53 protein-coding genes (1 of these 53 running past the window's edge) are annotated in these 57,329 nt (G+C 66.0%); 23 read left to right on the top strand and 30 right to left on the bottom strand.

The features are described 5' to 3' along the window. Positions 1-364: the 5' end (the start) of an ABC transporter substrate-binding protein gene (locus tag QMA10_RS14975; protein ID WP_290169598.1), read on the bottom strand. The gene continues 1,304 nt to the left of window position 1, outside the view; 364 of the gene's 1,668 nt are visible here — the first part of the coding sequence; it begins with the start codon at positions 362-364; the stop codon falls past the left edge of the window. A 119-nt stretch (positions 365-483) separates the two neighbouring features. On the opposite strand from QMA10_RS14975, the gene QMA10_RS14970 reads away from it, so the two are divergent. From QMA10_RS14970 to QMA10_RS14920, 11 genes are all read left to right on the top strand, one after another. Continuing rightward, complete coding sequence (locus QMA10_RS14970) at positions 484-1,200, top strand: YoaK family protein (protein WP_290169595.1); 717 nt, start codon at positions 484-486, stop codon at positions 1,198-1,200. A gap of 39 nt (positions 1,201-1,239) precedes the next feature. Then, positions 1,240-1,809: a GNAT family N-acetyltransferase gene (locus QMA10_RS14965; protein WP_290169592.1), complete on the top strand. Its 570-nt coding sequence runs from the start codon at positions 1,240-1,242 to the stop codon at positions 1,807-1,809. 211 nt (positions 1,810-2,020) lie between these two features. Beyond that, positions 2,021-3,760 carry an L-lactate permease gene (locus QMA10_RS14960; RefSeq protein WP_290169590.1) on the top strand — a complete coding sequence of 580 codons (1,740 nt, stop codon included), beginning with the start codon at positions 2,021-2,023 and terminating at the stop codon, positions 3,758-3,760. 9 nt (positions 3,761-3,769) lie between these two features. Continuing rightward, the gene (locus QMA10_RS14955; RefSeq protein ID WP_290169587.1) at positions 3,770-4,783 is read left to right on the top strand and encodes an alpha/beta hydrolase; all 1,014 of its coding nucleotides are present in this window, start codon (positions 3,770-3,772) and stop codon (positions 4,781-4,783) included. A 173-nt stretch (positions 4,784-4,956) separates the two neighbouring features. Further along, on the top strand, positions 4,957-6,183 hold the full coding sequence (urtA, locus tag QMA10_RS14950) for an urea ABC transporter substrate-binding protein (protein ID WP_290169582.1): 1,227 nt from the start codon (positions 4,957-4,959) through the stop codon (positions 6,181-6,183). A 49-nt stretch (positions 6,184-6,232) separates the two neighbouring features. Continuing rightward, complete coding sequence (gene urtB / locus QMA10_RS14945; protein ID WP_290169579.1) at positions 6,233-7,117, top strand: urea ABC transporter permease subunit UrtB; 885 nt, start codon at positions 6,233-6,235, stop codon at positions 7,115-7,117. Further along, positions 7,114-8,361, top strand: coding sequence for an urea ABC transporter permease subunit UrtC (urtC, locus tag QMA10_RS14940; RefSeq protein WP_290169578.1), 1,248 nt, complete (start codon positions 7,114-7,116; stop codon positions 8,359-8,361). The genes urtB and urtC overlap by 4 nt, the downstream gene beginning before the upstream one ends. After that, positions 8,358-9,185: an urea ABC transporter ATP-binding protein UrtD gene (gene urtD, locus QMA10_RS14935; protein ID WP_290169576.1), complete on the top strand. Its 828-nt coding sequence runs from the start codon at positions 8,358-8,360 to the stop codon at positions 9,183-9,185. The genes urtC and urtD overlap by 4 nt, the downstream gene beginning before the upstream one ends. Then, the gene (gene urtE, locus QMA10_RS14930) at positions 9,185-9,877 is read left to right on the top strand and encodes an urea ABC transporter ATP-binding subunit UrtE (protein ID WP_290169574.1); all 693 of its coding nucleotides are present in this window, start codon (positions 9,185-9,187) and stop codon (positions 9,875-9,877) included. The genes urtD and urtE overlap by 1 nt, the downstream gene beginning before the upstream one ends. 52 nt (positions 9,878-9,929) lie before the next feature. Continuing rightward, the gene (locus QMA10_RS14925) at positions 9,930-11,387 is read left to right on the top strand and encodes a DUF5129 domain-containing protein (RefSeq protein ID WP_290169572.1); all 1,458 of its coding nucleotides are present in this window, start codon (positions 9,930-9,932) and stop codon (positions 11,385-11,387) included. 196 nt (positions 11,388-11,583) lie between these two features. Beyond that, the gene (locus QMA10_RS14920) at positions 11,584-12,690 is read left to right on the top strand and encodes an alpha/beta hydrolase (RefSeq protein WP_290169570.1); all 1,107 of its coding nucleotides are present in this window, start codon (positions 11,584-11,586) and stop codon (positions 12,688-12,690) included. 48 nt (positions 12,691-12,738) lie between these two features. Here QMA10_RS14920 and QMA10_RS14915 read toward each other — a convergent pair whose 3' ends face one another. The 3 genes from QMA10_RS14915 to QMA10_RS14905 are packed head-to-tail and all read right to left on the bottom strand — an operon-like array spanning position 12,739 to position 15,709. After that, a complete protein-coding gene (locus tag QMA10_RS14915; protein WP_290169568.1) occupies positions 12,739-13,374 on the bottom strand; it encodes a lactate utilization protein C in 636 nt (211 codons plus the stop codon). Further along, entirely contained in the window at positions 13,371-14,912 is a 1,542-nt protein-coding gene (locus tag QMA10_RS14910) for a LutB/LldF family L-lactate oxidation iron-sulfur protein (RefSeq protein ID WP_290169566.1), read from the bottom strand. The genes QMA10_RS14915 and QMA10_RS14910 overlap by 4 nt, the downstream gene beginning before the upstream one ends. Further along, positions 14,909-15,709: a (Fe-S)-binding protein gene (locus tag QMA10_RS14905; protein ID WP_290169565.1), complete on the bottom strand. Its 801-nt coding sequence runs from the start codon at positions 15,707-15,709 to the stop codon at positions 14,909-14,911. Before QMA10_RS14905 ends, QMA10_RS14910 begins: the two co-directional genes overlap by 4 nt. Positions 15,710-15,897: 188 nt before the next feature. Between QMA10_RS14905 and QMA10_RS14900 the strand changes: the two genes are divergently transcribed. Then, entirely contained in the window at positions 15,898-17,628 is a 1,731-nt protein-coding gene (locus QMA10_RS14900; protein ID WP_290169564.1) for an L-lactate permease, read from the top strand. Positions 17,629-17,726: 98 nt separating this feature from the next. On the opposite strand, the gene QMA10_RS14895 is transcribed toward QMA10_RS14900, so the two are convergent. Beyond that, positions 17,727-18,275, bottom strand: coding sequence for a hypothetical protein (locus QMA10_RS14895; RefSeq protein WP_290169563.1), 549 nt, complete (start codon positions 18,273-18,275; stop codon positions 17,727-17,729). 356 nt (positions 18,276-18,631) lie between these two features. On the opposite strand from QMA10_RS14895, the gene QMA10_RS14890 reads away from it, so the two are divergent. Next, positions 18,632-19,375 (top strand): FCD domain-containing protein, encoded by a 744-nt coding sequence (locus tag QMA10_RS14890; RefSeq protein WP_290169561.1) that lies wholly within the window; start codon positions 18,632-18,634, stop codon positions 19,373-19,375. 202 nt (positions 19,376-19,577) lie between these two features. After that, positions 19,578-22,340: an FAD-binding and (Fe-S)-binding domain-containing protein gene (locus QMA10_RS14885; RefSeq protein ID WP_290169605.1), complete on the top strand. Its 2,763-nt coding sequence runs from the start codon at positions 19,578-19,580 to the stop codon at positions 22,338-22,340. 51 nt (positions 22,341-22,391) lie between these two features. On the opposite strand, the gene QMA10_RS14880 is transcribed toward QMA10_RS14885, so the two are convergent. Beyond that, on the bottom strand, positions 22,392-22,727 hold the full coding sequence (locus QMA10_RS14880; protein WP_290169559.1) for a glyoxalase: 336 nt from the start codon (positions 22,725-22,727) through the stop codon (positions 22,392-22,394). 115 nt (positions 22,728-22,842) lie between these two features. Between QMA10_RS14880 and QMA10_RS14875 the strand changes: the two genes are divergently transcribed. Genes QMA10_RS14875 through QMA10_RS14865 form a run of 3 tightly spaced genes read left to right on the top strand, consistent with a single transcriptional unit; the run spans position 22,843 to position 25,343 of the window. Beyond that, positions 22,843-23,730: an aldo/keto reductase gene (locus QMA10_RS14875; protein ID WP_290169557.1), complete on the top strand. Its 888-nt coding sequence runs from the start codon at positions 22,843-22,845 to the stop codon at positions 23,728-23,730. A gap of 52 nt (positions 23,731-23,782) precedes the next feature. Further along, positions 23,783-24,484, top strand: coding sequence for a type 1 glutamine amidotransferase domain-containing protein (locus tag QMA10_RS14870; RefSeq protein ID WP_290169556.1), 702 nt, complete (start codon positions 23,783-23,785; stop codon positions 24,482-24,484). Between the two features lie 4 nt (positions 24,485-24,488). Continuing rightward, on the top strand, positions 24,489-25,343 hold the full coding sequence (locus tag QMA10_RS14865; protein WP_290169554.1) for an SDR family oxidoreductase: 855 nt from the start codon (positions 24,489-24,491) through the stop codon (positions 25,341-25,343). Between the two features lie 37 nt (positions 25,344-25,380). On the opposite strand, the gene QMA10_RS14860 is transcribed toward QMA10_RS14865, so the two are convergent. From QMA10_RS14860 to QMA10_RS14835, 6 genes are all read right to left on the bottom strand, one after another. Continuing rightward, positions 25,381-26,169: a glycerophosphodiester phosphodiesterase family protein gene (locus QMA10_RS14860; RefSeq protein WP_290169553.1), complete on the bottom strand. Its 789-nt coding sequence runs from the start codon at positions 26,167-26,169 to the stop codon at positions 25,381-25,383. Positions 26,170-26,323: 154 nt separating this feature from the next. Then, positions 26,324-26,779: a DUF3817 domain-containing protein gene (locus QMA10_RS14855; RefSeq protein ID WP_290169551.1), complete on the bottom strand. Its 456-nt coding sequence runs from the start codon at positions 26,777-26,779 to the stop codon at positions 26,324-26,326. Positions 26,780-26,951: 172 nt separating this feature from the next. After that, a complete protein-coding gene (locus QMA10_RS14850; protein WP_290169550.1) occupies positions 26,952-28,349 on the bottom strand; it encodes an ABC transporter substrate-binding protein in 1,398 nt (465 codons plus the stop codon). A gap of 46 nt (positions 28,350-28,395) precedes the next feature. Next, entirely contained in the window at positions 28,396-29,319 is a 924-nt protein-coding gene (locus QMA10_RS14845) for a carbohydrate ABC transporter permease (RefSeq protein ID WP_290169548.1), read from the bottom strand. Continuing rightward, entirely contained in the window at positions 29,316-30,272 is a 957-nt protein-coding gene (locus QMA10_RS14840; RefSeq protein ID WP_290169546.1) for a sugar ABC transporter permease, read from the bottom strand. Before QMA10_RS14840 ends, QMA10_RS14845 begins: the two co-directional genes overlap by 4 nt. Positions 30,273-30,504: 232 nt before the next feature. After that, the gene (locus tag QMA10_RS14835; protein WP_290169545.1) at positions 30,505-31,413 is read right to left on the bottom strand and encodes a DUF5996 family protein; all 909 of its coding nucleotides are present in this window, start codon (positions 31,411-31,413) and stop codon (positions 30,505-30,507) included. Between the two features lie 142 nt (positions 31,414-31,555). Here QMA10_RS14835 and QMA10_RS14830 point away from each other — a divergent pair, with 142 nt between their 5' ends. The 3 genes from QMA10_RS14830 to QMA10_RS14820 all read left to right on the top strand — a co-directional run bounded on the left by QMA10_RS14830 (position 31,556) and on the right by QMA10_RS14820 (position 35,047). Continuing rightward, positions 31,556-32,548 (top strand): nucleoside hydrolase, encoded by a 993-nt coding sequence (locus tag QMA10_RS14830; RefSeq protein WP_290169542.1) that lies wholly within the window; start codon positions 31,556-31,558, stop codon positions 32,546-32,548. Positions 32,549-32,718: 170 nt separating this feature from the next. Continuing rightward, the gene (locus QMA10_RS14825) at positions 32,719-34,017 is read left to right on the top strand and encodes a multidrug effflux MFS transporter (protein WP_290169541.1); all 1,299 of its coding nucleotides are present in this window, start codon (positions 32,719-32,721) and stop codon (positions 34,015-34,017) included. 58 nt (positions 34,018-34,075) lie between these two features. Continuing rightward, positions 34,076-35,047: an acetylxylan esterase gene (locus QMA10_RS14820; RefSeq protein ID WP_290169540.1), complete on the top strand. Its 972-nt coding sequence runs from the start codon at positions 34,076-34,078 to the stop codon at positions 35,045-35,047. Between the two features lie 10 nt (positions 35,048-35,057). Here QMA10_RS14820 and QMA10_RS14815 read toward each other — a convergent pair whose 3' ends face one another. The 6 genes from QMA10_RS14815 to xylA form a co-directional block, all read right to left on the bottom strand. After that, positions 35,058-35,552, bottom strand: coding sequence for a hypothetical protein (locus tag QMA10_RS14815; protein ID WP_290169538.1), 495 nt, complete (start codon positions 35,550-35,552; stop codon positions 35,058-35,060). Further along, on the bottom strand, positions 35,552-36,637 hold the full coding sequence (locus QMA10_RS14810) for a serine hydrolase domain-containing protein (RefSeq protein ID WP_290169536.1): 1,086 nt from the start codon (positions 36,635-36,637) through the stop codon (positions 35,552-35,554). The genes QMA10_RS14815 and QMA10_RS14810 overlap by 1 nt, the downstream gene beginning before the upstream one ends. Before the next feature lies 1 nt (position 36,638). Then, positions 36,639-37,169: a helix-turn-helix domain-containing protein gene (locus tag QMA10_RS14805; protein WP_290169534.1), complete on the bottom strand. Its 531-nt coding sequence runs from the start codon at positions 37,167-37,169 to the stop codon at positions 36,639-36,641. Between the two features lie 287 nt (positions 37,170-37,456). Then, positions 37,457-37,861, bottom strand: a complete 405-nt coding sequence (locus tag QMA10_RS14800) for a DUF3021 family protein (RefSeq protein WP_290169532.1) — start codon at positions 37,859-37,861, stop codon at positions 37,457-37,459. A 58-nt stretch (positions 37,862-37,919) separates the two neighbouring features. Next, entirely contained in the window at positions 37,920-39,326 is a 1,407-nt protein-coding gene (locus QMA10_RS14795; RefSeq protein ID WP_290169531.1) for an FGGY family carbohydrate kinase, read from the bottom strand. Between the two features lie 92 nt (positions 39,327-39,418). Next, the gene (gene xylA, locus QMA10_RS14790) at positions 39,419-40,606 is read right to left on the bottom strand and encodes a xylose isomerase (protein ID WP_290169530.1); all 1,188 of its coding nucleotides are present in this window, start codon (positions 40,604-40,606) and stop codon (positions 39,419-39,421) included. Between the two features lie 232 nt (positions 40,607-40,838). Here xylA and QMA10_RS14785 point away from each other — a divergent pair, with 232 nt between their 5' ends. Beyond that, the gene (locus QMA10_RS14785; RefSeq protein ID WP_290169528.1) at positions 40,839-42,035 is read left to right on the top strand and encodes an ROK family transcriptional regulator; all 1,197 of its coding nucleotides are present in this window, start codon (positions 40,839-40,841) and stop codon (positions 42,033-42,035) included. On the opposite strand, the gene QMA10_RS14780 is transcribed toward QMA10_RS14785, so the two are convergent. Continuing rightward, positions 42,036-42,572, bottom strand: coding sequence for a maleylpyruvate isomerase N-terminal domain-containing protein (locus QMA10_RS14780; protein ID WP_290169527.1), 537 nt, complete (start codon positions 42,570-42,572; stop codon positions 42,036-42,038). It lies immediately after the preceding gene. Positions 42,573-42,641: 69 nt separating this feature from the next. Here QMA10_RS14780 and QMA10_RS14775 point away from each other — a divergent pair, with 69 nt between their 5' ends. Continuing rightward, complete coding sequence (locus tag QMA10_RS14775) at positions 42,642-43,574, top strand: AraC family transcriptional regulator (protein WP_290169524.1); 933 nt, start codon at positions 42,642-42,644, stop codon at positions 43,572-43,574. Here QMA10_RS14775 and QMA10_RS14770 read toward each other — a convergent pair. From QMA10_RS14770 to QMA10_RS14725, 10 genes are all read right to left on the bottom strand, one after another. Further along, positions 43,516-44,016: a hypothetical protein gene (locus QMA10_RS14770; protein ID WP_290169522.1), complete on the bottom strand. Its 501-nt coding sequence runs from the start codon at positions 44,014-44,016 to the stop codon at positions 43,516-43,518. The two genes, QMA10_RS14775 and QMA10_RS14770, sit on opposite strands and share 59 nt — an antisense overlap. An 80-nt stretch (positions 44,017-44,096) precedes the next feature. Further along, entirely contained in the window at positions 44,097-45,221 is a 1,125-nt protein-coding gene (locus QMA10_RS14765) for an FAD-binding oxidoreductase (RefSeq protein ID WP_356835253.1), read from the bottom strand. Positions 45,222-45,278: 57 nt separating this feature from the next. Beyond that, on the bottom strand, positions 45,279-46,904 hold the full coding sequence (locus tag QMA10_RS14760) for a GMC family oxidoreductase (protein ID WP_290169520.1): 1,626 nt from the start codon (positions 46,902-46,904) through the stop codon (positions 45,279-45,281). Next, entirely contained in the window at positions 46,901-47,536 is a 636-nt protein-coding gene (locus QMA10_RS14755; protein WP_290169518.1) for a hypothetical protein, read from the bottom strand. The genes QMA10_RS14760 and QMA10_RS14755 overlap by 4 nt, the downstream gene beginning before the upstream one ends. Continuing rightward, positions 47,533-48,570 carry an NAD(P)-dependent alcohol dehydrogenase gene (locus tag QMA10_RS14750; protein ID WP_290169516.1) on the bottom strand — a complete coding sequence of 346 codons (1,038 nt, stop codon included), beginning with the start codon at positions 48,568-48,570 and terminating at the stop codon, positions 47,533-47,535. The genes QMA10_RS14755 and QMA10_RS14750 overlap by 4 nt, the downstream gene beginning before the upstream one ends. Before the next feature lie 93 nt (positions 48,571-48,663). Then, a complete protein-coding gene (locus tag QMA10_RS14745) occupies positions 48,664-49,629 on the bottom strand; it encodes a D-2-hydroxyacid dehydrogenase (RefSeq protein WP_290169515.1) in 966 nt (321 codons plus the stop codon). 136 nt (positions 49,630-49,765) lie between these two features. Further along, positions 49,766-51,916 carry a hypothetical protein gene (locus QMA10_RS14740; protein ID WP_290169513.1) on the bottom strand — a complete coding sequence of 717 codons (2,151 nt, stop codon included), beginning with the start codon at positions 51,914-51,916 and terminating at the stop codon, positions 49,766-49,768. Positions 51,917-52,283: 367 nt separating this feature from the next. Next, the gene (locus tag QMA10_RS14735; RefSeq protein WP_290169511.1) at positions 52,284-53,204 is read right to left on the bottom strand and encodes an SGNH/GDSL hydrolase family protein; all 921 of its coding nucleotides are present in this window, start codon (positions 53,202-53,204) and stop codon (positions 52,284-52,286) included. An 83-nt stretch (positions 53,205-53,287) separates the two neighbouring features. Next, complete coding sequence (locus QMA10_RS14730; RefSeq protein ID WP_290169510.1) at positions 53,288-55,117, bottom strand: zinc ribbon domain-containing protein; 1,830 nt, start codon at positions 55,115-55,117, stop codon at positions 53,288-53,290. 326 nt (positions 55,118-55,443) lie between these two features. Beyond that, complete coding sequence (locus QMA10_RS14725) at positions 55,444-55,671, bottom strand: hypothetical protein (protein ID WP_290169508.1); 228 nt, start codon at positions 55,669-55,671, stop codon at positions 55,444-55,446. A 208-nt stretch (positions 55,672-55,879) separates the two neighbouring features. Between QMA10_RS14725 and QMA10_RS14720 the strand changes: the two genes are divergently transcribed. Beyond that, entirely contained in the window at positions 55,880-56,377 is a 498-nt protein-coding gene (locus QMA10_RS14720; RefSeq protein ID WP_290169506.1) for a hypothetical protein, read from the top strand. Positions 56,378-56,846: 469 nt separating this feature from the next. On the opposite strand, the gene QMA10_RS14715 is transcribed toward QMA10_RS14720, so the two are convergent. Next, on the bottom strand, positions 56,847-57,329 hold a 483-nt coding region (locus QMA10_RS14715; RefSeq protein WP_290169504.1), incomplete at its 5' end, for an excalibur calcium-binding domain-containing protein.

The raw sequence follows: 57,329 nt of genomic DNA, 5'->3' as shown, positions 1-57,329 counted from the left end.
GGCCATCCGCCGAGATCTCAGGAAGTTCGGTTGCCAGCTGGGGTGCCAGTTCGCCTTCCGCGTTGATGTCATAAAGCTTCTGACACATGGTCTGCATGACATAGCGCGTGTAGAGGGAGGATGAAGTGGTGGGATCCAACCGGTCCGGCTCGGCGGAGAGGGCCATCACCAGGTCCCCGCCTTCAATGATTGTTTTTCCGTCCAGCTCCGCGGCAGGAACATCCTGGCGCTCCGGAGCGGGTTCCAGTGCCTGGATCGGTGCGCAGGCGCCCAGCAGCAGAACCGCGGCACCGCCCGCTGCCGCGGCTTTGACTCCGGACCAGCCCCGGCCGGGCAGGCTGCGTGAAGTGCGAAATGATGCCATGGAAGTCCTTGAATCTCGAGGGTCCGGCTTTTGAATACAATCGAAGCTACACCCATAAGTTCGTATACAGTTACCTAATTCACATTTTTTCTTGAACTTTTCCTGAAGGAGATCGCGGCGTGAAGCGTCTTAATGCGGTGCCCACCGAGCGGGTCCATCTGTGGCTCATGCTGTCGCTGACCTTTTCCACCGGAGTGGTGGACGCCGTCGGCTATCTGGGACTGGACCGGGTCTTCACCGGCAACATGACGGGAAATGTTGTCCTGCTGGGCATGGCCTTCGCGGGCGGGGCGGACCTGCCGATCCTGCGGCCGGCGCTGGCGCTGGTCTTCTTCATGCTTGGCGCCGCCCTGGCCGGACGGATGCTGCGCAAGGGTCCGGAAGGGTGGTCCTGGCGCACATCGGTTGCCCTGACCGTTGTCGCCGCCGGCCTCACCGTGCTCGCCGTGTTTGTTGCGCTGGCGGATGTCCGGGGCAACGAAGTGCTGGGCAGCGTCACCACCTCCACCATGGCCGCGGTCATGGGGGTGCAGGCGGCCACTGCCAAGCGGCTGAAGGTCGCCGAGATCACCACCGTGGTGGTGACATCCACCATCACCGGGCTGGCGTCCGATTCCAGGCTCGCCGGCGGGAGCAGCGGGTACTGGCAGCGGCGGGCACTGGCCATTGCCCTGATCCTGCTCGGCGCACTGGCGGGCGCGGCGGCCCTGAAGGTGGATCTGTGGCTGGGACTGGCCGTGTCTGCGGCCATCTCGATTGCCGTGGCGGTGATGGGCTACGTACGCCACCACCGAGAGGGCAGGACCGCTGCCGCTGCCGAGCCTGCAGCACCCTAGGACCGCTGCCCGGACCGGAGCGTGCCTTAGAGTGGGTCCATGCCCGCACAGGATGTAGCCGACTGGACTCCGGTCCACACCCGCCGGCTGATACTCCGCCGCCCCGAAGCCGCTGATGAGCCTGCGGCCCTGGATCTGCACACCGATCCCCGGACCAACGTGCACCATCCTGCCCCGCGCACCGTGACCCGCGCTTCCTCGGCCCGGATCTTCCATGAAATAGGGCTCCACTGGTACCGCCACGGGTTCGGCGTGTGGGCCGTGAGCACGCTGGATGATCCGCAGACGCTGATTGGGTTCACCGGCCTCTCCCACCGGCTGGTCCATGCCCGCCCGGCACTGAACCTCTATTACCGCTACCTTCCTGAAGCCTGGGGCCGCGGCTACGCCACCGAGGGTGCCCGTGAGGCGGTCCGGCGCGCAGAGGAATTTCTTCCCGGCCTGCCGGTGGTTGCCTATACAACGGCGGACAACATCGGTTCGCAGCACACTGCCGTTGCCGCGGGATTGGTCCGGCGCGAAGACCTCGACGTTGACCGCGGCACCTACCGGGACATTTATCTGGCCCGGGGCTGGTATACGGAGCGCCAGCAGGGACCCGTCGGCTAAAAGCCGCAGCAGCACGCCCGGGGAAGACCTGCCGTCAACCCCGCTGCGCGGTAGACGGGAATTTTAGCGGTACCGGGCGCCCCGATTCCGCCGCCGGGCCTAGGCTTGGTGTGGGCTCTCCCGAGTTGTCTGCAGCCCGCGTTTTGGCGGCCTTGCCCGCTTCCCGTGTTTTTCCGTTGACGCCGCCGTCCGGCGTGACCCGGAGGTAATCATGGACAGCTTCACCCCCAGCACCGACGCGGTAGCCAACAGCATTGTCTGGTCAGCACTTCTGGCGCTCGTCCCCCTGCTGCTGTTCTTCTTTCTTCTGGCGGTCGTCAAGACCAAGGCCTACGTTGCCGGGGCCTGGTCCCTGCTGGCGGCCCTGGTCATCGCTGTGCTGGGATTCTCGATGCCCGCGGGCCTGGCGCTGCTCTCGGCCACGCAGGGTGCAGCGTTCGGGTTGTTCCCGGTGGTGTGGATCATCATCATGGCCGTGTGGCTGTATCAGGTCACCGTCCTGAGCGGCCGGTTCGAGGATCTGCGCCGCGTGTTCGACGCCGTGGGCGGCGGTGATCTGCGGGTCCAGGCCATCCTCGTAGCCTTCTGCTTCGGCGGTCTGCTCGAAGCGCTCGCCGGTTTCGGCGCCCCGGTGGCGATCACCGTCACGATGCTCCTGGCACTGGGCATCGCCCCCATCCGTGCTGCGGCCGCGGTCCTGGTTGCCAACACGGCTCCGGTGGCCTTCGGGGCACTGGCCATTCCCATTACGACGGCGGCCAATCTCACCAATTACACGGGTGAAGAGATCGGCGCGGTGGTGGGGCGCCAAACCCCGCTGCTGGCCGTCTTCATCCCGCTGGTGCTGCTGTTTATCCTGGACGGGCGCAAGGGCCTGCGCGACTGCTGGCCGGTTGCCCTGCTCACCGGCGCCGTGTTTTCGGTGATGCAGTTCCTGTGCTCCAACTACTTCTCCTATGAGCTCACCGACATTGTCGCCTCGCTGGTGGCCATGGCTGCCGCCGTCGGCTTCCTGCGCGTCTGGCATCCGCGCAACGGAGAAGAGGCCGACGCGCGGATGAGCAAAGAACTGGCCGCGGCCCGGGCCTCCGGCTGGACTCCGGCGGGCGGCAGCGGGAACGCGGAGATCGGTACGGCCGCAACGGACACGGCGGCGGACCGGCTGACACCCGGCCGGGCGTGGATGGCACTGTTTCCCTATGTGCTGGTGATCGCCGTCTTCGGGATCGTCAACCTGTGGACCTGGGGCATCAACATTCCCGAGGCCCTGGAGAAGACGATCGTCAAGATTCCCTGGCCTGTCCTGCATGAGAAGCTGCTGGACGCCAACGGGCAGCAGCAGTCCTCCACCGTCTACAACTTCGAATGGCTGATCAGCCCGGGCACCCTGCTGCTGATCAGCGGGCTCATTGTGGCCGTGGTCTATTCCCGGTTCAACGACGGCGGGCGGTATCCGCTGGCCATCAGCGAGGCTCTCAGGGAAATCGGCCGCACAGCGCTCCGGATGCGTTCTGCAGCCATGACCATCCTGGCGGTGCTGGCCCTGGCCTATGTCATGAACTTTTCCGGACAGACCGTCGCGATCGGAACCTGGCTGGCGGGAACCGGAGCATTCTTCGCGTTCCTTTCCCCGGTGCTGGGATGGATCGGCACTGCAGTGACCGGTTCGGACACCTCGGCAAACGCCTTGTTCGCCAAGCTGCAGCAGACCGCCGGGATCCAGGCCGGAATTGATCCCCAGCTCCTGGTGGCCGCCAACACCGGCGGCGGCGTGATGGGCAAGCTGATCAGCCCGCAGAACCTGGCGATTGGTGCGGCGGCGGTGAACATGAGCGGACAGGAATCGGTGCTGTTCCGCAAAGTTGTGGGCTGGAGCCTCATCCTGCTGCTGGCTCTGTGCTGCATCGTCTTCCTTCAGTCCACACCGGTGCTCAACTGGATGCTGCCGTAGTATTCCTTCATGCCCAGTCTTGCCCGTCTTACCGGAACCGCCGTGGCTGCGGTCGCCGCTGCCGCCGCCTTTCGCCTCAATCCGTGGCCCTCGGCGCTGCTCATCCGCGCCGTGTTTTACCGCGGCGCCCGGCAGCTCGCCGCCGTCATGCGCGCCCATGTCCCTGAGGGCGGCGTGGTGGAGCACCGGGGCGTGGCCTTTGAGGGCAGCCGCAGCGGCACCCTGGATCTCTTCGTTCCGGAGGGTGCCGCGGAACCGGTGCCGCTGGTGGTCTGGATCCACGGCGGTGCGTGGCTCTCCGGCAGCCGGAACGACGTCGAACCCTACCTGCGCATCCTGGCGGGCGCCGGATTCGCGGCAGCGGGCGTGAGCTACACCCGCTCACCGCGCGCCGTGTACCCGCAGGCCGTGGAAGAAGTGGCAGCAGCACTGGGTTTCCTGCAGAAGCACGCCGCGGACTACGGCGTTGACCCCGGCCGGGTGGTCCTGGCCGGAGACTCCGCCGGCGCCCAGCTGGCGGCCCAGCTGGCGGTGCTCACCACCAACCCGGAATACGCAGAGCGGACCGGCCTGCCCGTTCCGCTGAGCCCCGGGACCCTGCGCGGCATCATCCTGCACTGCGGCATCTACGACGTCGCGGCGCTTTCCTCGCTGCAGGGCATCCTCGGCTGGGGTTTCAAGACCGCCCTGTGGGCCTACTCCGGGAAACAGGACTGGTCCCGGACCGCCGCCGGGCGGGACATCTCAGTGCTCAGGGATGTCACCGAGCTGTTTCCTCCCGCCCTCATTACCGGCGGCAACGGGGACAGCCTGACCGGAACACAATCCGCTCCGCTGGCCGCCCGCCTCGCTCAGCTGCACTCGGATGTCCGGTTCCGTGCCTGGCCCGCAGACCATGAACCGCCCCTGCCGCACGAATACCAATTCCATTTGAACCGGCCGGAGGCGCAGCAGGCGCTAACGGAAACACTCGCCTTTCTCACGGACGTGTGCTCAATGGACACGCCGCTGAAAAGCGCCTGAAACAAAAGAAATATCAGGGAAACGCAAATACCGAAAACCTGAAACACGAGTCACCTAAATTGAGGAAACGGCCCAACGAGAGGCCGCTTCACCGGCTTCGCTGATCATCAGCACGGCCCTCAGAAATAAGGTGCTCAGTGAAAGTACAAAGCATTAAAGGCGCTTTCATTCCCGTGGCAGTCACTGCGCTGGCTGCGGTTTTGACGGGGTGCGGTTCCCAGATTTCAGACCCCGCAGCGGCCGGACAGCCCAGCGGCGGAACGGAATCCTGTGTTGACACGTCCGGGGACAGCATCAAAGTCGGTTTCCTGAATTCCCTCTCCGGCACCATGGCTATTTCCGAAACCACCGTTTTTGACTCCCTCTCCCTGGCCGCGGAAGAAATCAATGCCGACGGCGGCGTACTGGGCAAGCAGTTGGAGGTCATCAGCGAAGACGGCGCCTCCGAACCCACCAAGTTCGCCGAACGCGCCGGCAAACTGATCCAGCAGGACTGCACCGCCGCCGTCTTCGGCGGCTGGACCTCATCCTCCCGCAAGGCCATGCTCCCCGTGTTTGAATCCAACGACGCACTGCTGTTCTACCCGGTGCAGTACGAGGGGCTGGAGTCCTCGGAGAACATTTTCTACACGGGCGCCACTACCAACCAGCAGATCATTCCGGCCCTGGATTACCTCGCGGAGCAGGGCACCAAGACCATTTTCCTGGTGGGCAGCGACTACGTCTTTCCCCGCACCGCCAACAAGATCATCAACGCCTACGCCGAGGCCCACGGGATGGAAATCGTCGGCGAGGAGTACACACCGCTGGGTTCCACGGAATTCTCCACCATTGTGAACAAGGTCCGCGATTCCGGAGCCGACGCCGTCTTCAACACCCTGAACGGCGACTCCAACGTGGCATTTTTCCGCCAGTACACATCGGTGGGCCTGACCCCCGACACCATGCCCGTGGTTTCGGTGTCCATCGCCGAAGAGGAAGTACCGGGCATCGGCCTGGAGAACATCGAAGGCCAGCTCACCGCCTGGGACTACTACCAAACCCTGGACACCCCGGCCAACACCGCATTTGTCAGTGCCTTCAAGGACAAGTACGGCGCGGACCGTGTCACCAGCGATCCGATGGAAGCCGCCTACACCTCCCTCTACCTGTGGAAGGAAATGGTGGAAAAGGCCGGCTCCTTTGACGTGGACAAAGTTCAGGAGGCCGCCGACGGCGTGAGTTTCGAAGCGCCCGAAGGCACCGTCACCGTCAACGGGGACAACAACCACATCACCAAAACCCCGCGGATCGGCAAAATCACCTCCGACGGCCTGATCGAAACCGTCTGGGAAGCACCGGAGGCCGTGGAGCCGGACCCGTACCTGGAGAACTACGACTGGGCATCGGGCCTGTCCTGATTTCCGTCCCCGTCCCCGCCCGTTCTTCCACCTGAAAGGTCCGCTGCGCATGGAACTGCTGATAGGACAAATGTTTGCCGGGCTCAGCCTCGGCTCGGTGCTGCTGCTGGCGGCACTGGGCCTGTCGCTGACCTTCGGCCAGATGGGCGTCATCAACATGGCCCACGGGGAGTTCATCATGGCCGGTGCCTACACCGCGTTTGTGGTGCAGCAGGCTCTGGGCAGCGCAGGGGTTTCCCTCCTGCTGTCCCTGCCGGCGGCTTTCCTCGTGGGCGGAACCATGGGGCTGATTCTGGAAGAACTGCTGCTCAAGCGGATGTACCACCGCCCGCTGGACACCCTCCTCGTGACCTTTGGAGTCTCGCTCATCCTGCAGCAGATGGCCCGGGACATCTTCGGCGCCCCGAGCGTGGACGTCCGGGTTCCCGCCTGGCTGCAGGGCAACGTGGAACTGCTCGGAGCACCCATTCCGCTGACCCGGCTGTTCATCCTCGCCCTGGCGCTCACCTGCCTCGCGGCGCTGGCCCTGCTGCTGAAGGCAACCCCGCTGGGCCGGCGGATCCGCGCCGTCGTCGTGAACCGGGATCTGGCCGAATCCAGCGGCATTTCCTCCCGGCGCACGGACCAGCTGACGTTCTTTGTCGGGTCCGGCCTCGCCGGAATCGCCGGGGTGGCAGTAACCCTGATCGGATCCACCAGCCCGTATCTGGGTCCCAACTACATCGTGGACGCCTTCCTCGTGGTGGTGGCCGGCGGCATCGGGCAGATCAAGGGAGCAGCCATCGCCGCCTTTGCCCTGGGCGTGCTGCAGTCCGTGTTCGAATTCTCCACCACCGCAAGCATCGGCAAAGTGCTGATCCTCGCGGCCATCGTGATCTTCCTGCAGGTACGTCCGCAGGGCATCTTCACCCTCAAGACGAGGAGCCTGGCATGAGCACCGACACCATCCGCAGAACCACCGGCGGTTTCGCCGCCCGCCTCACTTCCGTTCGGCAGTCCCGGACAGGGGTCCTGGCCGGCTTCGCCGCCGCGGCGGTCCTGCTGCTGGTCGCCGCGCCCGCACTGCTTCCGGTCTTCAGCCTGGGGCTGCTCGGCAAGTTCCTCTGCTTCGCCATCGTGGCGGTGGGCATCGGCCTGGCCTGGGGCCGCGGCGGGATGCTGACCCTTGGCCAGGGCGTGTTTTTCGGCCTCGGTGCCTACATCATGGCCATGCACATGAAGCTGGCCGACGCCGCACTGTTCGGCGGGTCGGGCGTTCCGGACTTCATGGCCCTGTACGGCACCGGCACCGTGCCGGGCTGGTGGGAACCGTTCCGCAGCCCCGTGGTGACCGTTCTCGCCGTCGTGCTGGTACCCGGGGTGGTGGCCCTGATCCTGGGCCTGGCGATTTTCAAGCGCCGGGTCAAGGGCGCCTACTTCGCCATCCTCAGCCAGGCGCTGGCCGCCGCATTTGCGGTGCTGCTCATTGGCCAGCAGGCCACTACGGGCGGATCCAACGGGCTGAGCGGTTTCCGCTCCTTCTTCGGCTTTGACCTGGCGGACCCCGCCAACAAGCGGATGCTGTACCTGCTGACCGCTGTTGTGCTGCTGGCTGTGGTGGCGGCGGCGCGGCAGCTGATGCACAGCCGGTTCGGCGAACTGCTGGTGGCCGTGCGCGACCAGGAGGAACGGGTCCGGTTCCTGGGCTACGACCCCGCGACCGTCAAGACCGTGGTCTACGTGCTGGCGGCGGTGATGGCCGGTGTGGCGGGTGCACTGTTTGTCCCGCTCGTGGGCATCATCTCTCCGGCCGATGTGGGAGTCACCCCCTCCATCGCGTTCCTGATCGGGGTCGCCATCGGCGGCCGCTCCACTGTGCTCGGGCCGGTGCTCGGCGCCCTGGGCGTGGCCATTGCGCAGACCTCGCTCGCGTCCTCCTTCCCGTCCTTTTGGGTGTACTTCCAGGGGCTGCTGTTTGTCCTGGTCATCGGGTTCCTGCCCGGGGGCCTGGCCTCACTGCCAGCCGTCCTGGGCCGGCTGCGGCGGAAGAGGAACGACGACGGCGGAGCCGCCCGGGCGTCCGCCCCGGCAACAAGTGCAGCACCCGTCCCGCCCGCCGTGCCGCGGGCACACCCAATCCACGCCGCGGCTTCACCGCTTGCAGCCGTTCCCGCCGCCGCTAAGGAGCACCGCCCGTGAAACACCAGATGATTGCCGCGGAACAGCCCCGTCTGTTGCTGCCCCAAGCGGAACCGCAGGCAGGCGGCCAGCGCTCCGGACGTCCGCAGTACCTGGAGGTCCGCAACCTGAAGGTGGTCTTTGACGGCTTCACTGCCGTTGACGGAGTCAACCTTGACGTGACGCAGGGCGATCTGCGGTTCCTGATCGGCCCCAACGGCGCCGGGAAGACCACCATCATCGACGCGATGACCGGACTCGTTCCGGCCACCGGGTCCGTCAACCACACCGGCACCGAGATTCTCGGCCGCAAGGTTCATCAGATCGCGAAGCTCGGCGTCGGCCGCACCTTTCAGACCGCCAGCGTCTTCGAGAACCTCTCGGTGCTGCAGAACCTGGACATTGCGGCCGGTGCCCGGCGGCGGCCGCTGGAGCTGCTGCGCCGCCGCCGCGGCACGGACCCGGCCGTGGACGAGGCTTTGGAAATCATCGGTTTGGAGCACCTGGCGTCCAAACAGGCGGGGACTCTGGCTCACGGGCAGAAGCAGTGGCTGGAGATCGGCATGCTGCTGGTGCAGAACTCGGAACTGCTGCTGCTGGATGAACCTATCGCCGGCATGAGCCAGGATGAGCGCGCCCAGACCGGAGAGCTGCTGCGCCGGATCGGCGCCAGCCGGATCACGCTCGTGATTGAACACGACATGGATTTTGTCCGGGAGTACGCCACGTCGGTGACGGTCCTGGCGGGCGGCAAGGTCCTCAGCGAGGGAAGTGTGGCACAGGTGCAGGCGGACCCGCGTGTGCAGGAAGTCTATTTGGGCACCACGCCCGCGAAAGGACACTGATGCTGGAAATTAAGGACCTCAAGGCCGGGTACGGGCGCACCGAAGTCCTGCACGGTGTCTCCGTGACGGTGCCGGATGACGCCGTCGCCTCCGTCCTGGGGCACAACGGCGCCGGGAAATCCACGCTGCTGCGCGCCGTCGTCGGCATCATTAAACCCGCCTCGGGATCCATCCGCTTCAACGGCGAGGACATCGCAGGGCTGCGCCCGCATCAGCGGGTGGCACGCGGGCTGGCATACGTTCCCCAGGGGCAGCAGTCCTTCGGTCCGCTGACCACCCTGGAAAACCTGCGGCTGGCGGCGGACGGACGCAAGCGCGGCAAAGCCCTGGTGGACGAGGCACTGGACATGTTTCCGGCGCTGAAACCGCTACTGGCCCGGCGAGCCGGACTGCTCTCCGGCGGACAGCGGCAGCAGCTGGCCATTGCCCGCGCACTCATCACCGAACCCACGCTGCTGATCCTGGACGAACCGACCGAGGGCATCCAGCCCAACGTTGTGGCCGAAATCGAACAAACCATCATGAACCTCGCCTCACGCAACGGCATGCGGGTGCTGCTGGTGGAACAGCACATAGGTTTCGCCCTGCAGGCTGCAGACACGTATTACGTCCTGGCGGCCGGGCGGGTCAGTTCAACCGGCTGCGGGGGTGCATCCGCTGCGGAAACGGTTCGGGAGGCCATGTTGATCTGAGGCATATCCGCGCTAGGCTCGTTCCCACATCGGTCGTCAACAGGGGGAAACCATGCGCCGGGCACTGACTACGCTGCTGCTGGTCCTGATCACGCTCACCGGGGGTGCAGCCGCAGCCGCTGCCGTGACCCCGGATGAGGTCATCGTAGAAGACACCGCAGGGGTCCTGGACACCGGCACGCTTGTTCCCGCACTGGAGGACATCGAGTTCCGGGAACCCACCACGGTTGCCGTCTACACCTACAACGGGCCGCCCGACAATGAGGACGGAACCGTCCTCAACGCCGAAGTGCTTCGGTTCGCCCGGGAGGAGCACCCGGAATGGCTCAGCGAAGACGGCCAGAAGTGGGCGGACGGACTGTTCATTTTCGCCCTGGATCCCACGGGCCGGTGGACCGGCACGTACTTTGGCGAGGACCGCAAGATATCCCTTGATCAGCAGGAGGACATCCGCAGCGAAACCAATGAGCTGTTCCGTGAGGCCAACTGGACCGAAGGCACCATCGCCGCCGTCGAAGAAGCCGCCAAACTGATCAACCGTCCCTGGTACCTCTCCCCCGGCGCCATCCTCGGGTTCATCGTCGCCGGCGCGGCCGCCGTCGGTTCAGCCGTGACCTACGTGGCGGTGCGGCGCAACCGCCGGGCCAAGAACAGGAAGCTGCTCACCGAGGCAGATGCCAGCTATTCCAGCGTGACCCGGGACCTGGACGCCACCGAGGTCAACGCCAACACCATTCCGGATGATTCCTCCTACGGGTCCCGGGTGCTGGAGGAGTACCGCACGTTCATGACGCGCTATAACAAGGCCACGGCGCTGAACAACGCCGCCCACGCCCTCTCCGACAAGGACCTGATGAACCGCCGCAGCACGGCCACGGTGGAAGAGTACGCGGATGCCGCCCTTGAACTGGACGGCTTGGATGACGTCATTGCGGACACCAACGCGCTGCTCAACAAGGCGCCGGGGTGGGAGCGGGCCTGGGACCGCCAGACGGGTCCGCTGGAAGAGGATCTGGACCGCCTCAATGACCTGCTGGAAGGCAAGGACGCTGTGGCCAAGGATTCCCCCTCTGCCCGCGCCCTGCAGGCTTTCCGTCGGCAGGCCCGCGAGGACCTTGCCGCTGCGGCCACGGAACTGGCTGAGGACCGCATCACCCCCGAACAGGCGCTGGACCGCATCAAGGCCGCCCGGCAGAAGCTCTCGGACCTGCTGGACCGGCACGCCCAAACCGTCATTTCGGCGCAGGCCAAGACGGACAGTGAGCGCAAACTGATGCAGAAGGAACTGGACAAAGCTACGGAGCCGGGCCGCCGCGGCCGCAGCTACCGGCCCGGAATCGTGGACACGGCTTTCCCCGCCTACTTCTACTACTCGGTGGGAAGCTTCAACACCGGTATCCGGCAGGGCACCAGCAGCGTGGAATCGGCCCGCAGCTCCGCTTCCAGCTCTACCGGGTACGGCAGCTCGGGCGGCAGCTTTTCGGGGGCCGGGAGCTCCGGAAGGTTCTAGCGGCGCGTTAGCTCTCAAGCAGGTCCGCACGCCGCGAGCCGGGCATCGATACCGGGCCGGGCACCGGCTCCGGCTGTCTGCACCTGTGCAGCCCAACACCACCCGGCGTGAAGTTCCTCGCAGCCGGCGGCCGGGACCCGCCAGCTGGCGGTGAACCCGCCGCTTGATGCCCAGAAACGCGTCCTAGCTTAAAAAGATGAAGATCTTCTCGCTTCCCGCGTTGGGAGTGGCGGCGGGCGCGGCCGCTGCTGCCGGCTTGGCTGCCGCCGCGGTGCTGCGTCATCATCCCCTGCCGTCAGCACTGCTCATCCGCGGGGTTTTCGCCAGTGCCAACAGGTTCCAGGCAAAGAAAATCCAGCCCCGCATCCCCGGCTTGAGCGTCATCCGCCACCGTGGACTGCGCTATCTGGGCACCGGCGGAAAACCGTCCCTGGACCTGTTCCTCCCGGCCACGGACCGGAAACCGCTTCCCGTGGTGATGTGGATCCACGGCGGGGCCTGGATTTCAGGCTCCAAGGAAGACGTGGCGCCTTACCTTGAGGTCCTCGCCGGTTACGGCTATGCGGTGGTGGGCGTGGGGTATTCCATCTCGCCCGAGGCGGTCTATCCCACCGCGGTGAAGGAACTGAATGCGGCGCTGGCTTTTGTCCGCGAGCATGCGGACCGCTACGGACTGGACCCGAACCGCATTGTTCTCGCCGGTGACTCCGCCGGGGCGCAGCTGGCCGCCCAGCTGGCCCTGGCCATCACCAACCCGGAGTACGCCCGGGACACCGGTGTTGTCCCCGCTGCGGCCCCCCGGCAGCTGCGCGGAATCCTGCTGAACTGCGGAGTTTTTGATTTCGACGCCGTGGCCACCATGGCGGGCCCCATGGGCTGGGGGCTGCGGAAGGCTCTCTGGTCCTACACCGGTTCCAGGGACTGGGCATCGACCTCCGCGGCAGCACACATGTCCATCCCCTCGCATGTGGACCACCGTTTTCCACCCACCTATATTTCCGGCGGCAACGGCGACGATCTAACCCTCACACAGTCTCTTCCCCTAGCGGACCGGCTGGAGGAGCTTGGCGTGCCGGTGGTCCGCAGCTTTTGGCCCCGGGACTACAAGCCGGCACTGGGCCACGAGTACCAGTTCCAACTGTACCGTCCCGAGGCAATGGACTCGCTGCGGCAGACCGTTGCCTTCCTCGCGGATGTAACCGGGGTTTCCGCGCTTCCCCGGCAGCCCGTTGAGAAGGTCACGGCCCTGGAGAAGGATCTGCTGGCGGAGCTGCCGGAGATCGAGGAGAAACTCGCAGCGTAGGGCCAACCCTGACCGTTCCCGCGCCGGCAGGGGTTAGCGGCCCCGGGATCAGCTGCGGACGATAATGACGTCCAGGTTCCGGGGCCCGTGCACCCCTTCAACCCGTTCCAGCTCAATGTCCGAGGTGGCGCTGGGGCCGCTGATCCAGGTCAGCGGACGGGTGCCGTCCAGCCGGCGCAGCGCTTCGGGAAGAATCCCGGCAATGTCCCCTTCCCGCACCACGCAAATGTGGTGGTCCGGAACCAGCGTGATGGCACGCCGGCCCTGGTTCGGGCTGCCGTCCAGGATGATGGTTCCGGTTTCCGCCACGGAGACCGCGCTTCCGGTGACGACGGCGTCCACAGCATCCAGTTCCGCCACGCTGAGCGGCGCGTCCGCGGCGTCGACCCGGCGGCGGCCGGGGGCCCCGGCTTCAGCCTCCGCCAGCCAGGTGCCGTCGATGCCGGCGGGAACCACATAGCTGGCTGCGTCCCGGAGCAGCTGGGCAATCCGCGGAGCCAGCCCCGTTTCATCCACCACGGTGACTCCGGCCTTGTAGTCCACCAGCCGGTCCACGAGCAGTTCAATGCGTTCCTCGGCGCTCATGCCGGAGTCTGCGCGGTAGGTCCGCGGGATTTCCGGCGCCTCCGGGTGATCCCGCAGCGCCGAGCGCAGCCGGTCCAGAATGACTGTCCGCGCGCTCATGCCCGTTCTCCCGTGTTCGTGGTCGTGTTCGTGGAGTCCGTGGGGGCGGAGCCTGCAGCGGGATCCCCGTGTTCTTTGGCCCACCAGTCGCGGAACGACGCGGCGGGCGGAGCCGGGATGTCCCTGCTCTGTGTCCAGCCGCCCACAAGCCCGGGCAGCTTGGTGATCTTTTTCCTCCGGCCGGCGGCAATCCGGCCCAGCGGGAGACCCTTTTCCAGCAGCCCCAGATGTTTCCCGGAGGAGAACGCCCACGAGGCACCCTTCATCATTAGGTCCATCTGGGAGGGCAGCTTCTTCTTGCCCCGTTTGCTGTCCACGTCTTCCGCGCGCAGGTGCACCAGGATCTCGGGGATGTTGATTTTGACCGGGCAGGCGTCATAACAGGCGCCGCAGAGAGAGGATGCATACGGCAGCGAGTTGTTTTCCTCGGACGTAATGCCGGTCATCAGCGGTGACAGGATGGCGCCGATGGGTCCCGGATAAGTGGAACCGTAGGCGTGGCCGCCCGTACGCTCGTACACCGGGCACACGTTCATGCACGCCGAGCAGCGGATGCAATGCAGGGCCGAGCGGCCCATCTCATCGGCCAGGGCGGCGCTGCGCCCGTTGTCCAGGAGCACCAGGTGCACGTTCTGCGGCCCGTCGCCTTCGGTCACGCCGGTCCACAGCGAGGTGTACGGGTTCATCCGTTCCCCGGTGGAGGAGCGCGGCAGCAGCTGCATAAACACTTCCAGGTCCTGCCAGGACGGCAGGAGTTTCTCCACACCCATGACGGTGATCAGGGTTTCAGGCAGGGTCAGGCACATGCGCCCGTTGCCTTCGGATTCGACGACGGCGAGGGTCCCGGCGTCGGCGATCGCAAAGTTGGCACCGGAGATGGCCACCTTGGCGGAAAGAAACTTCCGGCGCAGGTGGGCCCGCGCGGCCTCGGCAAGCTTCGCCGGATTGTCGGTGAGGTCCGGATCGACGCCGGGCATTTCCCGCAGGAAGATGTCGCGGACCTGGGTGCGGTTCTTGTGGATGGCCGGCACCAGGATGTGGCTGGGCTTGTCATGGTCCAGCTGGACAATCAGCTCGGCGAGGTCGGTTTCAAAGGCGGCGATGCCCTGTTCTTCGAGGTATTCGTTCAGACCGATCTCCTGGGTGGCCATGGACTTCACCTTGACCACCTCGTCCGCGCCCTGTTCGCGGATCAGGTCCCGGACAATCTCATTGGCTTCAGCAGCGTCCCGGGCCCAGTGGATGACGCCGCCGCGCGCCGTGAAGTTCTGCTCAAACTGTTCCAGGAGCTCGGGCAGCCGCGCCATGACGGACTGTTTGGTGGCACTGCCGGCGCTGCGCAGGTCCTCCCAGTCCGGCAGTTCACCGACCACCCGCAGCCGCTTGTCGCGGATGGTGTGGGTGGCGTGGCCCAGATTGGCACGCAGCTGGCTGTTGCCCAGTTCCCGCTTCGCCGCGGAGGGAAAGGGCTCCGTGGCGTTGAGGTTGCCCTGTCCGAAGACGGGCAGTGCGGGCATGCCCAGGTAGGTGGTGCTCATCGGGAAGCCTTTCCGCTCACAAGGACGTCTCCGGTGACGGACACCGGATTCTCCCGGGTGCTGGCGAGGATATCGGCAAGGTGCAGGGTGGTGACGCTGCTGCCTTCGCGGGAGAGCCCGCCGCCGATGTGCAGCAGGCAGGAAGCGTCGCCGCCGGAGCACAGCTCGGCTCCGGTGGCCAAGATGCTGGCTGTCTTGTCCTCCAGCATGGCCGTGGACACGTCAGCGTTTTTCATCGAGAAGGTGCCGCCGAAGCCGCAGCACTGGTCCGCCTGCGGCAGCGGCTGCACGGTGATCCCGCCGACGCTTTGGAGCAGGTTCAGCTGCCGGTCGCCCAGCCGCAGCAGGCGCATGCCGTGGCAGCTGGGGTGGTAGGTGACGTTGTGCGGGAACCAGGAGCCCAGCTGTTCGGCGGCGTTGGTCACGCCGAGAACGTCCGTCAAGAGTTCGGAGAGTTCATAGGTCTTGGCGCCGACGGCGTTTGCCCGGACTTCCAGGGCTGCGTCGCCGCAGGACCGGGCCACCATTGCGTGCTGGTGTTTCACCGAGGCGACACAGGAACCGGAAGGTGCAACGGCGACGTCGTAATCCTGCGATTCGAAGGCTTCAACGTGGTTCCGGACCACGGGAACGGCCTCGGGCAGGTAGCCGGAGTTCACGTGCATCTGTCCGCAGCAGGCCTGACCGGCGGGGAACACCACTTCGTGTCCCAGCCGCTCCAGGATGGCCACCGTTGCCCTGGCGGTGCGCGGATACATCGCGTCCACGATGCAGGTGGCGAATAGAGCGATTCTCATGGCTGCCTTTCAGCGGGGCATCCCCCGTACGTGTGGTCTGACCATAGTAGGGCATGTTGCGGCGGACACATCCCCTGCCCGCGCGTGCTGGTGACCACCATCACAGACATCCGTAATTTGCGCTAGACTCCCTATGGTCTGACCACTGTGGCCTGACCATACCTTGCCCCTCAAAGCGGAGGAACCCCGTGGAGTCGTTCATTCCCAGCACTGATCCGGTGCTCAACAGTGTTGCCGTGTCGGCACTGGTGGCCCTTGTGCCGCTGCTGACCTTCTTTGTGCTGCTTGCCTATGTGAAGGTCAAGGCGCATGTGGCGGGCGGGGTGGCCCTGCTGGTGGCGCTCGCCGTCGCAATCTTCGCTTTCTCCATGCCCGCGGGTTTGGCCCTGCTCTCGGCCTCCCAGGGCGCCGTCTTTGGAGCCTTTCCGGTGCTGTGGATTGTCATCATGGCCATCTGGCTCTACCAGATCACCGTCCTGAGCGGCCGGTTCGAAGACCTGCGCCGGGTTTTTGACGTGATTGGCGGCGGGGACGTGCGTGTGCAGGCCATCCTGGTGGCGTTCTGCTTCGGCGGCCTGCTGGAGGCGCTGGCCGGGTTCGGGGCACCCGTGGCCATCACGGCCACCATGCTCGTGGCGCTGGGCATCAAGCCGCTCAAGGCCGCAGCCGCCGTGCTCGTGGCCAACACCGCACCGGTTGCCTTCGGCGCCATGGCCATCCCGATCACCACCGCCGCGTCCCTGACCGGCCTCGATGCCGGCCACATTGGCGCAGTGGTAGGCCGTCAGGCCCCGGTGCTGGCCGTGGTGGTTCCGCTGATCCTGGTCTTCATCCTCGACGGCCGCCGCGGCGTCAGGGACACCTGGCCGGCCGCCGTGATCACCGGCGTTGCCTTCGCCGTTGCACAGGTGCTCTGCTCCACCTTCTTCTCCTATGAACTCACCGACATCGTGGCCGCACTGGCAGGTCTGGGTGCCGCCGTCGTCTTCCTGAAGTTCTGGCAGCCCCGCGGCCTGGAAGCCGCCCGCGAGCGCATGGGCCTGCCGGCCCTCGCCGCCGGCTCCGCGTCCGTCAACGCCGGCGGCTCCGGAAACCGCGGCCGCAGCACCGCCGTCAAGGACGGGGACTCCCTGACCCGCTCCCGCACGCTGCTGGCACTCTTCCCGTACTTCCTCGTAATCCTGATCTTCGGCATCGCCAAGCTGTGGAAGTGGGGCGCGGACATTCCCGCCTTCCTGGCCTCCACGGACATCAAGGTGCCCTGGCCCTGGCTGCACGACCGCCTGCTCAATGACGCCGGTGAACCCGTCTCCTCCACCATCTACACCTTCAACTGGCTCTCCAGCCCGGGCACGCTGCTGCTGATGACGGGGCTCATTGTGTGTGCGGTCTACGCCAGGTACGACGACGGCGGCCGCTACTCCATGACCGTGGGCAACGGCGTGGCCGAGATCTTCAGGACCATCTGGAACATGCGCTGGGCGGGCCTGACCATCCTCTCCGTACTCTCCCTGGCCTACGTCATGAACTTCTCCGGGCAGACGGTGTCGATCGGCACCTGGCTCGCCGGAACCGGAGCATTCTTTGCTTTCCTTTCCCCCGTGCTGGGCTGGATCGGCACCGCCGTCACCGGTTCGGACACCTCAGCCAACGCGCTGTTTGCCCGGCTCCAGCAAACCGCCGGACTTGAAGCCGGCATCGATCCGAACCTGCTCGTAGCCGCCAATACCTCCGGCGGCGTGGTGGGCAAGCTGATCAGCCCCCAGAACCTCGCCATTGCGGTCACTGCCGTGAAACTGGACGGCCAGGAATCGGTGCTGCTGCGCAAGGTGGTGGGCTGGAGCGTTGGCCTGCTGCTGGTGCTGTGCACCCTGGTGTACCTGCAGTCCACGCCAATCCTGGGCTGGATGCTTCCCTAGCTCAGCGGGGGCACAAAAGAATGCGGGGCCGGAATTTTCCGTCCCCGCATTCTTCTTTCTTTTTTGGCCTGTTCAAGGGACAGGAATAACCCCTTTTGCTATGACCAGAACAGATAACCTTCCCGGTACGGGACATTGACCGTGTTGTAAACCGTCTGCGTCACTTCGCAGGAGGGCGTCCGGTACTGGGACATGCCAGTGACACTCGCCTGGAACACTCCATATTGTCCATATACCGTGCTCCACGCCGGCACGTCAGCCGTCACAGACGCTCCGTACGTCGTTGTTTTTTCAGTGGTTGCGGCGATGCCCAAAGTGGCGCCAATCTCCGCCACTGCCACGTCAACTCCAACATTCAAGTCACCGCTGAACGTGGTTCCCACGGTTCCGGACGTTTCGGACATGAAGGTCGTGGCGATGCTCTGCGGTGAGTCATTGGTCGTTTGCTGCGGCACTCCGGTGGCGACAAAGACGTCGTCGCCTGCGCTCTGGGCCGAGTAATACCAGCCGGCGTCGCACGCACCTGTTGGCGTGGCTACGTCGTCGATCTCCACCGCATTTGCCGCTCCAGCGGTCAGCAGGCTTCCGCCGCCAACCAGGCCCAGGGCAAGTGCCGTTGCTGCGATTCTCTGATTCTTGCGTGACATATTATTTCCCTAACCTCAGGGAGGCCCACGTGGTGTCTTGCCCGGTTTCTTACCGGGCGGTGACCTCAACGGATGGTGCTAATTTGTCCTGCTTTATCGCGGAAGAGCAATGGAGCTTTTCCAACCGGATCCGCAATAACTGTTCCGATCAGGGGTATCACCCTTCTCCATTCCACGCCGCATGTCAACGGTTCAGCATTGATTTCCGGTATTCCAAGCACGCTGGATGCCTAGTGGCGCAAGGGAAGGAAGCTAATTTAAATACTTTGTTTTTAATACCCTTATTGAATGCACAGGCCTGTGCCTGCGCACCGGCGACAACGCCGGACAGGCCCGGCACGTGGCAGGATGGACCCGTGACAGAGCAACCGCGGCGCAGCTATGACCTGCTGCTGGAAAACATCGAAGCAGACCTCCGTTCCGGAGTCATCTCGCTGGGCGATCAGCTGCCCGGCGAACGGGCGCTGGCCGAAACCTACGGCATCTCCCGGGCCTCCGTCCGTGAAGGCATCCGCATCCTGGACGCCATGGGAGTTCTCCGCTCTTCCGCCGGATCGGGGCCAAAATCCGGAGCGATCATCATCTCGGAGCCGTCGGCCGGACTCTCCTCCGCACTGCGCCTGCACATGGCCAGCAGCAGGCTTCCGGTGGCAGATATTGTCCAGACCCGGGTCCTGCTCGAAACCTGGGCGGCTGCCACTGCGGCGTCCCGCCCGCCCTCCGAGGTCCGGGATGCGGCCCTGGCCCGCGCCCGGGCGCTGCTGGAGGCCATGGATGCCCCGGGTATTGAGCGCGAGGCCTACCATCTTCTGGATGCCCGCTTCCATGTGGAGCTCAGCTCAATGGCCGGCAACGCGGTCATTGAAACCATGATGGCTTCCCTCAGCGGAGCCATCAGCGGTTACGTCAAAAACGCCGTGGACATCATGGAGGACTGGCCCGCGGTGATGAAACACCTGCAGCGCCAGCATCACGGCATTTATGACGCCGTGGCCGCCGGCCGCGGTGACGACGCTGCCCGCCTGCTGCGCGAGCACATCGAATGGTTTTACGCGCAGATACCCGCAGACACCACCGCCGCGGCCCCTGACGGCCAGTGACGCCATACTCAGGAAACGGACCAGCGGTACCCGCCCCGGGGACTTAAAGACCGCCCGTGTGGTCTGACCAACTTTCGCCCAGCCGTGATCCGTCCTACATTTAGACTGCGGAGCACCGCGGCTCCGCGGATCGGTTGGAAAAAACATGAGTCTTCACACGAAAGCCCCCGCCCCCACGGCGGGCTCGATAGCTGACCTCGACATGGAGAACATCAGCACGCGGGACATCGACCGCCGCAAAATGGCCCACGATGCCTCCCATTACCTGATGATTCCCGAGGCTGTCGCCACCCCGCGCACGGCAGACGACGTCGCTTCGCTGCTTCGCCGCAGCCGTGAACTGGGCATTCCGGCCACCTTCCGATCCGGCGGCACCTCTCTGTCCGGCCAGAGCCAAAGCGACAGCCTCCTCATCAACACCCGCCAGCATTTCCGCGGCATCGAGGTGCTCGACGGCGGTGCCCGGGTCCGGGTACAGCCCGGCGCCACGGTGCGTGCGGTCAACTCCCGGCTGGCCGCCCACGGACGCAAGCTCGGCCCCGATCCGGCGTCGGAGATTGCCTGCACCATTGGCGGCGTCGTAGCCAACAACTCCTCGGGGATGGCCTGCGGCACGGAATTCAACACCTATCAGACCATCGAATCCATGGTCATGGTCCTTCCCTCGGGCACCGTGATCGACACCGCCGCTCCCGACGCGGAGACCAAGCTGCGCACCCTGGAACCGGAACTCTTCGAAGGCCTGCTGCGCCTGCGCGGACGCATTGTGGCCAACACGCACTCGGTGGCCACCATCGAGCGGCTGTTCTCCATGAAGAACACCATGGGCTACGGCCTCAACGCGTTCCTGGACTACGAAAGTCCGGTGGACATCCTGACCCACCTCATGGTGGGCAGCGAGGGAACCCTGGGCTTCGTGGCCGAAGCAACGTTCCGCACCATTCCGGCCCTGCCCAAGGTGGCCACCGGACTGATGTTTTTCGATTCACTGGACCGTGCCGCCACCGCTCTTCCCGAGCTGGTGGCATCCGGCCTGGCCACCATCGAACTCATGGACTCGACGTCCCTGCGCGTGGCCGCCGCCGATCCCGCAGCACCGCCGGAGCTGCGCGGCCTGGACATTGCGCAGCACGCCGCACTGCTGGTGGAACACCAGGGACGAACGGCCGAGGAGCTGGAGGCCAAGCGTGAAGCCTCCCGGCCGCTCTTTGAATCGCTGACGCTGGCCGTTCCCTTTGCCATGACCGCCAATGCCAGGGACCGCGCCGCCATGTGGCACCTGCGCAAAGGCCTCTATACCACCGTCGCCGGCGCCCGCCCTTCGGGCACCAACGCCCTGCTGGAAGACATTGTGGTCCCGGTGCCGTCCCTCGCCCCCACCTGCAAGGAACTGTCCCGGCTCTTTACCGAACACCGCTATCAGGACTCGGTTATTTTTGGCCATGCCAAGGACGGCAACATCCACTTCATGCTCAATGAGCGCTTCGATGATCCGGTGGAGCTGGCCCGCTACCAGGCGTTCACCGAGGAGATGGTGGACCTGGTCCTGGAAAACGGCGGCTCGCTCAAGGCCGAGCACGGCACCGGCCGGATCATGGCGCCCTTTGTCCGCCGGCAGTACGGGGATGAACTGTATGAGGTCATGTGCGAGCTGAAGGCTCTGGTGGATCCGCCGAACCTGCTCAACCCCGGCGTCATCATCAACGCTGACCCGGCGTCCTACATCGCGGATCTCAAGGTTGCCCCCACCGTCGAAGCAGAGGTGGACCGATGCGTCGAGTGCGGCTACTGCGAACCGGTCTGCCCCAGCAAGGACCTCACCACCACGCCGCGCCAGCGGATTGTGCTGCGCCGGGAATTTGCCGCCGCCGAGGCCCGCGGGGATGCCGCCCTGGCCAAGGAACTGCGGAAAGACTATGAGTACGACGGCGTCCAGACGTGCGCGGCTGACGGCATGTGCGTCACGGCGTGCCCGGTGCTGATCAATACGGGCGACCTGGTGCGCCGGCTGCGCAAGGAAAACGCCAACGCTGTTGCCGATGCCGGCTGGAAAACTGCAGCCGAGCACTGGTCCACTGTCACCGTGGCCGGCGGCAAGGCCCTGAGTCTGGCCAACGCCATGCCGGCGCTGCTGCCCAAGGCAGCCACCGCCGTCGCCCGCGCCGTCGCAGGCACCGAAAACGTTCCTGCCTATGAAACCGTGCTGCCCTCGGGCGGCTCCAAGCGCCAGCCGCACGAGGATCCGAACGCCGTGGCTGTGTACTTTCCGGCCTGCATCGGCACAATGTTCGGTCCGGCCGGCAACGGGGAAGGTGTCTCGGCGGCTTTCCTGGAACTCTGCGGCCGGGCGGACATCGGCGTCCGGATCCCTGCGGGCATTGAGGACCTGTGCTGCGGCACGCCCTGGAAATCCAAGGGTTACGGCAAAGGATATGCGGTCATGACCGAGCGCGTGCTCACGAACCTGTGGGAAGCCACCGGCGGCGGCGCACTGCCCGTAGTCTGCGACGCCGCGTCCTGCACGGAAGGCCTGGACACCATGAAACGGCTGGCCGGGGAAAGCCCGGACTATCCCGGCCTGCAGTTCATCGATTCGGTGGACTTCATCCGGGACAGCGTCCTGCCGCAGCTGACAGTGACCCGGAGGCTGCCCTCAATGGCTCTGCATCCGACGTGTTCCTCCACGCAGCTCGGAGCCAATGATGCTTTGGAGACAATTGCGCGCGCTGCGGCGGAGGAAGTGTTTGTGCCGCCCAGCTGGGGCTGCTGCGCGTTTGCCGGTGACCGCGGGCTGCTGCATCCCGAACTGACGGCTTCGGCCACCGACAAGCAGGCGGCGGAAATCAACGAACGCGAGTTCGCAGCCTACGCCTCGGTGAACCGGACGTGCGAAATCGGCATGTCCAAGGCCACCGGCCACACGTATCGCCATGTGCTGGAGTACCTGGCCGAAGCCACCCGGTAAGCGGCCGCGGGACGGCTCCTGGCAGCAGATGGCCGGCAACACCCGGCGGACTTACGAAGATGCGGAGGACTCGGAGGGCAGTGTGGGCGGGACTGCGGGCAGCTCCTGCAACGCCCACTGGTTCCCGTCCGGGTCGCTGAAGTATACGAAGGTTCCCCACTCCAGCGGTGTAATGTCGCTGGCCGTCACCGCCTGGTCCAGCAGGTGCTGCCTCGCCTCCGCAGCACTGGGCACCACCACCTGAATCCGCTGCGTCCCGGGGACCATGTCCGTGGTCCCCGGGCCGATGACCACCGAGCAGGCCGAACCAGGCGGCGTCAGTTGAACGAAGCGCAGCTCCGTATTCACCCGTTCGTCAAAGTCCGCGTTGAATCCCACCTGGTCCACGCGGTGCGGGGACCCCCATCACGGACAGCATCGGTCCGCGGCCGGTCTCGTTTTCCACCGGCGCTTATCAGAGTGCTGAGGAATAAACCCCGTTACCGGCCTTGTTGACGCCTTCATGACTGATACGACGGATACTTCACCCGCCCTGTCCCCCACCATCGATCTTCTGGACCTCGGCACCGTACACCGCCTGGGCTTCGGCGCCATGCGGATTGTGGGACCCGGCGTCTGGGGCGAACCGGAAAGCCGCGGCACCGCCGTCGACGTGGTGCGCCGCGCCGTCGAGCTTGGCGTTGATTTCATTGACACCGCCGATTCCTACGGCCCGAACATCAGCGAAGAGATCATCGCCGAAGCGCTGTATCCCTACCCCGACGGCGTCCGCATCGCCACGAAGGTCGGCTTTGTCCGCACCGGACCGGACGTCTGGGTTCCGGTGGGCCGCCCGGAGTACCTGCGCCAGCAGACCGAGCTGTCCCTGCGCAAGCTCAAGGTCGATTCCCTGGACCTGCTGCAGCTGCACCGCATCGACCCCAAGGTGGACCGCGACGAGCAGTTTGCCGTGCTGCGCGACCTCCAGCAGGAGGGCAAGGTGAAGGCCCTCGGCCTGTCCCAGGTCTCCGTTGAGGATCTGGAAGCCGCCGCCAAGTTCTTCACCGTCTCCACCGTGCAGAACCGCTACAACCTCACCGACCGTTCCTCCGAGGATGTGCTGAAGTACTCCGAGGACAACGGCATCGGCTTCATTCCGTGGGCGCCTATCTCCGCCGGTGAGCTGGCCAGGCAGGGCGGCCCGGTGGATGAGGCAGCCAAGCGCCTGAACGCCAGCACCTCCCAGGTGGCCCTGGCCTGGCTGCTGCGCCGGTCCCCGGTCATGATGCCGATCCCGGGCACGGGCTCCATTGCCCACCTCGAGGACAACCTCGGCGCCGCCAACCTCACCCTGGATGACGCCACCTTCGCGGAGCTCGACGCCGCCGGTGCAGCTGCAGCCGGCAAGTAACGTTCTTCCCCCCACTGTTCCGCATTCCCGCCAAGCAAAGGAGCCACATCGCATGGCTAACATTCTGATGGTCGTATCCGCAGCCGATTCCCTCACCATGAAGGACGGCAGCGAGCACCCCACCGGCTACTGGGCCGAAGAGCTCGTGGAATCCCACCGCGTGCTGCGCGAAGCCGGACACACCGTCCGCATCGCCACCCCGGGCGGCACCAAGCCCACCGTGGACCAGGTGTCCCTGGCACCCGAGTCCGCCGGCAGCCCCGAAAAGGCCGCCGCTTTCACCCAGTACATCTCCTTCATTGACGCCGAGCTTTCCTCGCCGCTGGTGCTCGCGGACGCTGACATCAGCGAGTACGACGCCGTCGTCATGCCGGGCGGGCACGGCCCCATGGCGGACCTGGCCTTCGACAAGGACCTGGGACGGATTCTCATTGCAGCTGACAACGACGGAAAGATCATCGCTCCGTTCTGTCACGGCCCGGCAGGACTGCTGAGCGCCGAGACCGAGAACGGCGACTTCGTCTTTGCCGGCCGCAAGCTCACCGTCTTCACGGATGAAGAAGAGCTGGGCGGCGGCACCGGAGAAAACACCCCGTGGTTTGTCGAAGAGGTGCTGCGCAACAAGGGCGCCGAAGTGGAGTCCGGTCCGGCCTGGTCCAGCTATGTGGTCCGCGACCGGAACCTGATTTCCGGTCAGAACCCCCAGTCCAGCGAGGACGTGGCCAAGGCCGTGCTCTCCGCTTTGGCTGAGTAGAACCATGACTGTCCTGATTGCCGGCTGCGGTGATCTGGGCACGGAAGCCGGCCTGCGGTTCGCCGCGGCCGGCTTTTCCGTGCTCGGATGGCGCCGCTCCCCCGAGAACATTCCCGCCCCGATCGAGGGCCGGGCCGCCGACCTGACCGGCTCCGGCGGTGAACTGCCGCGCATTCCCGCGGACACCGACGTCGTCGTGATTGCCGTTGCTGCCGGCCGGCGCAGCGAGGAAGCGTACCGCGCCGCCTATGTGGACGGCACCGCCAATGTTCTGGACGCCCTGGAACGCGACGGCGTGCACCCGCGCCGGATCCTGTTTGTGTCCTCCACCGCAGTGTACGGCGACGCCGGCGGCGCCTGGGTGGAGGAGAACACGCCCGCGGCTCCGGCATCAGCCACCGGCGCCGTCATCCTCGAAGCCGAGCAGCTGCTGCACTCACGCCGGCCGGACGCCGTCGTACTCCGGCTGTCCGGGATTTACGGGCCGGGACGCACCCGGCTGATCGACTCGGTGAACGCTGGCACCGCCGTGGTGCCCGCTTCCCCGCAGCTGACCAACCGGATCCACCGTGACGACGCCGCTGCCGCCATCGTGCATCTCACCACGGCGGTGGCGGATCCCGCCCCGCTGTACGTGGGCGTTGACGACGAGCCGGTGGATCTGGCCGAGGTGCTGAGGTTCCTGGCCGCGGAGCTGGGCCGGGATCTGCCGGAGCCTTCGGAGACGGAATCCAGCAGGGGCGGGGACCGCAGGCTGTCCAACGCCCGCCTGCGCGGAACCGGGTTTACGTTTGCCTATCCCACCTACCGGGAAGGCTACCGGGCGGTGCTGGCCGGGGAGGGAGTCCGCCACTCCTAGGGGAAGCAGGTCCCTTCCGCCCGCATTGCCGGCCGGTCTATCCGGGGCTGCAGCTGAGCTTTTCCACGAGCACAGCCGGGTAATCGGTGATGATCGCGTCCACGCCAAGCCCCGTCATCCGGGACATCTCCGACGGCTCATTGACCGTGTAAACCCACAGCCCCAGGCCGGCGGCGCGGACGGCCTCAGCCCCGGAGGCGTCCAGCGAGGAGTGCTCCGCAACGATGCCCTGCACGCCCCGCCCGGCGCCCTCGGACAGGAGGCCAGCGTCCGGAACTGTCTCGACCAGCTGCCACGCCGGAATGCCCGGAGCTGCCACAGCGAAGGCGCGAACGGATGCCGGGTCAAACGAACTGACGGTCACGGGGTTGTGCCGTCTCAGGCGGCTCCAGTCCGGTTCGTCCAGTGCGGCGGCAAGGGCTTCCTCCACGCCGGGTGAGTCCTGCGGCGCCTTGATTTCCAGGTTGACGCCCAGGGCGAAGCCGACGGCGGCAGGCAGGTCGGCCAGGAACAGGATCGGTTCCCCGGCATAGCGTCCGTCGAAATGGCTGCCGGCATCCAGGCGGCGGAGTTCATCGGCGCTGAAGGATGTGATGGGGGCGTCGGCGCGGTCCGGGAAGACCTCGGCCACGTTGGTGGTGCGGGTGCCGGTTCCGTCATGGAAGAGGAACAGCTCCCCGTCAGCACTGAGCCTGACATCCGTCTCCACCATCCGGGCCCCTGCGTCGCGCGCCTGGGCGAAGGACACTGCGGTGTTCTCCGGCGCCAGCCCGCTGTTGCCGCGGTGTCCAACCACCAGCGGCCCGTGCACGTCACCTGTCGCCATTTTCCGTATGCTCCCTCAGTTGCTGATGGTTCCATCCTCTCCCACTGTATTCCGGGTTGCAGGCAGCCGCTTGCCGTTCTTCGAGGAGCAAAAAGGCGGCCTTCCCTGCAGGGAAAGCCGCCTCTTTGGCGTTGGTGCCGGCCGGGTTTTTTGATCAGCCCTTCGGGATGGGCGGTCCCAGCATCAGGAGAACGAAGAAGACCACGGCCACCAGCACCAGTGCCACCAGGGCAGCGGCCACCGGGCGGCGCAGTACCAGGGCGGCAACCTTGTCCGCCGGGTTGGCGGGTTCCTCGCCGCCCGGGGCCATGCGCCAGCCGCCGTCAAGGAGCCCGCGGCGGTCCACGGAGCGTTCAAACGGAATGGTCGCCCAGGGTACGACGGCGAGCAGCACGCCCAGGATGCCGGTGCGTGCGGGCCACTTCTGGTTGGCCCAGACAAAAAGGGTCACGGCTGCATAGGACAGGAACACGAAGCCGTGCAGGCCTCCCGCGACGGGGGTGAAGCTCTCATTGTCGAAACCGTATTTGGCCACCAGGGCGGCGATGAGCAGGGTCCACGTCACAGCCTCCGCAAAGGCAAGGGAGGTGAAAAGTTTTCGGGGGGTCATGGTGGTGCGCTTACCTTCCACAGGGGTCTTGCCAACAGTATGTCAGGATGGCACTGGCGGTGGCCAATCGCCGCCGGTACCACCATTACCCCTGTGTTCAGGCACCCGCAGATACGAAGCAGGGGCCGGTATCCCGCCCGGGGAAACCGACCCCTGCTATAGCGCGGCCTTACTACTGCACGGAATTGTTGTAGTTCTCGACTTCCCGCTGCAGCTCAGTGACCGCATCGGTCAGCTCGCTCTTACTGTCACCGCCCAGCAACGCACCTTCCAGCGCATCCTCTGCAGCTTTGCGGGCCTGGGGCATGGATCCGGCCGAGCAGCCCTGCGTTGCCGAGGTCAGCTCCGTGGCTTCCAGCTGCTGCACAGCAACATCGAACTGCGGATACTGCTCGCGCCATTCAACATCCTTGGGCTCGTCGAGGGCAGCCTTTGAGATCGGGAAGTATCCGGTGCCGGTGTGCCAGGTGGCCTGGGTTGCCGGCTCGGCCAGGTACTGCATGAACTGCCAGGAGGCTTCCTTCTCAGCGTCGGAATGCCCCTCGCCGGAAACCCAGAGTGAGGCTCCCCCAATGATCGGACCTGAATCGTTTTCCTCGATCTTGGGATAGAACCCCACACCCAGTTCAAAGCCCTGTTCTTCTGCCGCCTTCTGCATTCCGCGCAGGGCTCCCGTCGACTCCAGCGTCATTCCAATGGTTCCGCTCTTGAAAGCGTTCTGGGCATCAGCGGTCACCCGGCCCGTGTTGCCCGCAACACCTGTGGCCACCAGATCCTTCCACCAGTCGACGAACTCCACCGCGGAATCATTGTTAAGCGTGTACTCCGTGGCCCGCTCTCCGGACCGGCCGTTGTCCGGGCTGCAGTAGAGCTCCCCGCTGGCAGCGATTTCCTGTTCCAGGAGCCATCCGTAAATGGCGGCATTGAAGCCGAATTCGGCCGGGCCGCCGTTCACCTTGGACAATTGGTCCGCCGCTGCACCTACCTCGTCCAGGGTCTCCGGGGCTGTTTCCGGGTTCAGCCCGGCGGCCTCAAACAGGGTTTTGTTGTAGTAGAGCACCGGCATGGAGGTGTTGAACGGCATGGACCAGAGCTCGTCGTTGATCGAGTAGTAGCCGGCGATATTGGGCTGCAGGTCGGACACATCGTATTTGTCCCGGTCAATGAAGGCCTGTGTGGGCAGCACCGCCCCGGAATCGATCATGAACTGTGTGCCGATGTCATAGATCTGCACCATCGTTGGGGTGCTGTTGGACTGCACCGCAGCCTTGTACTTGGTGATCGTGGTGTCGTAATCGCCCTGGTAAACACCCTTGACTTCAATCTTGCCCTGATTGGCATCGTTGAAGTCGGTGATCAGCGCGTCCAGCGTCTCGCCGTTGGTACCGTCCATGGAGTGCCAGAAATTGACCTCGGTCACGCCGTCGGCCTGTTCCAGGACATCGGCTGCCGGCGCCGCGCTGTCCCCGCCCGCTTCGCCGCCTTCCGAACCGCAGGCGGACAGGGCCAGGGCGAGGGCGGCGGTTCCTGCCGCCAGTGGCAGGAATCGGCGTCGTCGTGTGGTGCGCATGTGGTTCCCCTTCATCGGTGTATCGCAGTGGAGCATGGTCGGGCGGTCATTTGAGCGAGCCGGCGGTGAGGCCGCGGACAATGAATCGCTGGCCGAAAATCACCAGCAGCAGGGTGGGAATGATGGCCAGCACGGTTCCGGCAAGAACCAGCCCGGCATTGAAGTTGTCCGCTGAACGCAGCTGCGTGATGCCAATCTGGATGGTCTGCATCTCGGGGGTCTGGGTCACCAGCAGGGGCCAGAAGTACATGTTCCAGGCTGACAGGAAGGACCAGATGCCCAGGGCGGCCAGTGTCGGCTTGGACAGCGGCACCAGCACGGAGATCAGGAACCGGAAGTGCCCGGCGCCGTCAATCCGCGATGCCTCCCACAGCTCCACCGGGAAGGACAGGAACGCCTGGCGGAGCAGGAAGATACCAAACCCGTGGGCCAGGAACGGCAGCACCAGTGCGGGTGTGGTGTTGATCAGTCCGAGCGAACTCATCGTCAGGTAGTTCGGGATGATGATGGCCTCGGAAGGCACCATCATGCTGCACAGGAACAGGGCGAACCAGAAGGAGCGCCAACGGACCTTGAGGAACACCAGCGCGTAAGCGGCCAGCAGGGAGGTGACCAGCTGGCCCAGCGTGATGAGGCCCGCCATGACCACCGAGTTCACGTACTGCCGGCCCAGCGGAATGCTGCTCAGGGCTCCGGTGAAGTTCTCGGCCCGGAACCCGTCAAGGGGCCACAGCGATGCGGGATAGGAATTGATGTCTCCGGGGCCCATGAAGGATCCCACAAAGCCGAAATAGACCGGAAAGAGCACGACGACGGCGCCGGCCGTGAGCGCCAGGTACGTCAGGACACGGCCCGGGGTGAGGGGACGGCGGCCGCGCCGCGGCGTGCCTGCCGTTGCCGGCCGGGTGGGATTTCGGGCACCGCGGCGGGCGGCCGCTCCGGCTGCGGAGGAAACTGCTGTGCGGGTCACCGGTAAAACACCTTCCGCTCCAGGATGCCGAATTGGACCACGGATACCACCACCACGATGATGAGCAGCACCACGGCCTGTGCGGAGGCGTAGCCAAAGTTGGAGTTGTTGTTCGCAAAGGCCTGCTCATAGATGGAGTACACCAAAGTGGTGGTGCTGTCCTGCGGACCGCCCCTGGTGAGGATGTGGATCTGGCCGAAGCTCTGCAGCGCGTGGATGGTTCCGGTCACCAGCAGGAAGAACAGCTGCGGGGTCAGCAGCGGCATGATGATGGAGCGCTGCATCCGCCATCCGTGGGCACCGTCGAGCCGGGCAGCCTCAACAATGTCTTCCGACACGGCGCCGAGCCCGGCGGAGAGGACCAGCAGGTTGTAACCCAGCTGCATCCACACGGTTGCCAGTGACACGGAGAGCAAAGCCCAGGCCGGATCGGTCAGCCAGCCCACGCGCTCCACACCGAAGAACGCCAGCATCCCGTTGAGCACCCCGGTGGCCTGATTGAACATGACACCGAAAATCACTGAGGCAGTGGCCACTGAATAGGCGAAAGGAAGCGCAAAGGCCGTGCGGAAAACGCGCACCGCCTTTATTTTCTGGTGCAGCAGCAGGGCAATGACAAGGGCCAGCACAATAGACGGGACCACCGTGAGGACAGTGAAACCCAGGGTCACCAGCATGACGGTCCGGAATCCGCTGTCCGTAAACAACCTCAGGTACTGGTCCAGGCCAACAAATCCCGAGGGGCGCCCAAAGAGATCGCTTCCCTGGAAGGAAAGGAATACGGAGCGTCCCAGCGGATAAAACAGGAATGCGGCAAAGACCAGCAGCGCGGGCAGCAGATACCACCAGGCCCTGATACTGCCCCGGTCCGCGGTGCGGTTTGCCCGCACCCGGGAGGAACGCCCTGTCTCAGGCGCAGCCGGTGACGCTGCCGGAGCTCCGGCGGTACTCACGCTCCCTTGCCCGGAAGGATGGACCCCGGCGCCTGTGCATCATCCGGCACGGGACCGGAGCTGCGTTGCAGCAGCAATTCTCTGCAGAAGTCATTCATTGCGTTTTTCCGTCCAGAAGAATGTGCCCAAATCAGCACCGTCGATGAAATGGCTTTCAGGCGTCACAGTACCTACCTGCTTTAAACGAAAGCAAGGATACGGACCATGAACTTTTGGTTTCTTTTGGGCGGCGCTATCCCCCGTAGGTCAGCGGTTCCGTAATCCAGTCCAAATCCTTCCAGCGGTCCACCCGCTGCAGGATTCCGAAACTGGAGCGGAAGAAGTCCTCCACAGCTTTTTGCGGGGTGGGCCCGGCAAAGGCATCTTCCAGCCGGAGGACAAACTCGCTCTCCTGCGCCAGGAACTGCGCCGCCGCCGGTTCCAGCAGGGATCCGCAGGTGCCGATGTCCGCCAGGAACGGATACGGCAGGGCGTAAAACGACGGCGCTGCGGTCTTGGCGTCACCGGGCCAGAAGCCCACTTCGAAGAACTTCTCGTCAAAGCCGTTCCTGCCAATGATGTCCGTCCCCGAATAGGGTGCAGGCTGCCCGCTGAAGACGTTGCCGGAGAGATCCATGGTGCCGAACCAGAACGCCGGCATATCCACCTTCCCGCGCATGGGGGCAAGGAAGCCGGCCAGGCACCGGAAGGCGAACTGCAGGTTGGCCAGGAAGAGTTCCACCGCCGCCTGGTCATAGGAATGATGCTTGGCGTCCTGGTCAAAGGGGACCGGATCGTGGAATTCCTGCGGCGCCGTGGTGATTGGCGTGGGAGTGCCTATCGCCTCCAGCGCCCCCATGAGCTGCCCGTAAAAGTCCGCGACGCTGAGCCCGTCCGCCAGCGGTATTCGAACCCGCGCACCCAGGCTGTTCCGGACGTCCACGTGATGCCTGGCAAGGTTGAAGTAAATCTCGAAGGTACAGGCATCGGCCGGAATGATGCCGGTGCCGATGCCCTGGACGGTGCAGTCCATCCGGACATGCGCCCACTGGGGCCGTTTGTAGCTGCGCTCCAGCTTCACCTTCCCCGCCATCTGCAGGAACAGGTGCAGGGTGTCGGCAGTGTCCTGCCAGTCGGTGTAGCTGCGAAACCTCTGATCCATGGCAAGGGCCTTCTCACAGTGGCGGAGTCGGCGGCCGGACCTGCGGCGCCGGGTTCCTCCCAGTGTGAAACGTGCCTGTTTCACGGTCAACGGCCACCCGGATTCTGGCTAAACTGAAATTCCAAACCCGACGGAGCCCCTGATGAACCCCGCCCACGAAAACGCTGCCGTCCCCACAGCCGTCATTGCCGACGTCGACACCGGCTTGGACGATGCCCTGGCCCTGGTGTTCCTGGCCCGCGACCCGCGCATAGACCTCCTGGCCGTAACCTGCGTAGCCGGCAACACCGGGGTGGACCAGGTGCTCCGGAACACCATGGACGTGCTGCATGCCGCCGGAGCCGGCAACATTCCCGTGGCCCGGGGTGCGGAGCGGCCCCTGATCAACGAACCCCGGAACGCCCACGCCTTCCACGGCGCCAACGGGCTGGGCGGACTCGGGCTTCCGCGCAGTCCGCACTCCCCCGCGGCCGTGGCCGCCGTCGAACTGCTGCACCGCACCGTTGAGGACTCTCCGGTGCCGGTAACGCTGCTGGCACTCGGACCGCTGACCAACGTGGCGTTGTTCCTGCGTGCCTATCCAGCTACGGCCCGCAAACTTGGCCGCATCGTGTTCATGGGAGGCTCGGCCGGCATCGGCAACGCCACCTCGCATGCCGAGTTCAATGCCTGGCATGACCCCGAAGCCCTGGCCATCGTGATCCACAGCGGCATCCCCACCGTCATGTACGGCCTGGACGTTTTCATGCAGGCGACTGTGGAGCCGGCGCAGTACCTTCCGCTGGCCGGTTCGGATGACGAGGGCGCCCGCCTGGTCGGAGATATCCTCACCGTGAGCGGGCTCCGCAGCGGCGGAACCGAACCGGTGCCCGTGACCATCGGCGACGCCGGAGCTGCCTGTCTCGTTGCCGTCCCGCAGACGGTTCAGCTGCTCCGGTACCCGGTGCGGGTGGAACTCTCCGGCCACAGCCGCGGCCAGACACTGGTGGACCGGCGGCTGCAGCCGGGCGAAAGCGAGCACCACGGTGACGCCGGTCCGGTACCGGTCATCGAGGTGGCTCTGGACCTGGAGCACCGGCTTATGACCGAGACGTTCCTGGCAACCGTCCTCCCGGGGACCGGCCGGAGTTCCTAGACTCCGGCGGCGGTTCCCGTTTTCTGCAGCCGGTCCCCGCTGCAAGTGGCACAACCCACTGTGCCGCACCCTTGTTCCTCCGCGCCCCGGGCGCCTAGGCTGAACTGGGAGTTTGTTGCCTGTGCGCACATTTCCCCTCTCCTGCCCCTCCACACTTCGAAGGACCTCATTTGAGCACCTCCCCCAGGGCCCGGGGCGTCCGCCCTAACTACCGTCCAGGGATCAAGTACATCCTGATGCTGGGCGCGCTGGCGGCCCTTCCGGCGGTTACCACCGACATGTACCTGCCGTCGCTGCCCACCGTGGCAACCGAGCTGAACACCAGCCAGGCAGCCGCCCAGTTCACTATGTCCGGAACCCTGATCGGCGCCGCCTTCGGACAGCTGGTAATCGGTCCGTTCTCGGACCGGTTCGGACGCAGGCTGCCGCTGCTCATCGGTATCAGCCTGCATGTTGTTGTCTCGCTCCTGTGCGCCATTGCCCCGGACATCGGAACCCTGATCGGGCTGCGGGTTCTGCAGGGATTCTTCAATGCCGCCGCCGGTGTGGTGGCCATCGCCGTTATCCGGGACCGGTTTGTCGGATCGGACGCCGCACAGCTGCTCTCCCGGCTAATGCTGGTGATCGGGCTGGCGCCGCTGCTGGCGCCGACCATCGGCCAGGCCGTGGCCGGCATCTGGCAGTGGCGGGCTGTCTTTGTGGCCCTGGCCCTCATCGGGCTCGTGCTGGTGCTGATTGTCTGGCGGTTCATGCCTGAAACACTGCCCGCGGAACGCCGGCGCACCCGCGGCGGTCCGAGCGTGTTCCGCGGCTACAAGGTGCTGCTGCGGGACCGGCACTTCCTGGCCCTGGCGTTCATTCCCGGCCTGGGCATGGCCGTCATCATGAGCTACGTGGTGGGCTCTCCGTTTGTTTTCCAGGACGAATACGGTCTGACGCCGGGGCAGTACGCACTGGTGTTCGCCGTCAACGGCGCCGGGATGGTTATCTCCGCGCAGGTGAACGCCGCGCTGGTCCGCCGTGCCTCCCCCACCCGCATCCTGCGGGTGACCGTTCCTGTGATTCTGGGCCTGTCCCTGCTGCTGCCCGTCATTATCCTCACCGGGATCGGCGGCGTCTTCGGCCTCGCGGCCGGACTCTGGGTGGTGCTGGCGATGCACGGACTGATCGCCGCCAATTCGACTGTCACTGCGCTGGGCAATTACGGCCACATGGCCGGATCCGCGGCTGCTCTGATCGGCGCGCTCCAGGTGGGCGTGGCCGGCGTCGTCAGCCCCCTGGTGGGCGTGTTCGGCGGCGGGGCGCTTGCCATGTCCGGTGTGATCATCGCCTGCTGCGCCGTGATGTTCCTGGTGCTCGCGACTGCCACGCCTGCGTACCGCCGGGGCGGACCCGCAGCCATGGAGGGCACGGCCTCCTCTCTTGAAGCCGACGCCGCAGCGGCCGAAGCCGAACTGCCGGAACGCTAACCGACGTCGCTCCGCCCGGCTGCACGGTGATGTCCGGGTTACCCGCTAGGCTTGCCGCATGTATTCCGATCTGCCCGCGGACCAGCTCGCCGCGTACACCAGCAGCCAGACCCGTCCCGGGGACTTCACCGGCTTCTGGACTGAAACCCTGGAACAGGCGCGCGCCCATCCTCTGAACCTCCGGGTCACTGTGCAGCCCACGGTACTGGAGGCGATCGACGTCTACGATGTGTCATTCGCCGGCTGGAACGGCGAACCGGTGCGGGCCTGGCTGCGGGTGCCGCACGGGGCAGCCGGGCCGCTGCCCTGCGTGGTGGAGTATGTCGGCTACGGCGGCGGGCGCGGCGAAGCGCACGAAAACCTGCTGTGGGCCGGCGCCGGGTTTGCCCACCTGCATATGGATACCCGCGGCCAGGGCGCTTCCTGGAGCAAGGGGGCCACACCGGACGGCGCCGGCAGCGGCGGACCGCAGGTCCCCGGCGTCATGACCCGCGGCATCCTGGATCCGCAGGCCTACTATTACCGCCGGTTGTTCACCGATGCCGTCCGCGCGGTTCAGGCCGCCCGCGGGCTGGAGGTCGTGGACCCGGACCGGGTGGCGGTAACCGGGATCAGTCAGGGCGGCGGCGTTGCCCTGGCTGTTGCCGGGCTCTGTCCGGACCTGCGCGGTGCCGTACTGCGGGTGCCGTTCCTGTCCGATTTTCCGCGCGCCCTGCAGATCACCGATGCGTATCCCTACCGCGAAGTGTGTGATTTCCTGGCCGTCCACCGTACCGAAGCCGAGCGTGCGCAACGGACACTCAGCTATTTCGACGGTGTGAACTTCGCTGCCCAGGCCACGGTGCCGGCCCTGTTCAGCGCGGGCCTCATGGACACCATCACTCCTCCGTCCACCGTGTTCGCCGCCCACAACGCCTACGCCGGACCCAAGCAAATGACGGCGTGGCCGTTCAACGGGCACGAGGGCGGCGGTGCCGAAGATGATCTCGCCGCCGTCCGGTTCCTGCGCGAGATGACCGCCGCCGGGTAGCTTCCTGAAGCTACCCCACGGCAAAGGAGAAGACGACGACGGCGGCCAGCACGGCCGCTCGTACCGCCACTGCCCGCCGGCCGGGTTCCTTCCTCTTTGTCTTCTTCTTCACCTTTCGCGACGGCTTGGTCCGGACAGTGCTCTCATTGCCGGGTTCGGTACTAACGCGTTCGGAGGTATCTGGTCCAGCACTGTCGGGTCCAGGTTCCTCGAAGTCCAGCAGCCCCGCGTGTGACGGCAGCTCCGGCCAGCGGATGACCGTTCCGGCGACCGCCGCTGCCAGGGCCGCCATGGCCACCACCCACAGCAGTGTTGTTCCGGTGCTCCAGGGCACCACGAGGCGGAAAAAGGCGGCGGTTGCAGCGGCGTCCAGAAGGCTGGACAGGAGGGCCATCCGGCTGACGCCGGGACCGCGTTCACCGAAGTTCCACGCGGACCGGGCCACGGACAAGCAGGTCACGGCCAGAACTCCGGCCAGCAACCAGGCGAGAAGCGAGAAAGCCATCAGATGCCCTCCTTCAGCAGGGTCAGGGCGGCTTCTTCCTGGCCTGACGCGACATTCGAGAAGATAAGCACCGCACGTCCGGCGTCGCGATCCAGTGCCGCCATGGCAGCGAACCCTCCGGTCATGCCGTTGTGCCAGGTAACGGCCTGTCCAGGTGTCCCGGACGAGACTTGGGTGAACCAGGCCAGGCCCACCTGTTCGCCGTCGCCGGCGTCCCACTGCGGATCGAGAGCCTTTGAACCCGGTGCGGTGCCCGCCAGCATGGCCTGGGTGTACCGCGCCATATCGGCGGCGGTTGAGCGGATTCCGCCGGCCGGAGCCGTGCCGTTGCCTGTCCAGGCTCCCTGGCCCAGCCCGCCGGCGCTTCGGCCGGTCGGGGCGCCTGCACGCAGGTTGTCCGCTGTCACCGGCGCATACGTGTCCTTCATATCCAGGGGATCCAGGATGCGCTGCTGCAGCAGATCGGCGTAACTCATGCCTGCTGCCTTGGCGAGGAGCTGTCCCAGAAAGGCGTAGCCGAAATTGGAATAGCTCACGCGGCCCCGGCCGCCCACCGAGGCTGACTGGGCATGGCCAAGAACCGAAGCCGGTGAGGCCGGATACGGGTCACGGTGCAAAACCGGCCCCAAAAAACCGGACACCAGAGACGCGGGATCCGTAGACAGACGGGGAAGCCCGGAGCGGTGGCTCGCCAGCTCTGCCAGGGTGACTGTGCCGATTTCGGCGTCAGAGTCGGCCAGATCAGGTCCCAGGATGTCCGCGACGGTCGTCTCCAGGGTAAGTTCACCGCGCTGCACGGCATCCGCCAAGAGAGCAGCCGTGAAGGTCTTGGACACGGAGCCAATCTCGAATTCAGTGTGTTCATCAGCCCCGAAGCCGGCGAAGCGGACCTCGCCGTCCTCAATATAGACCACGCTGATCTGATCAGCTGGTTTCTGGAGCAGCGGCCGAACAGCTTCGGCCAATGCCGCATCCCCGGAGACGTCCGTTGACAGACGGGGCGCCCAGGGCGCAGCCATCAGTCCGCAGGCCAGGACCGCCGCGGCTGCCAGGACACCCAGAATTTTTCGACGTTGGTTCAGCAATTCAGTTACCTCCGGAGGCAGCGGTCAAAATAGCCAGCAAGGGAATGACCCGTGCCGGGGGAATCGCATAGCGGGAACGGGCATGCGGCGTCAGCCAGCCGGCGGCCGTCAATTGGTGAATGTGGTGGTACATCTGACCTGAGGTTCCCAGCTGCAGGTTCTCCACCAGTCCGGCAACGGTTTCCGTTCCGCCAAGCACCGCGCGCAGAATTGTCAGCCGCACGGGGTTGCCCAGAGCGGCCAGCGAGTCGGCGAATTGGGCCCAGTCGACGTCGAGCAGGTGCTCAGTTTCCAGACCGTACTGATACTCGTAGTGAGCACCCGCCTCGGTGCTGACGGTGCCGGCAAAGAGCACGCCTCCGGGTTCCGGATGGCGGTCCCGCACGCCGTTGAGTGCCCAGAACACATCGGCTGGATCCACGGACGGCAGTTGCCGGGACTCAACCTCCCGTTCAAGGGCGTCAAGGCGCGCCTCCACCGCTTCCACCCGGGACTCGAGTGCTTCCCGTCCCGCCTCATGTTCTCTAGCCATGCCAAAAAATTACGTACTTACGGACTAATTACAAGGATTCCGGAATTATTCGTGAAATTCAGAGTCACAGCATCCGCTGAGCGGCTTCATCCCGCGCACACCTCGCCCGAGTGTCCATCTGATGCCGCTTACCGTCGCCGAGTGTCGACCTGATGCTGTTCACTCCGTCGACTGTCCACATCGTGACGTTTTCGGTCGCGGATTGACGCACCGTCGGGACAATGGACGCGGCTAGGCGGCGTGACGTCGAGAACCGCCGCTCAGGCATAAAGGTCTTGGAAGATGCCTCAGCTCGGGAGGCGAACCCGCGAGGACCGCTCCTTGAAGCGGGGAACCAGCACACCGAACAGCACAAACGCGGCGAACCAGAGAATCAGCCCCACCAACAGGAAGGCCCCCACGATGGCGAAGCAGTCCGCGGCGGTCCGGGTGGGGAACCAGCCGCTGACGAAGAGCAGGGGCAGGACAGTTCCAACCATCACGGCAAAGTGAACCGCCGTTTGCCGGGCAAGCGTCCACCGCGAAACGTCATAAATGACGGACGCCGCCGCCACAGTCCCGAAAACCAGGGCAGCAAACAGCGTGCTTCGGCCGTCCTGTGCCTGTCCCTGCGCATAAAGCGCAACGGCGATGCCCGCCATGATGACGAGCGGAATGCCGCCCCTTAGTGCTGCCTGCCCCCAGAGTTTCATGGAACAAAACCTACCCTCCCCGGCAGAAGACGCGACGCGACTCCGCCGCGGACACAGTTCAGCGGGCCGTGGCGGCAGCCGCGCGGTAACGCTCCAAAATCTCCGGGGCGGCAGCGGCCTGCACCACTGACTCGCTCGCCGCCTTCCACTCCGGCCAAGCGCCGGCCAGCACGGCCGCAGCCTGCCGGGCGGCGCCGTCGGCCACGTACTCGCCCGGAGCCGGAACCGTCACCGGGAGACCAAAGACCGCGGAAACTGCCTCCTGCAGAGCCTCGGAACGGGCAGCGCCGCCCACCAGGATCACGCGCCGGGCCTGGATGCCCAGGTCCTGCAGCGCCTGCAGACCGTCCGCCAGGGAACATGCGATGCCCTCAACGGCGGCACGCGCCGCATTCTCCCGCGTGAAGTTTGCCAGAGTCATTCCGTGCAGCGACCCCGTGGCGTCAGGAAGGTTCGGAGTGCGTTCGCCTTCAAAGTAGGGCACCAGGCTCAGCCCGCCGGCACCGTCGGGTGCGGCCAGGGCCAGCCGGGTCAGTCCGGGAAGATCCACGGACAGCAGAGCCGCGGTGGCATCCAGCACGCGCGAGGCATTGAGGGTGCAGGCCAGCGGCAGGAAATGCCCGGTGGCGTCGGCAAATCCGGCCACCAGGCCGGTGGGGTCGGCGGAGGGATCGTCGGTCACGGCAAACACGGTGCCGGAGGTCCCCACGGACACAACAACGTCGCCTACCCCGGCCCCCACGCCGAGTGCGGCACCGGCATTGTCCCCGGTGCCCGGGCCAATAAGGGCGCCCGACGGCGTCCGCTGGTCCGCTTCCAGCGGTCCCAGCACCTGCGGCAGCAGCGGGACGTGGCCGAGTGTTTGTTCCAGCACGGCCGGAAGATACTCACCGGTGGCCGGTGACCAGTAGCCGGTCCCGGAGGCGTCCGAGCGGTCGGTGCGCAGTGCCTCAAGCCCGGCACGGCCGCTGCCGGGGCCGTAGCCTGCCAGCCTCCAGCTCAGCCAGTCGTGCGGCAGGCAGACTGCCGCCGTGCGGGCGGCATTCTCCGGTTCATTTTCCGCCAGCCAGCGCAGCTTGGCCGCAGTAATCGAGGCAACAGGCACGGTACCGGTTTCCCCGGCCCAGTAGGCTGCACCGTCGGGCCCGGCGTCGGAAACCATTTTGTCTGCCGCCGCCGCGGAACGGATGTCATTCCATAGCAGGGCCGGCCGGACCACCGCACCGTCTTCGTCGAGGCACACCATGCCGTGCTGCTGGCCGGAAACCGCCACGGCGTCGACGTCGTCGAGTCCGCCGGCGGCCCGAAGTGCTTCCTGCAGGGCCTGCCACCAGATTTCGGGATCAATTTCGGTGCCGTCGGCATGCCGCGCGGTTCCGGAGCGTACCAGGGCGCCGGTGCCGGAGTCCCGGATGACCACTTTGCAGGATTGGGTGGAGCTGTCCACTCCGGCAACCAGTGCCATGACGGTACCTTTCCTTGTTTTCGGTGCAACTTGTTTGGCGCTGCAACGCCGGGCCCGTGGGAACGGACCCGGCGGCAGCAGCGGGATTTCTTTTAGCGGGCACCCATGAGGTGTTCCAGCGCGAGCTGGTTCAGGCGGACAAATCCGAAGGAGCGCTCGGCGGCCTTATCGGCGTCGAAGTCTTCGAAGGAGGAGGTGTCCGCCAGGAGATCGGCGGTGCTTTCTCCGGCGTCGAGGGTGGGCTGGCCAAGCTCGAAGACACCGGAGGTGGTCAGTGCTTCGCGGACCTCGGGGTCTTCGCGGAAGGACAGGGCGCGTTCCTTGAGCAGCAGGTACATGGCCATGTTGGCCTTCGCGGATTCCCAAACGCCGTCGTAGCCCTCGGTGCGGGACGGCTTGTAGTCGAAGTGGCGGGGACCCTCGTAGTGCGGGCCGCCGTTGGGGAAGCCGTTTTCGAGCAGGTCCACGGTGAAGAAGGCGCTGGTCAGGTCGCCGTGGCCAAACACGAGGTCCTGGTCGAACTTAATGGACTTTTGCCCGTTGAGGTCGATGTGGAAGAGCTTGCCGGCCCACAGCGCCTGGGCAATGCCGTGGTTGAAGTTCAGCCCGGCCATCTGTTCGTGGCCGGTCTCCGGGTTCAGGCCAACGATGTCGCCGTGCTCCAGCTCGTTGATGAACGCCAGTGCGTGGCCCACCGTCGGAAGGAAGATATCGCCGCGGGGTTCATTGGGCTTGGGTTCCAGCGCCAGGCGCAGGTTGTAGCCCTTTTCCTTGACGTAGCCGGCGACGGTGTCCACGCCTTCCTTCATCCGGTCATAGGCGGCGGCGAAGTCCTTGGATCCGTCGTATTCGGAACCTTCACGCCCGCCCCACATGACAAAGGTTTCAGCACCCATTTCAGCGGCCAGGTCCATGTTGGCCATGACCTTGCGCAGCGCGAAACGGCGGATGGAGCGGTCATTGGAGGTGAAACCGCCGTCCTTGAACACCGGGTGGCTGAACAGGTTGGTGGTGACCATGGGGACCTTGAGCCCGGTTTCGGCCAGCGCCGCCTTGAAGTTCTTGAGGATCTGCTCGCGCTCAGACGCGGTGGCATTGAACGGAATCAGGTCATTGTCGTGGAAGGTGATGCCGTACGCCCCCAGATCGGCGAGCCGCTGGACGGCTTCCACCGGATCCAGCTCCGCACGGGTGGGAACACCGAACGGATCATTGCCGGTCCAGCCCACTGTCCAGAGGCCAAAGGTAAAACGGTCGGAAGGTGAGGGCGTCGTTGTCACAATTCACTCCAAAAGCCGATATTAGTTGGGAACAACAACTTATGGCCCTCCAGTCGGGCTGTCAATGCCTTCAGGGCGGTTTTGTCCAGCCACTTTGCCGCCATTCCATCCCATTTCAGCTTCCCCGCAACAAAACCGGACATGCGGGCGGGCCTCGGGTTACGCTGTGAAACGGTCCGGTTCGCTGCCCCGCAGCAACAGTTCAGACATCCCACAGGAGAAACGGCACAGAATGCACCCTGGCACCCCCTCCGGCACGGAGAGCATCCGCGCGCAGAACCTCTCCCGCGTTCTGACCCTGCTGCACCGCCGGGGACCGCTTTCCCGTGCCGATCTGACCCGGCTGTGCGGCTATAACCGTTCCACGGTGGGCGCGCTCGTGGCGGAACTCAGCGGGCTCGGACTCGCTTACGAGACCGACCCGCCTGCCCTCAAACGGGTGGGCCGCCCCAGCCCCCTGGTTCATGTGAACGACCGCGTTGCAGCGATCGCCGTGCATCCCGACGTCGATGCGGTCACCGTGGGAGTGGTGGGCCTGGGCGGAAAGGTCCACCGGCGGGTCCGGTACGACGCCGGCTCCCGGCCTTCCGTGGCGGAGACCGTCAACATCTCCAAGGCAGTGGTGGAGGGCATGCAGACGGAGCTGGCGGGCATGACCCGCGTGGTCGGCGTAGGTGCTGCCGTGCCGGGACTGGTCAACAGCACTGACGGTTCCGTTCTTCTCGCCCCGCACCTGCAGTGGTCCGGCGAACCGCTCGCGCAGGCCCTTGGCTCCGGACTGGGGCTGCCGGCACGCGCCGCCAACGACGCCAATCTGGGCTCCCTGGCAGAAAGCCTGTTTGGCGCGGCGGTGGGGGCATCCGACGTCGTCTATCTCAACGGCAGTGCCAGCGGCATCGGCGGCGGCGCGATGGTGGGCGGGGTTCCGCTCCGCGGCGCTGCGGGCTTCGCCGGGGAACTCGGCCACACTGTGGTGACGCCCGGCGGCACCCCCTGCCACTGCGGCCGCCGCGGATGCCTCGAAACGGAAGTCAGCCTGGGCCGGTTGCTGGCCGTCCTGGACCTGGAGCATGCCGACGAGGACCAGCTCGAGGACGCCATGACGCGGGACAGCTCCCCCGCGCTGATCGCCGAAACCCACCGGCAGCTGGACCTGCTCGCGGAGGCCCTGGCCAACTTCGTGAACATCTTCAATCCGGGCACCATCGTGCTGGGCGGCTTCCTGGGCGTCCTGCACTCCTTTGTCCCGGACCGGCTGGAAGCCGGGGTGGCCGCCGGCGCCATCGGCGGCCTGGGCAGCAGAGTGTCCATCCGCCGCGCCGCCCTGGGCACCGATCTGCTGCTGGTGGGCGCCGCCGAACTGGTGTTTGCCGGGCTGCTGGCCGATCCGGCATCGGTGGCCTTAGACGCCTGCACTGCGCGGAGCTGATCAGGCCTTCCGCCCGGTCCGGGCGAGAACCAGGCTGCACCGGCCGGCTCCTTCCGGCACCGGAACCGGTGCGCCGAAGAGCCCCGGCGCGTAGGCCAGCTCACCGAACATATCCATCGCGGCATCAACGGCGGCCAGATCCGCTTCGGTGAGCCCGGCGTCCAGCCCCTGGGACACAGCCAGATCCCAGCGGTGCACAATGAGATCGACGCCGTAGAAACCGGCAAGCCAGCCGCCGACGGTCGCGGGACCGAAATAGCCATCAAACTGCCTCCCGGCAACGGCCGGATCGGCCAGCAGCCCGGACACCAAACGTTCGTGGCTGCGCCAGATCTGTCCGGGACCGCCGTCGTCGGGCGGCTGGGCGGCAAGGCCGTGCTGGGCCAGGAATTCCCGCTGTGTGGAGACCACATGGTCCACGATGTCGCGGGCGGTCCAGGCCCCACACGGTGTGGCCGCGTTCCAGTCGGCTGTCCGGGCAGTGACCGAGCTGAAGACATCCGCCCGGCTTCGCCACGTTTGCAACGCTGTTTCCATGATTCCCTCCAAGGTGCGCTCCGATTGGGCTAGGTTTTCCTCAACGTACGCGGCGCCCCCAGGGGTGTCTTGAACAAATCCGACAGCAACCGGGGTGTAGCGATGTTCGACGACGGCGGCGGGACTGAAATCAGCAGAGGTCACCTGCGAGACGCGGGCGACCGCTCGTTCACCATTTACCGCTGCGAGCCGGCACAGCCGGCAGGGCAGTGGCTGCGCGTCTTCTGGATTCCGGTGTGGGACGTTCCCGGCGGCGAAACCCGTGAACAACGGATCCTCACGTATCCGCTGTGCCTGCTGAGCATCTCTGCGGACTACGCGCGTCTGATCGGCCCCCGGACCACGGCGGCCAGCGTCACTCTGGCGGGCAGCGGGTGGACCTTCGGGGTCATGCTCAGGCCCGCGGCCGGGCGCACGCTGCTCGGCGGTGACGTGTCAGCGCTGACAAACCGCCACCTGGATCTGGACGGCGTCCCGTTTTTGGCTGACCTGGTGCCCCGGGTCCGTGAGCTCATGCACGGGCGGCCCGCCTCCCCCGGGGTGCACGGAACGCTGGCGCGGCTGATGGAAGACCGATTTTCACTGCTTGGCCCCGCCGCTCATGAGGCCGTCCTGGCCGACCGGGTGGCGGCACGGGTGGAAGAAGACCCGGAAATTGCCAGTGTTGCTTCCCTCCGTGACGCCTTCGGCCTGAATGAACGGACCCTGCAGCGGCTGTGCGGCCGGTTCCTGGGCGTCACGCCGCAGTGGCTGATCCGCCAGCGGCGGCTGCAGGACGCCGGGCAGCAGCTGCGGTTCGGACGTGGCTCCCTCAGCGGAATTGCGGCCGGGCTCGGGTACGCGGACCAGGCCCACTTTTCCCGTGACTTCCGGCGCGCCACCGGGTGGACTCCCGGAGAGTTCGCCGCTCTGGCTGACCCGCTGGAAAACGGCGGACAGGTCATCAGTCCGTCCGCGCACCCCGGCGCTGGTGAAGACTGGCCTGCACGGCCAGCAGGATGACGGCTCCCAGCAGTCCGGCGGCGGTCAGTTGCGGGCCCAGCGCGTACATGTTCAGCCGCAGCTCCGCCCACGACCGGGAGGACTCAGGCATCGTGGACGCCTGGTACGTATCCCAGGGTGAAGCGATGAATCCAAAGAGCCATCCCAGCCCCACCGCCAGCATCAGGGCCACCAGCACCCAGGCTGCCCACAGGCTCACGTTTCGGCGGTGCGGCGCAGGCACCGGAACCTCCGACGGCGCTGATGCCGGAACACGGCCGTCTGCCGAGCCGGCCGGGTCCGGAGTTCCGGGAGCCGGGTCAGGCAGCCCGGACGGTTGCGCAGCGGAACTCTGCCGTCCGCGCCCGTCGTCGATCACTTCCACCGAGTCCCCGGCACGGCCCGGCTCGGGACGTGCGTAGTGGCGGTATTCCTCTTCCGGCGTGCGCTGATGATTCCCCATGCGAGGAGCCTAACCCACCGCGCACGCTGAACCGGGACCCGGCGCAGGCCCCGAGGTCCAGGCACGGACCTGCAAGCCGTTCACAACCCGATGAGACTCCCGGGGTTTCCGGCCTGCACCGGAATGTCGCCCGCCATCCGCTCCGGACGGAACGGAGCCAGCATCGGATGACGCCGCCCGCTGAGGATTTCCCGGGCCAGCAGCTCACCGGCGATCAGCCCCAGCGTCGCCCCGGAATGGGTAAACGCCACATAGCATCCGGGCAGCCCGGTCAGCTCGCCCATCACCGGCCGCCCGTCGCCGGGCACCGGTTTCAGTCCGATCCGCCAGCTTTGTGCCACCAGCCGCGGATGACCGGTGAGAAGGGCTGACGCTTCGTCCACCAGATCCAGGACCACCTGCGGATCCACAGCCCAGCCGCCGTCATCATTGGGCGTGATCTGGTCCACATACCAGCTGGAATCCATGGCAAGCCGGGAGCCGGGATGGGGCCGCACCGACACCCGCGGAGTGTTCAGCACCGCTTTGAGGTTATGCGCTTTGGGTTCGGTGACCACCAGCATGGCCAGATCTGATTCGTCCTGCAGCTGCGCGCCCAGTCCCTCCAGGACGCCGGGCGTGCCGGCACCGGCGGCCACCAGCACCATGTCCGCCGGATAGAGTTCGCCTGCCTCGCTGCGGAGTCCGACGGCGGTGCCTGACTCCACTGCCACGGAGGCCGGCCCCGCAGCGGTGACCAGGGTTCCGCCCCGCTGGGCAAATTCGCCCAGCAGGTGCCGGATCAGATGCGGCAGGCTGACCCATCCTTCGCCCGGGTTGAACAGCACCTCGGACGGCAGCGCTTCCGGATCCAGGCCCGGAACCACACCGGCAAGGCTGCTCCCCGGCACCAGCCGCGCGTCGTACCCCCGGTCCCGCTGTGCCTCGCACCGGTCCGCGGGCGCATCGCCGTCCCAGTACACGCCGCCGTCGAACCTGAGCCAGTCAAGGTCGGGGTTCTGTGCCAGCAGGGTCCGGTAGCGGTCCATGCCGGCCAGCCGCAGCCGGTGATACTCCGGCGGATAAACGCCGCCGGAGTTCAGCCATGAGAGCGAGCGCCCCGATGCTCCGCTGGCCGGATGCGCCTCAGTCACCATGGTGACGGAGGCGCCGCCGCGCAACAGCTGCACCGCTGTGCTCACCCCCAGTATCCCGGCGCCGAGCACGGCAATCTGAGGTCCGTTTCCGGGGCGGCCGGCTGCGGGTGAACTGATCCCGGCACCTCAGATCTCGCCCAGCGCCATCTGCGCCGCCAGGTATTCGGCCTGCCGGATGGCCAGCGCCACGATGGTCAGCGTGGGGTTGGCAGCGGCACCGGTGGTGAACTGCGAGCCGTCGGAAATGAACAGGTTCGGCACGTCATGCGTCTGCCCGAATCCGTTGCACACTCCGTCCTCCGGGCGCAGGCTCATCCGCGCCGTGCCCAGATTGTGGGTGGATGGATACGGCGGCGTCCGCACCGCCGATGTTGCCCCCACCGCCTCGTACAGCGCTGTGCCCTGCCCAAACCCGTGGTCGCGCATGGCCGCGTCGTTCGGATGGTCATCGAAGTGCACGTTCGGCACGGGGAGTCCCAGCGGATCGGTGACCGTGGTGTTCAGAGTGATCCGGTTGGATTCCTGCGGCATGTCCTCCCCCACAATCCACAGCCCGGCGGTACGCCGGTAGCCGTCCAGAATAGCTGCGAAACCCGGGCCCCACGCCCCGGGGTCCACGAAGGAGGCCAGGAACGCCGGCCCCAGCGAGATGGTTTCCATGTAGTAGCCGCCGGCAAATCCCCGGTCAGGATCATGCCGGGACTCGTCCGCGATCAGGCCGGCCATGGTTTCCCCGCGGTACATGTGCACCGGCGCTTCGAACTGGGCGTACACCGAACCGGTGGTGTGGCGCATGTAGTTGCGCCCCACCTGGCCGGAGGAATTGGCCAGCCCGTCAGGGAACAGCGGCGATCCCGAGAGCAGCAGCAGCCGCGGCGTCTCGATCGCGTTGCCCGCCACCGCCACCACCCGTGCCTTTTGATGGTGCAGCTGCCCGTCGCCGTCGGCGTACACCACTCCGTCCACCCGGCCCTCGGGGGTGGACGTGATCTGCACTGCCTGGCTGTCCGGGCGCAGGTCCAGCCGGCCGGTCTTCAGGGACTTGGGGATCTCCGAGACCAGGGTGGACCATTTGGCACCGGATTTGTCGCCCTGGAAGTTGAAGCCGTCCTGCACCGAGGCGGGCCGCCCGTCATAGGGTTCGGCGTTGGTGGCGTAGGGGCCGGTGGCGAAGTTCCGGTACCCAAGTTTCTCGGCGCCGTTGGCGAACACCTTGTAATTGTTGTTCGCCGGCAGCGGGGGCCTGCCGTGGACGTGGGTGGAGCCCATCTTCCGTTCGGCAACGTCATAGTAAGGCGCGAGGTCTTCCAGGGTGAGCGGCCAGTCCAGCAGGTTGGCGCCCTCAATCCGTCCGTACGTGGTGCGGGCGGTGAACTCGTGGGCCTTGAACCGCGGTGTAGCGCCGGACCAGTGCGTGGTGGTGCCGCCCACGGCCTTGACGATCCAGGCGGGCAGGTTCGGGAAGTCGCGGGCAATGCGCCAGGTCCCCGAGGTGGTGCGGGGGTCCAGCCAGGCCATCTGGTTGAATGCTTCCCACTCGTTGTTGACGTAGTCCGAGTTGGTGAGGAACGGCCCGGCTTCGAGCAGCACCACCTTCACGCCCTTTTGCACCAGCTCATGGGCCAGTGTGCCGCCGCCGGCACCGGATCCAATCACGACGACGACGGATTCGTCGTCGAGCTCAAAGCGCGCCGACTCCGCCAGCGGATCCGGGGTTCCCGTGGGTACGAAACTGCTGATGCTCCCGCTCATTTGCTTCCTCCTCCGCGCTGCCGGGATGCCTGGGCTCCGGTGCCCGATTCCGGGGCCGGCCCCGCGGCCCGGGCTGCGGCCGGTCCTGCCGCGGCGTCTGTTTGGGGCTGGCGGGGCCGGCCCGCCTGGCCCGGCTGCAGCACCGGATACGGCAGCGGCCCGGTCTCCGGAACGGATCCTTCGAACGCTTCAATCCGCGGCATGGGCAGCCAGTCCAGGTCATCGAAGCCGCGGTGCAGGTATCCGCCCTGGTCAAAGGACGGCCCCTCGTAGCCGAGCACTTCCCAGACCTGCGGATCGTCATAGAGGTTCAGTACCGTGGTGCGGCGGATGAAGCCGAAGAATTCGAGGTCGGCAACCCGGCGCAGCACGGCGAGGGCGCGCTCGTCCGACAATTCCAGGAAGGGTTCCTCCGACTGGGCGCCGAGGGCAATGAGTCCCTGGGTCAGGACCACCCGGAACCAGGTGGATGCGTCCGCTTCGGTGACAATCCGGCTGGTCATCCGCTCATAGGCCTCATCGGGGAAGTCCGGATGCGGAAAGGCTGTTTTGATGATGCGTTTGAGGATCGCCCGGGCTTCGGGGGTGAGCGTGGTTTCGTTGAGCGTGGGGTATTTGGCGGGGTACGTCATGAGCTTCTTCCTCCTGCTGGCGGGATGAGGATGCCGCGGCCGGTCAGTTTGCCGGCGTCGAGGTCATGCATGGCCTGGACGGCGTCCTCGAGGTCGTAGGCGGTGGTGTGCAGGGTGATGTCGCCCTGGGCTGTGAGCGTCATCAGTTCCACGAGGTCCTGATAGGTGCCCACCAGGTTCCCCACTACGGAGATTTCCCGCGAGATCAGCTCAATGGTGGGAATCCGGACTTCGCCGCCGTACCCGATGGAGTAGTAGCTGCCCCGGTTGCGGAGCATGTCCGGGCCCTGGGACTCTGTGCCGTGCTCCCCCACGAAGTCGAACACCACGTGGGCTCCGCCGTCGGTGGCTTCCAGTACGGCGGCGGTGTCCGGGCTGCGCAGCACCGTGTCCGCGCCCAGCGCCGAGGCAAGTTCCAGGGCTGCCTCGGAGGTGTCAATCACGGTGATGCGTGCGGAGGTGAGGGCGGTCAGTGACTGCACCCCAATGTGTCCCAGGCCGCCGGCGCCGATCACCACGGCCTGGGTGCCGGGATACAGCAGCGGTGCTGCCTTGCGGACCGCGTGGTAGGCGGTCAGGCCGGCGTCGGCCAGTGCCGCAATGTCCGCCGGCTGCAGCGCGGGATCCAGCTTCACCACGGCGCGGGCATTGGTTTTGAGCTGCTCGGCCATGCCGCCGTCGGTGTTCAGACCCGGGAACAAGGCGTTCCCGCAGTGCGAGTCCTGGCCCTCCCGGCACGCGGAGCACAGTCCGCAGGTCACCAGCGGATGCATGATGACGGTATCCCCGGGCACCACGTTGGAGACGGCGGAACCCACTTCCCGCACCCAGCCGGCGTTCTCATGGCCCAGGATGTAGGGCAGCTGCGGATGCTGGATTGCGTCCCACTGCCCCTCGATGACGTGCAGGTCAGTGCGGCACAGCCCTGCCGCTCCAACGTCCACAATCACGTCCCACGGGCCGGTGACCTTCGGCTCCGGCACCTCGTCGATGTGTGGATCCTCGCCGTAGCGGTGTACCCGGACAGCTCTCACGCAGCACTTCCTTCTCCATTGAATTCCGTCGGCACTCGAACCCCCAGTCTTATCCGGGGCCTGTGCGCGGGTCAACGGTGCCGGCGCACCCGGTCAGGACACGACGAACCCCAGTTCCTTATCCACCACATTCATCAGCGGCCGGCCGGCCTTCCAGGCGGCAAGGTTGGACGCAAACTGCTCGGCCAGCGCCGGCAGCTGCTTTCGTGCGTCTCCGGAAAGGTGCGGCGTGACCAGCACGTTCTCCAGCTCCCACAGTCCGCTGGTCCCGGGCAGTGGTTCAGTCTCAAAGACATCCAGCGCAGCTCCGGCCAGGGTCCCGCTGCGCAGCGCACTTTCCAGCGCTGCCTCGTCCGCGAGGGCGCCCCGGCCCACGTTCACCACAACCGCCGTCGGCTTCATCGCCGCCAGCACCGCACGGCTCAGCATTCCCCGGGTTGCCGGTGTCAGCGGCGCGGCCAGGACCACATAGTCAAAAGTCCCGGCGACGGCGGCGAAGTCGGCGCTGGCATGGATGGTTCCGAAGTCCTCATCACCGCTGCGGGCGGTGCGTCCAAGCCCCTGTACCTGCATCCCGACGGCGGTGAGCAGGCGCGCGGTGCTGCGCCCAATGCTTCCTGTGCCGGCCACCAGCACCGAGGCGCCGGCCAGGTCGGTGGTGGCGTATCTGCTCCATTGCCGGCGCTGCTGCTGTGCCGCGGCCCGGCCGAAGTCCTTCGCGAAGTACAGGATCGCACCGAGGATGTGTTCGGCCATGGGCCGGTCAAAGAGTCCCCTCGCGTTGGTGAGCAGAACGTCGGAGGCCACGAGCCCGGGGAACAGCAGTTTCTCCACACCGGCGGCGGGAACATGGATCCATTGCAGCGATCCGGCGGCCGGCCATGCTTCCCGCACGCCGTCGGCAAAGAAGTCCCAGAGATAGAGGATGTCTGCTCCGGCAAGGGCACCGGGCAGTCCCGCGGCGTCCGTGACCCGGACCTCGGCTTCCCGCTCAAGCGCGGAAAGTCCTTCCACGGGTTCGGTTCCGGCCAGGACTGCGATGACGGGGTGAGGATGCATGGATCCACCCTACGGCCAAGGCAGCCCCGGCCAACGGCACCGCCGTCCCGCCCGCATGCAGAAACCGGCCGGTGCCCAAGGCACCGGCCGGTTCGCGGCGGCAAAGCGTTACTCAGCCAGCGGCTGACACGGCCGCCTACTTCTCTACGAACTCCAGCGTGTAATCGACCTCTTCGCCGCTGCCGTCGCCCTTTACCAGTTCCACGGTGAGTTCCTGATCCGTTCCGGGAGCTACCGGAATCTTCAGTTCCTCGGGGTCATTGCTGACGGGTACTTTGTGGGTTTTTCCGTCCAGCGTCAGCACCAGGGTTCCGGGCTTCTCCCAGGCTCCCGCGTAGCCCTCCACGATCACCAGCAGTTCCGTGTCGGTGCCCTCGGGCACGTTCAGCATGTGTGCCTCGGTGGGGCCGGGGAATTCATCGAGTGTGAGGTAGTTGTACTGCATTACCCCGGACCCGTCGATCTTGGCCCGGCTCGACATGAAGCTGTCGAAATCAACCGCTGCCGGCGATTCCTTTTCCTGGAGCTTCACAGTCCCGGAATGCTGCACGCCGTTGCCTTTTTCGGCGAACTCGTCGGCCCACTCCTTGCCGGCGAAGATGACTACCTTGTACTCCCCGGCGGGGGTTTCGTCGGCAAAGAGCTCATCCGATGATGTGATTTCTTCCTTGCCGTCCTTGGAATACACGGTGTAGCTGCTGTAGCTGCTGCCGTCGTCGTCACCCTGCAGGGTGGTGTCCTCTTCCAGCTTCAGGGTCATGACGGCGTAACCGGCCGAGTTGAAGTCGAGCTCCGTTTCCTCGTCCAGGGTCATGGTTCCCGCTGCATCCTCGCTCCGGGCCAGGTCCAGCATGGCCAGGGCCTGTTCGCGGGTGATGGTGTCCATCCACTGCAGGGCAAGGTCCGTGGTGGTGTCCATGATGCTGACTTTCCATTTGCCGTCTTCCTTGACGCTGGAAAGACCCAGCTGCGGGAACGCACTCATAGTGGCTTCGCTGTCGAAGCTTCCGTTGGTCATCACGTAGCCCGAGTCTCCGCGGCAGTACTTCTCGGACCCGGATTCCATGCAGTCCGCCGTCAGGGACACGGCATCGCCTTCGGCCTCCATGGTCAGCTCTTCGATCAGCGCGTGGCCGCGGTCGCCGTCCCGGTCAGCGTCCTTGAAGGTATTGGCCGTGATCTGAACGTCGGTGCCCAGGCCGCCTTCCATGGCTTCGTCCAGGGCGCCGCCGTAGTAGTGCACCGCGTTGCCTTCATAGCTCATAAGGTACTTGCCCAGATCAGTGAACTTTCCGCTCTCCAGGATTCCCGGTACCGCACCCACCAGTGCCTGGGCGGCTTCAGCCGGGGAGCCGGAGCCCTCCGTGGGCTCCGGCAGCGAACCGCGCTCGTTGCCGGTGAGCTGGAGAACCAGTTCCAGGGTGCTGTACACGGGGCTGACGTACCAGCGGCCGCCGTCCTCCACCGCAGCCACCCGCAGGCCCTCGCCCTCAATATCCAGCTCCGCCAGATCAGCGGTCTCGTCCACGGGCTCCATCTCGCCGGATGCCTCCAGGCCGGAGCGGACGGCTCCGGTGGTCTGTTCCGGATCGATCTGCAGCCGTACGGTGCCCGAGGAGAAGTTCAGGACCGCCAGCTGGTCATCCACCTCGGTGACGGTGGGTTCCACGTTTTCGAAGGTGACGGTGATGCCGTCCAGGTTGATCTCGTCGTCGAAATCGTCCTCAACGGAGTCTTCGCCCACTTTGCCGGCGGCCTCGAAGATGCCAAACTCTTCGACCTTGTCCATAAACTCTTCCTGGAACTTGTCCAGGGCGTCACGCTCCGCCGGCGCCACCATGGTGACCAGACCAATGGCGTCCTTGGTTTCGATGGATTCGATCAGCTTCTCGGCCACCTGCTCAGGGGACCCGGCTCCGCCGCGGATCATGTTCTGGATGAAGAGGAAGGCGCCAACGCCCAGCGCCACCAGCACGACGGCGACGGCACCCAGGATGATGGCCTTGCGGTTGGTCTTCCTGCCGGAGTCCCCGGTGCCGCCGCCTGCCGGTCCTTCCGGACCGGAACCGCCGCCGTCTCCCCCGCCGCTGCCGGGCGGAGTGCTGTGGCCGTCCCCGCCGGCCTGCCCGTATGCTCCGGTTTCAATGATTTGGGTGGCACCGGTGGCGGCCGCTGCACCCTGGGGCGCCTGGGCGCGGGATGAATCCTGCCGGTGCGCTGCTGCCGGCGCGGATGCTGCCGGCTGAGGTACCGCGGATCCCGGTGCCTCCGGCGGGTCCGTCGTCATCGCAACGGCTTCGGTGGCTTCCGTGGCTTCCTGCGGTGAACCGCCGGTTTCAACGGGCCGCCGGCAATTGGCACAGAATTGCCATTCCGGCTGCAGTTTAGTGCCGCAGGACATGCAGAAGTTCATTATTCTATTTCCCCCATGATCAGTTCCAGGGCATGCAGAGTGACAACCCCCCGGAAATTACAGTGCAATATTTCGAGCCTAACAGAGGCTAATAGGCGCCCCGAAAAGCATGACTGCCGCCTGTGGATATCCGCAGGTATTCTCAGCCGGCACAGAAAAGTATCCGCCTGCATATAGTTATTCCGCCCAGGAATTGTGCGTGCGGCCGTTCGCCGGCAACTCTCTCTGCCTGCAGCTTGGCCTACAGCGGATGGTTCTCCAGCCACTGCAGGAGATCACCGGTCAGAACCCGGTAACCTTCCCCGGTGGGATGCAGAACTTCCTGGGCGGCGGACTCGGATGCTGCCGCGGTCAGGAGCGGGCCCAGGCGGGCGGTGACCACCAGCGGGTTGGTGCTGCATGCTCCGCGGCCGGCAAAGGAGTCCTCCAGTGCGTCCACGTAGCGCACGCCGGGCAGCCCGGCAGCCGTCACGGACTGTTCAATGGTGCTGTTCAGGGCATCGGTGATGTCCACGCCGAAGGAGCGTTCCTCCGGAGAGAGCCGCCCGCAGGTCTCCTCCGATCCCTCGAATAACCGCGGATACGGCAGGACCAGAACCGGGGCCCGCAGCGTTGTGCCGAGCTCCGTGTACAGCTCGGTGAGCGGAGTCCGCAGATCCCTGAGCTGCTGCTTGACCGCCTGCCGAAGCCCGGCATCGCGGTTGCAGGGTTCATCCTCGACCAGGCAGGCCTGCAGCAGACCGGCAAAGCCGGCATCATTTCCGCCGATGTGCAGCAGTACCAGATCCGGGTCCAGCCCGCCCAGCCGGTCCAGCTGCGCCGCGATGCCCTCCGCGCCGTGTCCGGGCATCTGCTGGGCCGAACCCAGGTGCTGGATCCGGGCACGGGAGCAGGCGAGGTTGTGGACCACCGCCCGGTCCCGGGTTTCGGACAGGAGACCGGCAGCACTGCGGTGACACAGGCTCCGGTCCACACCGTCCACGGGCAGATACGAACCGGCGCCTTCGCCCGCGGCAAAGGAGTCTCCGAGCAGCACAACCTCCGGCGGACTCCCGGTGCCCCCCAGCAGCGCTGCCAGGCGGGCGCCGGCAGACGGGCCGGGCGCGGCAGCCGGAGCGGATGAGCGGGCGGCGGACGGGTCAGCCGGCGCGTCGGACGGCATACTCCCCTCGGAGGCAGGACCCGGGGTGCACCCCGCCAGCAGGATTCACGCCAGCGTCAGCACACCGGCCGCCAGCCGTTTCATCAGCTGCGCTGACGCAGAGCCTGATCCACCGCCGGGTCGCCCAACGCTCCGAGCCACGCCAACAGGGCGGGATAGGTGGACGGGTTGGCGGCCACCGCGGGCCTGGCCGTCGGATGGCTTGCCGCAATTTCCTGCAACCGGGCCAGCGGTGTTGCCGGGTTCGCAGCCTCCTCCAGAACTTCGGAGATGTCGACGGCGGGAGCCTGGTCCGTCTGGGCTGGGCCGGCGTCGGCGGCCGGCTGGGCCTCGGGAACGCGGGCCGGCGGCGCCGAGCCGTCATCCCGTGCGTCGTTTGCAGCCGGCACACCGGCGAAACTGAAGCCGGTCGCGCCGTTGCCCTGCGCTGCCGGCAGCTCATGGAACTGTTCCCGGGAAGCTGCGGGCTGCCACAGGGAAGCCAGAAGTGCCGCCGGAACCACAAACGTGAGCAGCATGATGACCGGGCCAAGATAAGCGTCTTCGTCCTGAACCACCCACACGATCATCAGCACCAGGCCCAGCACCGCGAGGAGGCCGGCGTATCCGCTGGGCAGAATGTAGGCGGAACGGGGGTCCTTGCCCATGAAACGCAGGGTGAGAACAGCCCCCGCGGTCAGCAGCAGGCCAAAGAACAGGGCGATGCCCTGGGGAACGAGTCCGTCCGAGGCGCCGTCCGCCGCAACAGTGACCAGGGTGATGGCCGATCCCAGCACGAGCAGGGCGCTGAGTCCGGCAGCCAGGACAAGCAGGGGCTGCAGGGTGCTGCGGGTGTCAGTGGCAGGAACTGCCGACGCTTCGGTGAGGCGTGCCACCGACGGAGCTGAAACTGCTGCCCCGAAGGCCATCCAGAACAGGAGGGAGAAGCCGGGGACAAAGGCGGTGACGGACAGCTGCAGGAGGGTCAGGTCTTCGATCAGGGCCAGCAGCGAGAGGAACCCTGATCCCAGTGCCAGAGCAACGCCTGCCCGCCGCCAGGGGTCCGAGCGCCGGTTGACCCGAAGGGCGATGAAAACCAGGATGGCCGGGCTGGCCAGCGCCATGAGCGTGGCCATGGTTCCCCAGCCGGTGGAGCCCTGCCCGCCGTATGCCGCCCAGTAGCGGACAACCTGTGCCAGGGCCGTCACCGCGGCGAGCCCGGCCACGCCAAGGGTGATGTGAATCCAGCGGCGGTTCCGGGGCTCGTCCACGGCACCGGGCGCAATTTCTGCCCGCCTCGGCTGCGCCGCCAGCAGCGCTCCGGCGAGCCCGAAGGCCACTGCCGGGCCGAGCGCTGCAACCGCTCCCGGGTCGAAACGGTCAGCGGAGATCAGGCTGAGTGCGGTGTAGACCAGCACCATCAGCACATATGGAGCGTTGGCCAGCAGCTTGAGGTCCTGGATCCTGCGGTAACCCGTGGCGGGACCAAAGATGCCCGCCCGCCAGGCGTAGCTCAGGCCCAGGGACAGCAGACTGACCAGAGTAATGAGGACAACGTCCACCCGGGCGGCAGCTTTGGACGTTCCGTCGCTGCCGTAGCTCCAGGCCATAAACAGGGACATCAGCAGGGCCAGGGCGGCCACGCCGTCGCGGATATAGTCACTGAGCGGGATGCCCGCGAACGCGCCCGGGGATTTCACCGGTACGGCAGCAGCGGAGGCGGGCTGCCGCGGGGCGGGCTCCTGCGGGTCAGGTTCTTCGTGGGCGGACTCCTGCGGGATTGGATCCTGCGCCGGCGCCGATCCCGGTCCGGCAGACCGACCGGCCGCAGCGTATTCAGGCTGTCGCCGGGGTTCCGCCGCCGCGGTCCCGCAGCTCACGCAGAACCGGGCTTCCGGAACCAGCTGCTGCCCGCATGCAAAGCAGAATTTCATGACACTTCCCTCATGTGATCGTTGGCCGTTCGGGGGAATTTCCGGGCTGGGCCTGTCGGCCGGGGACACGCCGGAACGGATCACTTGGCGGCCGAGCGGCGGCGCAGTGGTCATCAAGGTGTGGCGTGGCACTGAAGGACACGCAGAGCGTCACGATACCTTCCCCCCGGAAAGGGGGAATGACTGGTGCGCATTCCCCCAACAGCACATAACTATTCCGGGTGGAGCCTAGCAGGATTCTTTGATGCAGAAGCAAAGCATTTCCCGCCCAAACCTGCTTTTGTCATTCCCGGACCACAGAATTCAGCGGTGAGACACTCGCGTCGTTAGGCTCCAAGCCTCAACGTCCGGAACACGGTCAGTTGAAAGCCGCCGCCAATACGCAGGGAGAATATTGGCCAGTCCGCCATCGGCCCGGTTCGTTGATCCGCCGTCTCCACGGCCTGCCGTTCCCGTGCCATGCGTCGGTGCTCATTCCGCTGCCGCAGGCGGCCCGCTTTCGCCAGGCGTTCCCGATGCAGCGTCCTCGCCAGTTCTATTTCCATCAGGCCCATCGCGCTCACCTCCTTGGCCCGTGATAATCCACGCTAGGTCTACTGGAAGACGGGCGCGCAGGGTATTGCGGACAGGTTCGGTCCCCGGCATCCATACCGGTTCAACGCGGGAAACTTCTTCTTCAGCAAGCCCGGAACCTGCCTCGGTGCTGGTTCGGATTCGGAGCCGGCAGGTACCGTCGAAGGACGCTTCGTCCGGAGGATCCGCATGGAATGGCTGGCATTCACCGCACCCGTCCTGGGCCTTGTCATCGGTATGGCGGCGGGCTGGAGCACCCGCGCCGGCATCGACCGCCGCGATGAGTCCGCGGCCCTGAATGCGCTGATCATGGACCTGCATCTGAAGCGGTCGCTGGCACCCATCGAACCCCGCGTCCTCGCGGGAACCGACGGCGAGGCCGCGCTGCGGCCCACGGTGCTGGACGCCCGCGACCGGATCCTGGAAACCCTCACCCATCTGCGCGGCGGCTCCCCGGACACGGCCGTCCTGATGCGGATGGCGGCGGCGTGCGGCCTGTATCTGCGTCAGGCCAGCCGGGCGCCGGAGCGCTGCCAGTTCGCGCTGATGGAGCTGCGCGAAACCCTGGAGGAGGGCGTGCGCCTGCTCAGCGACGGACGACGCCGGGTACGCAGCCTGCCGCCCGGCGAGCGGTCGACGGCGAAACCCGGCCGGCCGCCGTCGCGCACCGGCCGCCGGGGTTCGTGAGCGGCCCGGGTGGTGCTTAGCGTGTATCGGGATCCTTCCGCCGAGGCGGCGGGGGCATCGGCCTGCCGCTCAGCTGAACGAGCCTTGCCTGTGCCCCGTAAACGACGTCGGATCCAAAGTCACCGACGCGTGAGGCTATGCGCTGCGCCGGTTTTGGGGCAACAAGCCGCAGGATCGCCCATGCCACCACTGCGTAGAAAGCGATACTCAGGAGCAAGGGTGTCAGAACCACCGGCCAGCTGGGGCGGCCTGTGAACAGGCGAAACAATAACAGGGTCAAGGTCACCCCCAGTCCCACGCCAAGCAAAGTTGGTTCGGCTGTTTCAGAAGTGGCGGCGGCGGCTTCAAGCATAGGGGCATTCCTCCTGTCCCGATTCAGTGTCGGTAGCGGGGCGGGCCCGGCTGATCAAGCTGCTGGCCTGATCAACCGGGTCCGCCGGGCCGGCGCAGGTATGGCCGGCGACTCGTCTTATTCGCACCCCACGCCGTCGCCGTCGCGGTCCAGACCGGAGTGCCAACCGTAGTCTCCCGGATGAATGGGCGCCGCGCCCGCTTCCTTCACAGCGGTGCAGTTGGGGTAGGTGAAGTCGTCCGCCGGCTGCTGTTGACGGGTCACCTCGGCTGCCTGGCGCTCCGCTTCCTCACGTGCCGCAGCTTCCTCAGCCTGGCGCTGAGCTTCGGCCAGTTGCCGTTCCTCAAGCAGCTTTTCCGAGGAGTCTTTGTCCATCCACACCAGATCTCCATTGTCATCCGGAGTGCAGACGTACTCGGTGTCTCCCTGCGACCGCTTCTCCGCTTCCACCGTGCATTCTTGGCCGGCCAAGGGTTCCTCCGTCGGAGACGGCAGAGTCTTGGCGAAATCGCGCGTGGTGGTACTGGCGCTTTGTTGTTCCTGATCCTGGGCAGAACAACCGGAAACCGCTATGCCCAGAATGATGAGTCCCCCTCCCAG

Origin of the sequence: Arthrobacter sp. APC 3897 (genome assembly GCF_030407495.1) — a bacterium.
Lineage (GTDB): Bacteria > Actinomycetota > Actinomycetes > Actinomycetales > Micrococcaceae > Arthrobacter_B.
Note: the sequence above shows the minus strand (reverse complement) of the source record. Positions and strands in the feature narration are given on the sequence as shown.

Excerpts from the sequence above, each read along its gene's own strand:
- QMA10_RS14965 (WP_290169592.1), top strand. The coding sequence starts at position 1,240 with ATGCCCGCACAGGATGTAGCCGACTGGACTCCGGTCCACACCCGCCGG.
- QMA10_RS14745 (WP_290169515.1), bottom strand. The coding sequence starts at position 49,629 with ATGCATCCTCACCCCGTCATCGCAGTCCTGGCCGGAACCGAACCCGTG.
- QMA10_RS14780 (WP_290169527.1), bottom strand. The coding sequence starts at position 42,572 with ATGGAAACAGCGTTGCAAACGTGGCGAAGCCGGGCGGATGTCTTCAGC.
- QMA10_RS14725 (WP_290169508.1), bottom strand. The coding sequence starts at position 55,671 with ATGGGCCTGATGGAAATAGAACTGGCGAGGACGCTGCATCGGGAACGC.
- QMA10_RS14720 (WP_290169506.1), top strand. The coding sequence starts at position 55,880 with ATGGAATGGCTGGCATTCACCGCACCCGTCCTGGGCCTTGTCATCGGT.
- QMA10_RS14865 (WP_290169554.1), top strand. The coding sequence starts at position 24,489 with ATGACTGTCCTGATTGCCGGCTGCGGTGATCTGGGCACGGAAGCCGGC.
- QMA10_RS14860 (WP_290169553.1), bottom strand. The coding sequence starts at position 26,169 with ATGGCGACAGGTGACGTGCACGGGCCGCTGGTGGTTGGACACCGCGGC.
- QMA10_RS14895 (WP_290169563.1), bottom strand. The coding sequence starts at position 18,275 with ATGTCACGCAAGAATCAGAGAATCGCAGCAACGGCACTTGCCCTGGGC.
- QMA10_RS14805 (WP_290169534.1), bottom strand. The coding sequence starts at position 37,169 with ATGGCTAGAGAACATGAGGCGGGACGGGAAGCACTCGAGTCCCGGGTG.
- QMA10_RS14830 (WP_290169542.1), top strand. The coding sequence starts at position 31,556 with ATGAACCCCGCCCACGAAAACGCTGCCGTCCCCACAGCCGTCATTGCC.
- QMA10_RS14875 (WP_290169557.1), top strand. The coding sequence starts at position 22,843 with ATGACTGATACGACGGATACTTCACCCGCCCTGTCCCCCACCATCGAT.
- QMA10_RS14735 (WP_290169511.1), bottom strand. The coding sequence starts at position 53,204 with ATGCCGTCCGACGCGCCGGCTGACCCGTCCGCCGCCCGCTCATCCGCT.
- urtC (WP_290169578.1), top strand. The coding sequence starts at position 7,114 with ATGAGCACCGACACCATCCGCAGAACCACCGGCGGTTTCGCCGCCCGC.
- QMA10_RS14905 (WP_290169565.1), bottom strand. The coding sequence starts at position 15,709 with ATGAGAATCGCTCTATTCGCCACCTGCATCGTGGACGCGATGTATCCG.
- urtB (WP_290169579.1), top strand. The coding sequence starts at position 6,233 with ATGGAACTGCTGATAGGACAAATGTTTGCCGGGCTCAGCCTCGGCTCG.
- QMA10_RS14800 (WP_290169532.1), bottom strand. The coding sequence starts at position 37,861 with ATGAAACTCTGGGGGCAGGCAGCACTAAGGGGCGGCATTCCGCTCGTC.
- QMA10_RS14820 (WP_290169540.1), top strand. The coding sequence starts at position 34,076 with ATGTATTCCGATCTGCCCGCGGACCAGCTCGCCGCGTACACCAGCAGC.
- QMA10_RS14910 (WP_290169566.1), bottom strand. The coding sequence starts at position 14,912 with ATGAGCACCACCTACCTGGGCATGCCCGCACTGCCCGTCTTCGGACAG.
- QMA10_RS14740 (WP_290169513.1), bottom strand. The coding sequence starts at position 51,916 with ATGACGACGGACCCGCCGGAGGCACCGGGATCCGCGGTACCTCAGCCG.
- QMA10_RS14955 (WP_290169587.1), top strand. The coding sequence starts at position 3,770 with ATGCCCAGTCTTGCCCGTCTTACCGGAACCGCCGTGGCTGCGGTCGCC.
- QMA10_RS14835 (WP_290169545.1), bottom strand. The coding sequence starts at position 31,413 with ATGGATCAGAGGTTTCGCAGCTACACCGACTGGCAGGACACTGCCGAC.
- QMA10_RS14760 (WP_290169520.1), bottom strand. The coding sequence starts at position 46,904 with ATGAGCGGGAGCATCAGCAGTTTCGTACCCACGGGAACCCCGGATCCG.
- QMA10_RS14770 (WP_290169522.1), bottom strand. The coding sequence starts at position 44,016 with ATGGGGAATCATCAGCGCACGCCGGAAGAGGAATACCGCCACTACGCA.
- QMA10_RS14755 (WP_290169518.1), bottom strand. The coding sequence starts at position 47,536 with ATGACGTACCCCGCCAAATACCCCACGCTCAACGAAACCACGCTCACC.
- QMA10_RS14925 (WP_290169572.1), top strand. The coding sequence starts at position 9,930 with ATGCGCCGGGCACTGACTACGCTGCTGCTGGTCCTGATCACGCTCACC.
- QMA10_RS14855 (WP_290169551.1), bottom strand. The coding sequence starts at position 26,779 with ATGACCCCCCGAAAACTTTTCACCTCCCTTGCCTTTGCGGAGGCTGTG.
- QMA10_RS14885 (WP_290169605.1), top strand. The coding sequence starts at position 19,578 with ATGGAGAACATCAGCACGCGGGACATCGACCGCCGCAAAATGGCCCAC.
- QMA10_RS14850 (WP_290169550.1), bottom strand. The coding sequence starts at position 28,349 with ATGCGCACCACACGACGACGCCGATTCCTGCCACTGGCGGCAGGAACC.
- QMA10_RS14870 (WP_290169556.1), top strand. The coding sequence starts at position 23,783 with ATGGCTAACATTCTGATGGTCGTATCCGCAGCCGATTCCCTCACCATG.
- QMA10_RS14920 (WP_290169570.1), top strand. The coding sequence starts at position 11,584 with ATGAAGATCTTCTCGCTTCCCGCGTTGGGAGTGGCGGCGGGCGCGGCC.
- urtE (WP_290169574.1), top strand. The coding sequence starts at position 9,185 with ATGCTGGAAATTAAGGACCTCAAGGCCGGGTACGGGCGCACCGAAGTC.
- QMA10_RS14730 (WP_290169510.1), bottom strand. The coding sequence starts at position 55,117 with ATGAAATTCTGCTTTGCATGCGGGCAGCAGCTGGTTCCGGAAGCCCGG.
- QMA10_RS14785 (WP_290169528.1), top strand. The coding sequence starts at position 40,839 with ATGCACCCTGGCACCCCCTCCGGCACGGAGAGCATCCGCGCGCAGAAC.
- QMA10_RS14815 (WP_290169538.1), bottom strand. The coding sequence starts at position 35,552 with ATGGCTTTCTCGCTTCTCGCCTGGTTGCTGGCCGGAGTTCTGGCCGTG.
- QMA10_RS14795 (WP_290169531.1), bottom strand. The coding sequence starts at position 39,326 with ATGGCACTGGTTGCCGGAGTGGACAGCTCCACCCAATCCTGCAAAGTG.
- QMA10_RS14960 (WP_290169590.1), top strand. The coding sequence starts at position 2,021 with ATGGACAGCTTCACCCCCAGCACCGACGCGGTAGCCAACAGCATTGTC.
- QMA10_RS14915 (WP_290169568.1), bottom strand. The coding sequence starts at position 13,374 with ATGAGCGCGCGGACAGTCATTCTGGACCGGCTGCGCTCGGCGCTGCGG.